This window comes from Candidatus Lernaella stagnicola (assembly GCA_030765525.1).
Taxonomy (GTDB): domain Bacteria; phylum Lernaellota; class Lernaellaia; order Lernaellales; family Lernaellaceae; genus Lernaella; species Lernaella stagnicola.
This window is the reverse complement of record JAVCCK010000023.1, coordinates 57,672-115,342: the sequence shown is the minus strand read 5'-3', so window position 1 is coordinate 115,342 and position 57,671 is coordinate 57,672. Positions and strand designations below refer to the sequence as shown.

Sequence of the window (57,671 nt, the reverse complement as noted above, 5' to 3'; positions counted from 1 at the left end):
TGGATATCGAGCGAGCCCACGTGGTTGGTTATTCTTTGGGCGGTTTTGTCGCGTTGAAGCTGGCTACCACCCATCCCGAGCGTCTGCTTTCGGTCGCGGTGTTGGGCGCTGGCTGGGAGAATCCCGAGGCCAGCCACTTCTTGGGGGAACTGGACCGATTTGCCGCGGCTCTCCAGTCCGGAAAGGCGGTGGGGCCGATCGCCCAGGCCTTCGGCGAAGACCGCCGGCCGAGCTTGGTCCATCGAACCTGGGTGAAACTGATGACCGGCTACCTGGCCGATAAAGACGCGATGGTGGCGTTGATCGGCAGTTTGACGGAGCTGGCCGTAAGCGAAGCGCACTTGCGGAGCATCCAAGTGCCCATATGCGGCATCGTCGGGGGAGAAGACATCCTGCGCCCCGGCGCCGAAGCGATGGTTGGGCGGGTACCCAAATATGATTTGACGGTTATCGCCGGCGCCGACCACGTCCGTGCCCCAACCCGGCCGGAGTTTCAGGAAACCCTGGTCGCATTTTTGCGTCGAAACAAACCCCAAAAATAGCGCTCGTCACCCAAGGCAACCGGCCGCCAACTTTTTTCCTTGTGTTGACATTCGTTCGCGGTTGTCCTTCAATGAGAAAATATAGACATCTAGGTTCAGCCGAAAAAAGGACGTTTGCATTGCTCTTGGGGAGGGTTTCGCTATGCAAAGGCTTCGTTATTTCCTGTTAACCGCGGTTTTGGTTTCCTTTCTATTCGCGTTTGCGATCGTCGGAGCTTGCGGCGACGACGATGACGACGACAACGATGTCGACGCCGACGACGACGCCACCGACGATGACGCCACCGACGACGATGCCACCGACGATGACGCCACCGACGACGACACGGCCGCCGACGATGACACCGGCGGCGATGACGACACCGGCGGCGACGACGATACCGGCGGCGACGACGATACCGGCGGCGACGATGACACCGGCGGCGACGATGATGACGACGATGACGACGATACCCCCACCAACCAACAACAGGTTCTGGATAACGGCGATTTCGAGACCGGCGAAATCGCACCCTGGGTCGGCGACTGGGAAGGTGGCATCGTGTACGGACGCGACGACATAATCCCGCACGGCGGCGACTTTGCCTGCTGGCTGGGCGGCCGCAAAGATATCACCGAATGGATTGGCCAACTTTTCCCGACACCCGCCGGTCTGATGGCCGCGCGCCTCGCGTTTTGGAACAAGCCTTTCAGCGTGGGATCGCCCACCGACGGCGGCCTTACCGTGCGCCTGAAAGATTCGCTTAACACGCAGACGTTGGCGGTGTTGTACGAACAACCGTTCGAAGACTACGTGTTCATGAGTAGCTTTGAATACATCGTCATCGATCTGACGCCGGAGCAAATCGACGCCATCGCGGGACAGCAAATCGTTCTGCACTTCGAAATGAGATCGTATGGCGGCAACTGGATGTCCAACCTAAATAACGTTGTCGACGACGTCGAATTCACATTGGGCTGGTAAACAGCACCGCAAAGGAGCTGGGACGATGAAACGATCAAAATTCGGTCTCTGGCTTGTCGTGATACTCGCGCTTTTCGCGCTGATCGGCTGTTCCGATGGCGGCGATGACGACGACAACGACGCGGCCGCCGATGACGACGCCGCAGCCGGCGATGATGACGCCGCCGACGACGACACCGCGTCCGACGACGACGACACGGCGGGCGACGACGACACCGCGTGTCCCGATGCCGACAGCGACGGATTTACCGACGAAGCGTGCGGCGGCGAGGACTGTGACGACGGCAACGATGCGATCTATCCGGGCGCGGAGGAAATCTGCGGCGACGGCATCGACCAAGACTGCGATACCGTGGCGGACGACGGCTGCGACATTTGGCACATCGATACGATTCTCGACGAATTCCCGGCCGGTGCTAACTCGCGCTTCTATTCGCTGGCCTACGACGCCGATGGTGCACCGTTGGTCGCGTTCTACAAGCCGATGGAGCAAAACCTGTCCTTCGCCACGCGGCAGGGGCCGGGCAAAGCATGGCAGCAAACCATAATCGACGGCGCTGGTGATCCGGGGCGTTACGCGAACATCAACGTGGCCGCCGACGGACGTATCGGCATCGCCTACTATGCCAAGACCGATGGCGACATTCGCGCTGCCTTCAAGGAACCCGGCGGCAGTTGGACCACGATGACGATCGACGATCAGGGCGACGTGGGCATGTACGCCAAGATGCTCTTCAACAAAAACGACGAGGCGGAAATCTATTGCTATAAGAAGAACGCGTATTACCTCAGCCACTACAGTGAAGACAACGGCTGGTACCTCGACAAGGTCTTTGATTCCGGGGGCGCCGGCGGTTTCGGTTACGCCTTCGACACCAAGATGAACACCCTCGGCTTCCCGGTTTTCGCCTGGCCCGATTGGGATTCCGAACCGCCCACCGGCAAGGATATGGGCTACGACGCGATGTACATCGGCTGGTACCATCCCTTCTACGGCTGGAATTACAATCAGCTCTACTGGGGTAACGAGCTTGAGTTGCAGAAGGAATTCGTCGCGGTCACCTGGACGATCGACGAGATGTTGAAGGGCTTTTTCATCACCGAGGGCGTGCCGATACTCATGGTCGCCGAATGGGGCGGCAGCTATTGGGGCTACTACGATCTGCCCGATTTCAACGTCGCGCCCGCCGGCCCGGTTACCGCCGACACTGCTTCGGACGGGACGATTTGGATCGGCTATACGAACGCGCTGACCGGCTCTCCGCGGGTGGCGTGGGAAACCAACAATATCTTGTGGCGTTTCGAGGATGTCTTCGAAGGCGATCAGTTCGGCGGCAACGTGTACCTGAAAGTTGCGCCGAACGATATGCCGACCATGTTGTTCTTCGATCACACCCAGGGCGCGCTGCGCTACGCTCGGTTGGAACGTATTCCTGAAGTCGACTGACTGAAGGGAAGAAAGGAATTAGCAATGAAAGGGTACACCTTTGTTCTGGCCATCCTCGTCGTGCTGCTGGCCGCGGCGCCGGCCGTGGCGGAATACGGATCCTGGACGGTGAAGCACACCGAAGCCGAATACAACCAGGCGTTGATCAGCGTATCGGCGCCCGATGCCGACACGGCTTTTATGGTCGGCGGCTGGACGAATCACCTCGACACGTACAAGTTCATCTTCCGCACCACCGACGGCGGCGCGACCATGGAATCGATCTACGAGGTCGTGTTGAATATGACGCCGGAAACCATGTGCGAAATGATTCGTATCACCGAAGCGCGCACTTGGGTGACAATGCTTACGCCTGAGTTCGGTTTATTCGGCGGCTCGGGCATCAATCCCGATTGCCCCGGTCAATTCAAGCCCGATCCCATCTCGCAAATGGCCTGCATGATTGCGTGCTCCGCCACCTTGCAGCCGAATATTTGGTACACCGACGACGGCGGCGAGACCTTCCAAATGGCCGACACGCCGCCCGACGACGGTTTCGGCACGGTGCAGCACATCTTTATGCTCGACGAGACCCAGGGCTTCGCGGGCGGATTGGACAGCTACTTCATCAAGACCACGGACGGCGGTTACACGTGGGAAACCATGCCGCCGCTCTACGCTGGCGAGATGTATATCAACTACATTCATTTCCTCAACGAGAACGAGGGCTGGCTGGCGATCGGCCAGTGGCAGGAAGATGAACCCGAAAAGCGTGAGGCGCTGGAAGGCGAGGCGTTGATCAACTGGCAGATGCACCGCATGCGCATGGGCGTGGACTCGCTGTATCGACGCGAACAACTGACCAAGGGCGAGGATAAGCCTTTTATCAGCGGCGCGGTGCTGCATACCACCGACGGCGGCATGACCTGGGAGATCCTTAAACAAAGCTCCAGCGAAGGCTACGGCCACGTGTTTTTCATCGACTCGCAAAAGGGCTTTATCGTGGGGAGCGAGGCCCATTCCGGCGTGGTTTACTCCAAATTCTACGTCACCGAAGACGGCGGCGAGTCCTGGCAGCAGTACTTGCAGAACTTCCCGGCCGAGATCCCCGGCATCTACAACGGATGGGCGCCCGAGGGCATCAGTTTCATCAACCCCGGTTTCGGCTTTATGTGGGGATACGGCGCGAAAATCATGACCTACGTCCCGGTTCTGTTCTACACCTTCGACGGCGGCGCCCAGTGGCACCTTGAAGAATCCATGCTGCCCCAAAACGCCGGGCAGTTCGCTTTCGATTGGGTCGATAACACGTCGGCCTACACCGTGGGCCTGCACCTGAATTTGCTCAAGTATGAAGGCACGAACGCCGCGCCGACCGCCAACGCGGGCGACGATGTCACCGTGGAAGTCGGGCAGGCAGGCTCGCTGGACGGCTCCGCCAGCACCGACCCCGATGGCGATTGGCTCTTCTACCAATGGACGCAAACCGACGGCGTGGACCTGCCGCTGGATTCTTCCACCGCCGAAAAACCGGCGTTTGTGGGTGAGTTGGTCGGCACGGCCACGTTCTCGCTCATGGTCAACGACGGCATGTACGACGGCGGACCCGACGAAGTCACCGTCAACATCGTGCCCGCCACCGATGACGACACGGTCGACGACGACACCACCGCCGATGACGACACCACCGCCGACGATGATACGAGCGACGACGACACCACCGATACCGACGACGACGATGGCGGCGGCCCGGCCGGCGGCGACGATGACGATGACGAAGGATCGTGCGGCTGCTGAGAGGAGCGCGTTCTAGGCGGCGTGAGTCGTGCCGCGCAGTCGCTCCATGATGGTTTGAATCACCTGTGTAACTTCCAGCGCCTCGCGACCGTTGGTCAGCGGGGCGTTGCCTGTTCGCAGGCAGGATAGAAAATGCTGCACCTCGTGAGCGAGCGGCTCGATGGGCGTTTGGTCGCCATGTACGGCCGTGAAGGGCGCGCCGAGCCCGCGCACCATCATTTCCAGTTGATCGATCGGGTAATCCAGCTCGCGTCCCGGCGTAGGATTTCGGTACAACTTGATGGCTGTCGCCGAATGCGTTTCGTCGTACACGAGCAGCCCCTGCGTGCCGATGACGACGATCCGCCGCGTCTTTACCGGGTCCAGCCACGACATGTATAGGTCGGCCCGTACGCCACCCACGGTCAAGCGAACCTGCGCCTGATCCTCGAAATCCTCGTGCTCGATGCGCTGCGCCGTCACGCTTTCCACACGCGGGGTGTGGCCGAACCAGTGCCGCAAAATGCTCACGTCGTGCGGGGCGAGCATCCAAATGATGTTGCTGTTTTTCTCGCGGAGGTTCAGGTTCGTGCGCCGCGAGTACACCCGCGTGATTTCCCCCAACCAGCCCGCGTCGATTACGTCCAGAATGCGGTCGATCATCGGGTTGAAGCGGTACACCAACCCGACCATCAATTGCCGCCGCGCCCGCACCGCCGCGTCGACGACCTCCGCTGCCTCTTCCACGCTTAGCGCCAGGGGCTTCTCGACGAACAGGTGCTTGCCCGCCTCCAGCGCCCGCAGCGCCGTGTCGTGGTGCAACACCGGCGGCAGGGCGAGCATCACGGCATCGGTGTCGGCATCGGCCAGAACTTCGTCGATGGACGTGGTCATGCGCAGCGTCGGGTAGTGTTCCCGCAGGTGGTCCAGGCGCGTCTGATTGCGGTCGCAGATGAAGCTCACGCAATCGGGGTCCACCGCGTATAGGTTGCGAATGAGATTTGGGCCCCAATAGCCGGCGCCGATCACCGCCACTCGCGCTCGCATGACAAGCTTCATGATCCGAATGTTAATCGACGCGCTCCGGACCGGCAAGGCGTACAAATTGAAGCGCGGCGCGATCTCTGTCACAATCCGTCCATGGCCTCCCTCAATCAGAACGACTCACGCCCCGCCGGGCTTGGCTCCTGGGTATGCACCGGCGCCGTGGGCATCGCCGGGCTGCTCGTGCTCGGCGGCATGCTCACCGGCCGCGGCTCCGGGCTGACCGAGCCCTTGGCGTCGTTGTTCTATTTCCTGCTCGAAGCGCTTTTCTATTTCGTGGAATCCAGCACCACGATTCTCCTCATCGCCGGCCTCTGCCTCGCTGCGGCGATTACTCTGCACGCCGTGCGCCGACCACTCGCCAGCGCCGCCCGACCGCTTCGCGTCGCAGTGGAGATCCTCTGGGCGGTGCTTTTCGTGCTTGCGCTGATTGGGCAGGTCTACGTCATTGCCTTCGCGGCGCTCAACCAGGGATGGCTTTTTGTGCTCCTCCTGGTTGTGGGCTTCGGCGCGGCGGCGCTCGCCAAGCGCTTCGGCCTCGCGAAAGCGAATCCCCCTGCGCCCGAACCGCCGTTCGCCTACCTATTCCTGTTCTTGGCGATTTACCTCTTTGTCGGCATGGTCGCCGGACACCTGGCCACACCGTGGGTGCATGCGACCGCGTCGGTCATGGCGGCGCTGTCGGTCGGCAGCCCCACGGCTTACCGGACGGTGATGCTCCTGCTGACGATCGGGCTTTGGGCGCTCTGGCTGCCGTGGCTGCCGGGCGATTTGGCGCGACGCCGACTTTTGTTCGTGCCCGCCTTGGCCGCGCTGGTCTTCGCGTGGTTACCGACCTTCCTCGCCGTTCCGGCCATCGCCGTCGCAACGGCGGTGTCCTTGGGCATGACGTGGCACGCCGCCGGATTGCCGTGGCCCCTGCCGCTGCGCCCCGCACCGCGACGCTTATTCTCCAGCCTCCTGCTGATCGCCCTGCTGGCGACCGTGACCCTCGTGGCGCACTACGGCATGCGCGTGTGGCGCTGTCACGAACCGGATCACCCCGCCGTGCGGCGGCTGTCCCCGGCGTCCGGCGTTTTCGACTTGGCCCTCGGCGCCGATGGCGAATTCTTATTGGCCGCCTTGCGTGAACCGCGGCGTGTGCTTGGCGTGGCGGTGGCGACCGGCGAGTCGCGCACGTTGCTCGACACGGCCGACACGGGCGGGGCGCGGCGGTTGTTTTCGTGGATCGAGCCCGAAACCTTGCTGCCTCTGGAGGGCGGCGAGCGCTTTTTGTTGCTGCTGGCCGTGTCCGACGACGAAGCGGAAAACCGCATCGCCGTCCTCGACCAAAGCGGCCGCGTGACCGGCTACGTCGACTCCGTGCCGCACACCGGGATCTCGGATTTTGTCACCGACGGCCGAGGGCGGGTGTACGTCTCCACCGAATTCGAAGATCGGATATTCGTGCTCGACGAAGAAACGCTTGCGGCTCAGGAGCGCTTTCAATGGCCGGGGGCGGAGACCAACCGCATCCTTGTCGCGCCGGAAATCGACCGCATGTACTCGCTCGGCTTATGGACCGATCCCTATTTGCGCGCCCGCGACCTGTCGTCACAAACGGAAATCGGCGCGCTGCGCATCGGCACCCGCAGTTGGGATATGGCCTATGACGCAAAAACCCGCCGCCTGTTCGTGCCGCACCTGCCCACCGGCCGCGTGTGGGTGGTCGACGCTCTCTCGCTTGCCGTGTTGGATACCTGGCGAGTCGGCTTCGGCGCGCGTCCGATTGCCATCGACGAGTCGCGCCGCTTGGTTGTAGTCGGCAACATGTACGATGGCCGCTTGAGCGTCTTTCGCATCGACGACGGCGAGCGCGTTCTCGAAACGCACCTGGGCGGGTATATGAAATCCGTGCACGTCGATGCGGCGCGGGGCAAGGCGTACACCGGCTGCGCCTGCGGCATCTACGAGATCGACTTAAATCAACTCTGAGCGCGTCTGCGGCTCATCACCATCCACGCCGCGGCGCACGCCACCAGCGAAATCAGCGACACGACCAACCACAGGAAGAAGAAAGGCGGGCGGTAGCGCAGGCGCACGTCGTATTCGCCGGCCTCGGTGAGATCCAGCGACATGAGCCCGTCACGGTCGAGAATTTCCCCGCGGTCGCAACGCCAACCCGGCAAGTGGTTCAGGTTGATCGTGAGGCGACCGGGTTCGGCCACGGCCACGCTAGCCGTGACGGAGTTCGCACCGACGTGGAAATTGCCGACGCGGTTGACCGGGCTGTCGAACCACGCCTCGCCGCGATAATCCGGATCGGTCGTGACAGCGCCGTTTTGCGGATCGATCAGCATTCGCGGTCGCGCGCTTTCGGGCAGGTACAAATCCGCGTACCAATCGATCGTTCCCACGCCGCGCCGCAGGTTGAAGTATTCCATCAGCTCCGGCCGGCGCACGAGTTCGCGGTAGGTGATCCCGTCGGCGGCGGGCAGGGGATCGTTCGTGGCCCGCACCTGGTAGAACGACTCGGCGGCTTCGACGACGCGCGGTGGTTCGGCCAGCCGCGTAGTCAACAGCGACGCATGCCACACCGCGAAGGGCAGCAGCGAGGCAAACAGCGCCGGAATGACCCACCGTCGCGCGCGGCGTCCTGCGAAGCGTTCGGCCAACGTGTCGATGGCCGCCCCGGCGGCCAAGAGCGCGGTCAATACCAGGAAGTAGTTAGCGTACTTGTAGAATTGCGAAATCGCCCGCAGCGGGGGCCACGGCCAGATCAAGACGCGGTATAGGTCCAGCGGCGAATGCGGCCCGAAACAGAGCACGAGAAACACGCCGCCCGCCGCCAAATACGGCCACAATCGACGGCGTCCCCACCACGCGCCCAGGAAAAACAGCCCCAACACCGCCCAAGGCAAACCCAGCCACGAGTATTCCGCCACCGCCGGTTGCCCGCCGCGGTATGCGACGCGACGCGGGGCCGCCAGGGCGGCGCTTTTGGCGAAGTGTCCGAGGTTTTCGTAAAAGGCGTCTTCGGTTTTAAGCTGGTCGTACTCGTAGTCCGCCTTGTCGCCGTGGGCGTAGTGCGCCTGCCGCGTGAGTTGAACAAGGCCGCCGAATTTCACGGCCCCGACGCCGCCCGCGACCACCGCCACGATCGCCAGCGCGAGCCACGGGCGCCACGCGAGGCGCTTCCCATCGTCGCGACGTTGCCAACTCACCGCCACGGTGAGCAGAAGCAGAAACAGTGCGGCGGTGAGCAGTCCCGACCCGGCCACGCAGCCGAATATCGCCAGCGCGACCCCGGCCGGCAGCGCGAAACGGCGGTCGTCGAGGGCGCGATGCCACAGCGCCAGCACCCCGGGAATCAAATGGAACATGGCCAGGTTGTAAAACCCGACGAGCATCATCGACGGGAACCAGCCCGCCGCCAGGTAGGCTGCGGCGGCAAACGTCGCTCCCGGTCGACCGAGGCGCGGCCCGGTGCGCGCGAGCCCGTACATGCCCAGCACGCCGCACAGCAGCAGCACCAGCAGATTGATCTTGACGCCGATCACCTCGCCGAACAGTAGAACCGGTGCGGCAAAGGGCGTCAGCGAATCGTCCGAAGGGTGTTGGATGGTCGGATAACCGCCGCCCACGAAGGGGCACCAAAGCGGGAACGCGCCGTATTCGTGTACGCTTTGATGCAGCCAAGCGCGGAAAAACAGCACGCTGAGCCAGTCGTTGTCGCGGTAGTCGTCGCCGCTGCGTATACCCTGCGGGTGCACGAACAACGCGATCCCATACAGCAGCGTGGCCACCACCAGCCAAAGCACGATCCGTTTGCGGAATTGCATGGGCGGATTGTGATACAAAGGAAACGCCTTTACAAGAAAGAGACGAAATGACCGATCCAGCCGCCGCACTCGATCCGCGCCCAAAGGCGTGGCGCATCTTATGGCTGGGTCTGTCGACGGCCCTGCTTTTGGGCGCGGTGTTCTTCTTCGTGCCCGTGGGCGACATCCTCAGCCGCCTGCGGCAATTGCGGTTGGAAACGATCCTTGCGGCGCTGGCGCTTTCGACCTTTTTCAATGCCTTGGTGTACGCCGACCGCTGGCGTATGGCCCTGCGCCACCTGGATATCACACCGCGCCTGGGTACGATCGTCCGCGTATTTGTGGCGACCGGACCCTTCCGCTTGTTGCTGCCCAATCAAACCGGCGAATTAGCCGCCGGCGCGATGCTCGCGGGCTATGCCGACATCCCGATTGGCCCGACCATCAGCACCCAGATCTACAACAAATACTTGACCTTGTTGGCCACCTTTCTCCTGCTGGCCGTCGGCGTACTGGCCGGCGCGCCCACGCATCTGAATTTTCTGCGTTGGGTCGCCGGCTTCACCATTGCCGTTTTAGGGGCCTTCTTTGTTCTGGAAACCAAGTGGGGCCGCCGCCTGTTTATCGGCATCGCCAAAGAATTCGGTCGCACGCCGGGGCGCGTGATGCTGGCCCTGCTCTCGGCGTTTGAACGCTTGTCGCCCCTGGCCAAACTCAAGCTGCTGGCGTACACGATTGTCTTCCAGGCTTCGGAAATCGTGGTGTGCTACCTGCTGTTTCGGGATCTAGGTATTGAACTGCCGCTCGGGCAGCTTATCGCTTACGTGCAGTTGATGATCCTCGCCGCCGCCCTGCCGATTTCCTTTGCGGGCACCGGCACGCGCGAGGGCGTGGCGTTGCTGCTGCTTGCGCCGGTGGCGGGCAGGGATGTCGCTGTGGCGGCGGGTTTGGCGTATTCCTTTTTCGAGTACTTGTGGCCGCTGCTCATGGGCTTGCCGCTCACCGCGGGCGTGGGCATGAAAGTCTTCCACAAAGCGATGGGTCGACTGCAGGCCTGGCGGAGCGGGGCCGAGGAATAGCGCGCGGCTATTTTTCGGCGTCGCTTTCGTAGATGGCGATGGCTTCCATTTCAATCAGCAAATCCGAGCGGCACAATTTCGCTTCAATACCGGTGCTGGCCGGGTACTGCTGCAAGCCGATTTCCTGGAAAAATTCGGTGCGAATCCGGCTGACGTCTTGGTAGTCGCGGTCGATATCGCGGTGGTAGAAGGTCGTGCGCACCACATCGTGCCAGGTCGCGTTTTCGCGAGCGAGCAGCGCGGTGACATTCTCCAACATGCGCTTGGTTTGCGCCTCAATGTCGCCCATGTGAATCGTGTCGCCCTTTTCGTCGACACTCGCCGTGCCCGAGATAAGCAGCACTGTCACGCCCTTGATGTCGAGGCGAAAGGCGCGCGAAAAGGGAACGGGATCGCTGTACTGATAGGCTTCGTTCAAAACTTTCGGCTCGCTGACCGGTCGCCGTTTAATCGTCATTCTGATCCTCCAATCTCAAACCGCTAGGAATACTAAAAAACCGCCGTACCTAAAGTCAAGGAAAACAGTCGTTTTTCGCATTTCGATAGTCCGAGCGAAATCCTCAAGAACCGTGTAACGGGACGCCGAAGGAAAACCGCGATCCCGCCGCCAGCGGTCGCGTCCGATCGGGCATCACCGCCAAAAATGCTTCCAAACCGCTTGCGCCGGTACAGTGGCCGACGACCCATTCCGATACCGGCCACGCGGCGAATTCCCGCACGAGACGCTCCACCTTACCGGGCTCGTAACCACCGATATGCGTGCCGCCCACGAAGGCGCGAACCCGCTCGACCCCCGTCACTTCGCATACATAGGCGATGGTCTCGCTGACCCCGGCATGCGCGCAGCCGGAAACAATCACCAACCCCTCGTCCAGAATGATCGCCAGCGCCTGCTCCTCCGGCGCCGCGGTGGAACCGCCCGGCGCGCGCGGGATCGGCCCGGTGATCAGAAGGCGGTCGGTGAACCGGTGCGGCTTGTCCAATTCGCGCAACTGAGCGCCGTAGCCCGACGCGGCTTCGGTTGAGTACTGAATGCCCCGCGACCCGGTGCCGTGCAGGCGCGGCGATAGATCCGGCACGAACGCACCGCTTCCGTAAAATACGGGCAAAGGCTTCGTTTGTTGTGACAAAACCGCCAAGCCGCCACCCGTGTGGTCGTAATGGCCGTGTGAAAAAACTAGCGCGTCGAGATCGCTCAGGTCGACGCCAAGTCGAGCGGCGTTGAGGGGCAGGGCTTCACCCTGGCCGGTGTCGAAAAGCAAGCGGCGGCCGTCGGCCTCGATCAGCGCGGCAAAGCCGTGCTCGGGCAGCAAGCCGGAGCCCGGCGCGGCGTTATTGTCCACGAGGATCGTGATATCGCATTTCATTCTGCCGCCGATCGGTAAGGCCCCGTTTTTTCGGGGGCATTTCATGGGTCGAAAGTGTTTCATTATTGCCGAACGGACCGCCACTGACAAACTTGTATTGGCGCTCGGCATCGAATTAAGAATGATTCCTGTTTTGTTGCTTAAGCGCTTCGCGGCACGGTACAATGCGCGCCAAGATGTTGCGGCGCCGCTGCAACGAAGGCATAAAAGGAAATCGATGGGGGAAAGTTCGCACATCCGACGCACGCACCTGATTGTCTGGCCGCTGGCTTTGGCGGCTTATTTTGTGGTGCTTTCGCGTTTTGTCTACATTGCCTGGCTCGACCTTGAGGCGTTGCTGCGCAACCTGTTTCACGTCTACGCCGCGAGAGAGGCTTGGATACCCTACGCGCGATTTTTTGCCCTTTGGGGTGCGCTGCCGCTTTCGACGCTTTTCTTCGCCGGCTTGGCGTTTCGCGTGCTGGCCCGCCGTTACCATCACCCCAACCCGGTGACCGGCCTTTCCACGCGGGCGAAAACGTTGTTGTTTTTCTTAGTTTTTACGCCCTTTGCGGGGTTTGCGGCTGCGTTCGCCTCGTCGCTTTCGGTGTGGGTGGCGATCGAGGCGTTTTGGTGGATCGAGTGGTACGACAACATTCACCCGGCGATGGAGTGGATTCTGATTTACGCGCCGTTGCTGGTATGGCCCGGGCTGCTGGTGGCCGGAATCGTTGCGTTTCGCGTGGCCGTCGCCGCCCCGCGGGAGCGTAAGCCTTCGCCGCTGTGGCGGGTGAGTCGCGCGCTGCTGGTCCTCGTCCCGGCGCTCGGCCTCATCGTGTTCGGCGCCGCCGGATCGCTCCATGTTTCGCGCGTCGCTGCCAAGCCGGGTTTGGGAGTGTTTTCGCAACGATGCGGAGCCTGCCACGAGCGCAGCCGCGCCTTGTACCTCATCAAAACGCCGGTGGAGTGGGGGCGCACCCTGACGCGCATGCGGGAGTTCGAAAAAGCGCCGATCAGCCGGCAAGAGGGCGAGGACGTCGCAAGTTTTTTGACCGGCATGCGCTCTTTCAGCGACTCGTGGACCTTCCGCACGCGATGCCGGCGCTGCCACACCGGTGCGCCCAGCGGGTGGGAGAAACGCCGGCCCGAAGACTGGTCCGCGATTGCCGCCCGCCTCGCGCGTTGGTCGCCGTACTACTACCGCCACGACGTTCGCGGGCAGGTCGCGGCGTACCTGGCCGAGGCAAAAAGCGACCCCGCCGCGACCCTCGGATTGAGCGCTGAGGACTACCAGCGCTTTCACGATTTCGCGCAATTTTGCGGCGCGTGCCACACAATGAGTCGCCAGTCGACGCACTATGTGTCGCAAAACGACGCTGATTTGCGACGTCTTGTGGCCAGAATGACGCAAAAAACGGCCGCCGCGCCACCAAATGACATAGATTTTTTTGTCAAAACGTACCGTGATTTGCTTGGCGACCGCTCCGTCTACCGGCGATTGTTCCCCCATGACGAGCCGGTGCTCGAGGGGGGGCTGCCGTGGTGAGGCGGGTCTTATTTTTCGTAATGGCCCTCGCGCTGGCGGCGTGCGGTTCGACGCCCGGGCGGTCGGATTTCTCGATTTCGTCGAAGTTCGATCCCTTCGTTTGGACGATGCAGGTGGACAACGTCCGGCCGGGATTCGATATCCGCCCGACCGACACGTGGTCGTTCGATTACAACCTCACAGTCGACTTCAGCGCCTACGACGAACGCTTCGGGCGCTTCACCGAACTGATTGTCGCGGCGTACGGCGAATTGCGCTTCGACCAAGAAGGCAACTACCGCGCCGGGTCGTCGTCCTACGCGGTGGCGTCCAATCTGGCCACGACCGGCCTGCCCATCGAGCGTTTTGAGGGCTGGCCGCTCCTGCGCTTGGTGCACGGCAAGGACGGCAGCCCCTTTGAGGCGGTGCAGACCTTCGAACTCGACGGTCGTCCGCGCGGGCGTCACACGGTGGCGGGCACGCTTGCGGTGGACCTGCCGCGAGACGCTCCGCTGGGCTATTACGAGCCGACCGTGCTGGTGTTCGTGCGCGTGGAGGGTGTGGCGGACCCGGTGCAGCTCAAGATGTTCGGCAACGATTGGAACGAGGAGGTCGGTTCCGTGTTGCCGCTGGTCAAGGTGGGAGAAGCGGCCACGCCGCGGCTGCCGTGGACGATTTTTGGGCAAGCCCAACAAATGGGACGCAGCGGCGCGTTGCCGGAACAGGACCGCGACCACGTGGCGCTGGTCGGTCGAGTGGGTTTCACGACGGACTTGATTCTGCGCCCCGATCACTATGAGCTTTCGCCGGGCTTCCCCACGATTTTCCCGCACGATTCGATTGCCCCGCTCGATGGCGGCGGCGCGGTCGTGCCGGATCGGTTGCCGCACTATTTCGACATGCGTCGGGGTGAGGTCACGGTCACCGTAAACGGGCCCGCGGGTTTCGCCGAACTGGGAACGCGGCGCATGGTTGGTGAGGACAAGAGTGGGCCGCGACTGGAGGGCGAGGCGTTCTCCGTCGACTTGCGGCAGACCGGCCGCTACGAAATCGAGATGAGCGGTTACCTCCTCGACCGCCAAGGCCGGCGTTTTGAGGGCGGCGGCAAATATATCGTGTTCAGCGCCTTGCCGCTGACCTTCAGCACGTCCTGCAAACCGGGCACGAGTTTTTTAGTCGGCGGCGCGTACCCGGCGAAGGTGAATCTGAATCCGCCGGCCCCGGCGGAGGTGGAAGTCGAGATCGAATACTACCCGAACTCCGAAGTTGATCGGCGTCGGGTTTGGAGCGCGCGCGGTCAGGCCAGCCGCTTCGGACACTTCGTACCGCACGGGCAGGAAAATCTTGTGTTCGACGAGCCGGGCGAGTACCGCAGTGTCGTGCGGGCCCAAATGCGCGATCCACGGGGCCGATTGTGGATGGGGCAGCAGGTTTCGGCGGGCGTCATCGCGCCGCTGGAACCGGTGTTGCACCTGCACGGCACGCGCAGTTTTCCGTACGGGCACCGCATTAACCAACCCTATTTCGGCGCGCAAAAGCGATTCCGCGACCGGCAGGATTTGACGACTTCCTTCTTCCCGAATTACACGCCCTCGATGTTGCCCGATTCCTATGCGCCGTACGACGGGCGCGACACGCTGTTTATTCCCTCGAACGGTTTCAACGAGAGCCTGGTCGAGCCGCACTTATCGATGTCGCTAAGCGATGCCGACTACGCCGCATGGCTGCAGGACGCGGCCGCGTTCCGATCCTTCGCAGTGCCGCCATCGCATCAACCCGCGGCCGGTCCCTGGCAGTACCTCGGCAAAGTGGTGAAGGTTTCCAGCGATAGTTTCTCGTGGTTCCCGGCCGACGCGGCCCATCGCGACGAACTGCCGATCGTGCCCGTGGGCAATGGGCGCTGGAACCCTTACGCCTACCAGGACAGCGCCGTCGTGCAGGCCTATACCTACCTGGGCGTGATCCGCCCCGGTTTTCCGGTGATGACTTCCGTGCACCAAACCGACGCTATCGGCCTATATTGGCTGGCCAGCCCCAATCGTTTCGGTTTCCATTACAACACGAGCCGCAACGGCGACCTGCCCGGCGACATGTGCCGTATCCAGGCCGGAGCCGTGCTGCTGGACCGGCGCACGGGGCGCAATCTTTACGACGCCTACGCGGCGGCCATCGTCGTGGCCCCCAGCAAGGGAGCGGCGACGTCGATTTCACCGCCGGGCGAACGTCCGCTGGCGCAGATCAACGGTCGCGAGCAGTTCGTGTTCCTCGGTATCGACACCCACGATGCAATGGAAGTGGGCGAGACGATCGCCCTGGGCGGCATGGTGTTTCCGGCCGTCGAGGCGGACGTGACGTGGATGGTCACCAAGCCCTCCGGTGAAAAGGTGAAAGTGTTTACGCGCACCAACCGCCTGGGACTCGGGCGCGGCAAGCCCTTAATCCCCGCCGACGAGCCGGGAATCTACCGTGTCGATGTGGACGTGCGTTACGGCGAGTTGCGCGGCGATGTCGTGGGCACGTCGCGCGGCAGCTACTGGCATTGCGCCGTGCCGCGAGAAAACCTGCCGCTCATTTCGACTTCGTTGCCGCCGAGTTTGAAGATCGACCCCGCCGCGGGCTTGCGGGTGCCGCTTTCCTGGCCGTCGCATTTGCGCGAGGTCAAGTTGCATTTCGGAGTGATGATGCCCGGCCAGGTGCTCGATGAGGGCGTGGTGGAAACCGCGTCGGGCGGCTGGGAGTATTCTTTCGAGCCGCTGCAATGGGCGGTGCAGTTCCCGAACTTCGACGTGCGCAATTTCGGCAGCGGCGAACTGGAAATGGCCGATACGGTCGTCATGCAGTTCTTCTTGGAGGCGATCGACGGCGGCGAACCCGTGTACGACTCGCTGCGCCTGGTGGTGCGCGGCAACACCTTCTACAACTACGAGGCCATGGCCGAGGGCCGTCCGGGCGGTTCGCACCCCTAAGTTGCCGCTTGTTTCAATTCTTTGGCGACGGCACGGCGAAAACGAACCAGTCCACATCGCCTTCATCCTCCTTGAGTTCGAGCGTGTGAAATTGCGGCTCGTCGAGTTGCAGGGGCGTGGCGTTCACGGCGTCGTCGTCGGGTTCGTAGGTGTCGGGCATGGCGGCCGGTTGCGCCGACGCGGTCGCGAAATTGCCGCGGCTGAGAACGATTCCGTAGTGGCCCACCCTTTCCCGGTCGCCCGCGACGCGCAAATAGTAGGTTTCGCCGGGTCGCATCGAGTAGGCGAGGCGCGGGTAGAACAGATCAACATCCGGCTCGTCATTGACCGCGAGCCATCGCCGCGTGTCACCTGCGGCGTAGAGTTCCAACACCGGGTCGATGGCGCGGCCCTCTCCGGGATAGAAGGTGTTGATAAAAACCAGCGGCATTGCGGCGTTCGTTTCGGGGAAGTAGAGCGAGCCGATCCAGGCTTGGCTGGGTTGCTCGATCGCTTCGCGCATGCCGACTTCGACGTACCGGTAGCGGTACGTGCCGTAGGGGTCTGAAGCGAAGTACTCGGCGTGGCTACCGTCTTTGGATTCGACGCGAATGCGCGACACCCAATACAACCCGGCGGGCGGCGGTTTGGGCAGAGAGTCGAGCACGACGCGCCACTCGCTTTCCCAGTCCGTGCCGTCGTTGCTGTTATCGATCAACGCAAGATCGCGGTAGGTCGTCGTGGGGGCCGTCACATCGGCGACGACGCTGCGAATTCCCGCACCACTGCCATCGGCAAGGGCGACGTCGAGAAAGGCATGGTCCTGGGAGGCGTACTTTAAGAGCCAGGAGCCAATCACCGCCGGTGCGCGATGGGGCGGCGTGAAGGACTTCTTTTTTCGGACCTCGCCGTCGTCGGTGTGGTTGGCGGGAATGAGTGAAGGGGCGCTTCGCTCGTTGACCCGGCCCAACCACACGAAAAACACACCGACGACCGCTGCGGCGACGAGCAGGGCGATATGTCGGGCGAGCGTGTGTTTCACGTTCGTTTGCTCCGGTCGGTTTTCGTCATGACGCGGTCTTCGGCCTTTTGCCTCGGTAGTGATTCTATGAACCCGGAGCCGCGAACGTCAAACAACGAAATTTTTGCGTGACCGCTTGATGGCGGTGTGGTAAAAAAAATTACGAAAAGAGTGCGGAAACAATAATCGAGAAGTGGAAACGAAAATGGCAAAACATGGGATAATTATTCTGACGGCTTTGCTTGTTGTCGGTCTCTGCCTTTCCGCATGCGGTAGCAAGCAGCAGGAAGCTTCGCCGGAAAATCCGGCCGAGCAACCCCTTCGCCCCAATGGCCAAGCCGCGATTCCCGTTGTCGACCCCGGCCTGCCGACCGATAGCACGCCGGCGGAGGTGACACCCTTCGTCGATGAAAAAAAAGGGCCGGAGAAGCCGGATGGCGATGCCGAGTTGGATAAAGAAATCGAGATCGGCGCGCCTTTCACGGCGGCTTCATTCTGCGAGTTCGTCATCACGCATCAGTGCACGAATTTCGAAGAATTCAAAGGCGAGCTCGCCACGTGCAGCAAGCAGGTGAATGCCTGCAAGGGCATGGCGGGCTTCTTGGAATGCGTCAACGCGAAGATCGAGAAGAAGGTCGGTTGCGGCGACCTCGGCGACATCTACGACAAGTGTTACGCGGAGAAGTGTAAGTAAGCGCGTTCAATACCACGACCTCAAATGAGACAATGACTCGTTTCCCAATCCGAGGTGCGTTTCGTATACTGCGGCTGTGAATCAGGCGCCGAAAAAACAAGAGACAATTACGTATTCGGCCATTGCGAATTTACCGGCGCTGGCTGCGGCGCTGGCGCTCGCCTACGCGGTCTTCGTTCCCTTCGCATACCACTTAGCGCTGCTGGCCTGCCGCGCGATTTTCCCATGGTTCATTTGGTATGACGCCTATTTCGTGATCGCCGAAGTGGCGCTGGAGGGCGGTTTCGTTGCGGCGGCCGTGTTCCCCACGATGGTCTCCTTCTGCGCGGTCCGGTGGTTGATCGGCCGCTTCATGCCGCAAGCACGGCGCGCGCGCCCGGTGCGTCATCGAGTTTGGCGCGGTTTGCGAATGGCGTTGTGGATCTCGATCGGCATCCCGGCGGCGCTGCTGTTTGCGGCGCTTTTTGTATGGGACGCCGCGGCGTTCGGCAATCCGCTGCCCACCGCCGATGCCCGCTTGCAGGCCGAGCGCTGCAGCGGTTGTCACAGCGCCAATCGACCCTTTCATTATCTCAAGACGCCGGAGCAGTGGGCGGTGACGGTCGAACGCATGCGGGCGGTAAACGGCGCGCCGGTGTCCCAAGAGGAGGCTGCGCGTCTGGCCGCGTTTCTCGGCCGGCGAGCCTCGTATTCCGACGCCTGGCTGTTTCGCGCCAAGTGTTTGCGCTGCCACGCGCAAAAGGAACTGGCGGCGCGGAATTTCACGACCGAGGAGTGGTCGCTGGTGATTGACCGACTGGCCAACGTCAATCAGTTTGCGTTTCGCGCCGATTGGCGGGCTCAGCTCGCCAAGTACGCCGACGAGCATCTCGCCGTACAACCGCCGGTCGATCCGGAGCAGCGACGTCGGTGGAACGAGAATGTTTTGTTCCAGCAACGTTGCGGCGCGTGTCACTCGCTGGCCTTCGGGCTGCAGCCGACGGATGCGAAGGAAGCGCCGCCTGCCTTGGTGGAGCGCATGCGCAAGAAAGCCCCCGCGATCATCACCGCCGATGAAACGCTCGCCTTGACCGCCGCGTTGGAGCACTACCTGACGCAGTCGCCCCCGCAGCGGAGCGCGTTCCCGCACGACCAAGCCGTGGAGGTGAACTGGTGAAGCGGTGGCTTGTCGTGTTGGCGGTTCTGGCTTTCGTCGCGGGGTGCGGCGGGGAAGACGCCGGCTTGACCTTCGACGTGGGTGTGGAGGGCACCTTCTACCCTTGGAGCGGTACGGTGCGGCTCGATTCGCTGGCGATCGAACCCGGCGCGGAGTGGGTCGCGGATTTCGACTTATCGGCAGACCTGCGCCGGCTGAAGGATTTTCGCGAATACGTCGAGAGCGTCGCGGTGGTCATCGTCGGCGAGCCGGTGTTCGACGCGGCCGGCACGCCCGTGGGGCTGACGGCCACGGCGGTTTCGTCCGTGTTTACCACGGCGGGCATACCGCTCTCCTACTACGAAGGCACGTTGCCGGTGCGCGCCTTCGGCAATCGCCGGGGCAGCCCTTTCGAAGGTGTGATGGAGTTTCCGGCCGCGACCGGTCGCACGCGGCTGCGGGGGCGAATGAGTGTGCCGCTGCCGGCGGATATCGCGCCGGGTTACTACCGGCCGCACGTGGAAATATTCGTGCGCTTGCGCGGTGCCGATGCGCCGATTGACGTGGGGCATCTGCCCTTCCAGTTGAATCAGTGGCTCGACAACAACGCCGACGTCGCCGGCGCGGCGGGCGGGTGGATGAAACTGCTGGGCGAGCGTCCCGACGAGCCTTACGAGTTCATGTACGACCCGCAGGTCTTGCCGGAAATCAAAGTGGGCTCGCCCCAAGCGCCGCACGCGGCGTGGACGATTTTTCACGACGTGGACGCATACGGGCAGTCCGGCTTGCTGCCGCGGGAGGACGCAGCGCGGCTCGGCTTGCTCAATCGCGTGCGCTTCCCGACGCCCTATTTGCTGCGCCCGGGTCGCTACCGGGTGAACCCGGGTTTGCCGACGCTCTTTCCCGAATCCGGGTTGGCCGACTTGTTTATCGGCGACGATACGGTGCCGACGATGATCCGCAATTATCTCGACTTTCAACGTGGCGAGGCGAGTGCCGTGCTGACCGGCCCCGATGGGCGGCGGGTCGATTTGGGGACGCGGGCCTTTGCCGGGCGCAACGACGCGGGTCCGCTGCTCGCGGGGGGTGGCTTTGACGTGTCGTTGGGCCGCACCGGGCGCTATCGGCTGGAACTGACCGGCACGATGGTTGATCTTTTCGGGCGCGCTTACGAGGGGGGCGGGACGTACGAATTCACCGTGGCGCTGCCGCTGACGTTTTCGACGCCGGTCAAGCCGGGCACGAACTACTTGACCGGATCGCGCTATCCGGCGGCGGCGAAGGTCAATCCGCCGGTGCCTGCCGACGTGACGATCGAGGTCGATTTCTTTCCGAATTCCGATCCGGCGCGGGCGCGGCACGCCACGTTTACCGGCCGCGCGAACCAGTTCGGCCATTTCGCCGCGGCGGGCACACCGATGGTGTTCGATGAGCCGGGCGAGTATCGCTCGCTGCTGACGACGCGCTTTGTCGATCCGGCCGGAAACTTATGGTACGGGGCGCAGACTTCCGCCGGGGTGGTCGCCCCGCGCGATAAGGCCGACTCGGAGGTGTGCCTGCACGGCGGCCGCACTTACCTGGCGCCGCCGGACCCGGCCAAGCCCCATTACGGCGGGTTGGAACGCTTCGCCCAGGGCACCGAGGGCGGGTCGTCGGTGTTCGAGCCCGAAACGCTTTGCCAATACGATTACATCTTCCCCTACCACAGCGGCGACACGTTGTTTGTGTCCACGACCTATCCCTTCGAAACCGTCGTGGGCATCGTGCTGTCGATGGAGGCGAAAACGCGGGAGCTGGCCGAACGCCTGGTGGACGCCTACAACCCCGACGGACGGCAGTCACTGTTTCCGATTACCCCGAAGCACCGGCGGCCGATCTTCCTGCCGGACGTCTTCAAGTTTTCCGAGGACAACTTCGGCTACTACCGCATGTCGGTGGAGGGCGCGGACCACCTGCCGATTTTGTGGGCGAACGGGCGCGGGCTCTCGCCCTTCCTGTACCGCGAGGACAACGAAATCGAGGCGTACACCTACTTGTCGGTGATTCGGCCGGGCTTCCCCGTGTTGTCGCTGGCCTTTGCGGGCTCGTTCCAAGGGCCGTGTTGGATTGTCTCGCCGAATACTTACGGCGGGCAGATCAACGCCGGCCCGAACGGCGATTTGCCGGGCGACCTGTACCGCATCATGGCAGGGCTGGTGGTCAAGGATAAGAAAACGGGCCGTAACTATTACGACGCGTACGCGGCGACGGTCGTGGCCACGCCGCCGGGCACGTGGAACAACGCCGTGGCGGCGCCGGGCGAGCAGACGATCTACTGGCAAAACGGCCGCGAGCAGTATTTCTTCATCGGCCTGGACACGTCCGACAGCTTCACGGTGGGCGAGAAAATGCTGGTGGCCGGTACGGTGATGCCGCCGGTGGAGGCCGACGTGCATTTCACGATCACCAAGCCGGACGGCGCGATTGAAGAATTGGCGGGGCGGTCCAACCGTCTGGGCGGCTTCCTGCCGTCGCGGGCGATCGACATCGAGCAACCCGGCGTGTACCGCGTGAAGGCGCACATCGAGCGGCAGGGCGCGGGGGGCGACGTGGCGGGCACCGGCGACGGTGAGTTCCATCATTTCGCCATTCCGGCCGACGCCAAGCCGTTTTTGGATATTGACCTGCCTTTCAGCTCCGGCGTTGCCCCAGGCGGCGCGGCGATGGTGCCGCTGCGCTGGCCGACCGACTTGGAGGCGGTGAAGCTGCATTGGTCGATCATGATGCCCGGCGCGGTGATCGACGAGGGTTCGCGGGCGATTGACGGGGACGGTTATTCGTTCCGGATCGTGCCGCGGGAATTGGCGGCGCAGTATCCGTACATCGACGTGGCGCACTACGGCGACGGTCGCAGCATTGCGGTGGATACCATCGTCGTGGTGCTGCTGCTCGAGGCCGAGCGCGGCGGCCAAAAGGTGTGGGACATGGCGCGGATCATCCTGCGCGGCACGTCGCTGTACAACATGCGGGCCGTCACACAAGGCGACGGCGCGATGCCGCACGCCCCCGGTGGCATGCCACACGGCGCACCGCACCCATCGAAGTGAGAGTTACTTTTCCGGCAGGAATTTTTCGGTGTCGACAGTGAGGACAATGCGGTCGTCGCGCAGGTCGTAGACGTTCACCAGGCCGTCCTTGCCGCCGGAGACGAAAGCCTCGCCGTCGCGTCGCGGCTTGACCGAGGTGACCCAATCCTCGTGCAGGGGAATCACGCGTTCGGGTTGGTCGGATTCGATGCTCCAATAGCGAACGGCCCCGTCGGGATCGGCGGTGAGGAAGTGCCGGTCGTCGGGCATCAGCGCGCAGGAGATCACCCAATACTGGCCGCTGGACCAACGGCCGGTTTCGCGCCGCTTTTCCACGTCAAAGAAGCGGACCGCGCCGTCGTCACCGCAGGTCAACAGATGCTTGCCGTCGGAGGTGAACTGCACGGCGACCACGGTTTTCTCCCGACCGAGCAACGTGGCGACCTTCGAATAGGATTCGGTTTCGTAGAGGTTAAGCATTTCGGTGCCGTCGCCCCCCGCAGCCAGCAGCGAACCGTCGGGGCTGTAGGCGACAGCCATCGTGCCGCTGGGATTGGCGGCGAAAACCTTCTCACCTTTACCGGTGTCCAGATCGACGATGGTCGTCTTATCCGGCGCGAGAAAGGTCGCGCACGCGAGTTGGTTCTTCAGCGGGTGAAAGGCCAGGCCGATCACTTCGAACTCGGCGATTTCGGCATCGCCTTCTTCCTTGCCCGCAGTCGTAACGTCGAGCACGATGTTCTGCGCAATCTCACCGGTCGCCGCGTCCCACACGATGGCGCGGCTGCCCCAATCCGAGGATGCGTAGTGCTTGCCGTCCGGCGAAACGATCGCGCCTTCGAGCCAGCGGTCGTGACCCTTGAGGCGCGTGGTCAATGTTCCGGTTGCGGCGTCGAGCAACAGCACGTCGGGAAAGTAGCCGGCCACGATTACGTTTCGGCCGTCCGCGGTGAAGTCGACGCCGACCACGTAGGGAAAGAAATCTTCTTGGCGGTCGAAGAAGTTGATGTCGATCATGCGGCCCCAGTAGATGTCGACCCAATACACCGGACCGGGAAACACGAAGAAGGTGAATGCGCCGCCCGCGATCGACAGCGCGAGGATGACCAGGAGAATTTTCCAGCGGCGTTTCATGGTTGTTGTTGTGCCGCGTTTGAGGCCGGTTTGTAAAGCATGCGCCGCAAGCGCGGGTTGAGGACGGTGAAATCGCGGATGTGGTCGTAGGCATGGGAAACGTCGAGTTCGCGATAGCGGCGGTCGGCCAGATCGAGCGCGTCGTCGTCGCCGGCCAACGCTGCGGCCACGTAGAACCATTGGCGTACAGCATCTTCCTCAGCGAGCGTTTCATCGATGGGAGCGCCGGCGGCGTGCAGACCGACGGCGGCGGCCAGGCGCACCCAGGCTTCCGGCGCGCGCAGGCCTTCGCGCACCTGTTCGCGCCAACGCGCGGGTCGCAAAATCGCCAAGCCCAACATGGCCGTGGCGCGCAGGGAAAAGTCGGGATCTTGCCGCGCCTCGTTCAGCGCCGCCGCGGCACTCTCATCGCCGCATAGACTCAAACCAAGCAGCGCAGTTTGGCGCACGTCCAGCGATTCGGCCCGCCACGCCTCGCGCAGCAAACGGCGGTCTTCCGCCTCGGCCGCGAAGGCCAGAGCGAACAAAGCTTGCTGCCGCACGCGGTCGACGCGATCCACGGCCAACACGCGCAGTTCGTCGCGCAGCGCGGTCTCGGTGCGACCAGTCGCCAACCGGGCGAATTGCAGGCGCGTTTCGACATCGGCGGCTTTGGCCCAAGGGACCGGCGGCTCGACATCGATGCCGGGGCTCGACTCGCCGTGGCGTTGCACGAGCACCTTTAAAGCCGCGCGGCGCACAAGCGTGTCGCCGGTCCCGGCGCTTTGCAGCAGATCATCGGCCGACAGGCTGGGATCGACTTGAAACGGTGACGGTGCGCCCGCTTTGTTCTCGCCATCGGATTCCCAAAATTCGAGGGAAGGCTGCGCCAATAAAGTTTGCACCGCGCTGGAGGGGTCGGCGGCGTATTTTTGCAGCGCTTCCTGCGCCGCGGGTTGCGTCAAACCGCGCAGGAAAAAGACGGCCCACAAGCGCAGTTCCTCACGCTGGTCGGTAAAACCGGCGAGCAGGGCGATAGCCTTCTGCGGATTCAGACGAACCAGTTCGTGCAGCGCGAGGTCAGCCAACTCGTCGTCGACATGCGTGGCGAAGGGGAGTAAACGCGACCACGCCCGGTCGGCAGGCGCCAACGCCAACGCGCGGATGCCCGCCTCTTGCGCGAGAAAATCACGGCGGCGAGCCCACGGCCCGATCACCTTCGGCGCGCCCGGCCACTCTAGATCGATGAGACAAAACGCGGCCTCGATTCGCACCGCCCGATGCGGCGACTGCAACAGGGGCGTCAGCTTGTCGGCAAGATCGCTACGACCGGCGTCGGCGATGCCGAACGCGCCTTCCATGACGAACTCCGGATCGCCGGAATCCAAGGCTTCGAGCCACGGAGTGAGCGGATCGAGGTCGCCCGCCTTCCGGCGCGCGGCCAGGGCGGCCAGTCGCACGCGGAAATCGTCGTCTTGGGCAGCGGCGCGCAAAAGCGGCAGACCCCGGCCCGGTTCGGCGTCGGCCAGTTCGTCGAAGAGGGCCAATTTCTTTGCCGTCGATAGCTGCGCAAGGTTGTCGGGAAGCACGGCGGGCGTCAGGGGCGCGTCGCGGCGATCGTTTTTGTCGCAGGCGGCCAGCAGAAGCGCGAGCGCAACAAGCAGGAGGGCGCGGCGGATCATGCGGCGCTCGAGGCCGGGCGTTTCGGGCGTGTCCATATCCATACGAGAAGCCAGACGAGCAGGGATGTCAACATGATGACCAGCCCGAGATAGAACATCGGCGGACGGAAACACAGTTCGACGCGCTGACGGCCCGGTGCGGTCAAGTTGACGGCGAGCAGTCCCGCGTGAGAAGTCAACGCGCCGGTGTCGGTACGCCAACCAGGGTCGTGGTTTTGATTGATGACCAGCAGCGTGGGCCGGGAAGTTTCCGCTTCGATCGCGATGGTGTTGGCGGCGATGTCGATGTCGAGGATCGTTCCCGCCTCGCCGTCCACGAGATACGCTTCGCCCCGGTAGCGAGGATTGAGCGTGGGTCGACCGGCGGGGTCGCCGAGGTATTTGGCGACGGCGTACTCGGGCAGGTAGATGTCAGCATACCAGTCAATCGTGCCGACGCCGCGCGTGAGATTGTAGTACGCAAGGTACTGGTAGGGGCGCAGCATTTCGCGGTAATTGAGTCCCTTGGAGAAAAGATCCAGTGGCGGCCGGGCCTGCGATTTGACGTGATAGATGGACGCGGTTGGCGGGAGCATCGGCGCGGGCAGTTTGAACAGTTCGGCCCAACACGAAGCGTTCATCACCGCGAAGGGCAGCACGCTCAGGAACGCGATGATGAGCAGCGGCTTTCGCCAGGCGCGCCCACGAGTCGCGGCAAGCAATTTCGGGAAGGCCGGCGCCGCGGCGAGCACCACGACGAGCATGATGAAGTAATTGAGGTACTTGTATACATCTCCCATCGCGCTCAACAGCGGGATTTGCCAGATGGTGTATCGGTACAAATCCAGCGGCGCTCGGGACCCGAAACACCACCAAACAAAAAGCCCCCCCGCGATCAGCCACGGCCACAATCGGCGCCGGCCGAACCACGCACCAAAGAGAAATAGAATCACCGCGGGCCAGGGAACGCCGAGAGAATCGTATTCGGGGGTGGCGGGCAGATTGTACTTGTCGTATTTCGCCTCTTTTTCCACGTGGGTTACCAGCGCATGTGCGAAGTGCCCCGCGCTTTGATAAAAGCGCTGCCAACTGCTGCGCTCTTCGTACGGTTTGTCGTCCAGGTCTTCGTCGTGCGGGTAATAGCCTTGCTGTCGCAAGTGTTGAATTTGCCACAACCGCGGCCCGGCGACCGAGCACATGACGGCCAGGGCGAGGCCCAAAGCCAACACGGGGCGCCAGGAAAAACGCCAACGGCCGTCGGGTCGGGAGAAGCTTTTGAGCACGACGAGTATGACGGCGAATAGTGCGGTGGCGGCAATTCCCCACACGGCGATCCACGAAAAAAGCGCCAGTAGCAGGCCGGCGACGATCGCGTATCGCCAGTGGTCGAAAGCTCGAAACAGGAAATACAAAATCAAGGGAACGAAATGGTAGACGGCCATGTTGTAGAAGCCGACCAGCATCATCGAGGGGAACCAGCCCGAAACCAAATAGGCGAAGGCCGCGAAGAGGGCGCCGATGTTACCCGCCTTCAGGATGTCGCGGGCCAGGAGGAAGACGCCCCACGCGCCGAGGAATAGCAGCAGCATCAGGTTGATTTTGACGCCGTACACTTCGCCGAAGAGCGCGGGCGCGACGGCCAGGGGCGTCAGCGAAGCGTCGGTGGGGTGCATGTACACCGGATAGCCGCCGCCGAGGTAGGGCGACCACAAAGGGAACTGCCCGAACTCGTGCAGGCTTCGGTACAGGTTGGCGTCGAAGAGCCGCGTGCTGAGCCAGTCGAGGTTTCGGAAGTCGTCGGGACTTTGGATGCCGTTGGGAACGAACCACATCGGAATACAGAAAAGCACCGCCGCAACCGCGAGACCGGCCGCAGCGTATCGTGTGGAAGGTTTACGTGATGTCGCGTCCGCCATGTGGACGAATACCATAGCAAATTTTGCCGGTCAGTGAGTATCTTTGTCGGCCGATTATTCCCGAAACAGATTCGCGCCCTCGACCGCGGGTTTCCCGGCGAACAGCGCTCGTGAATTCAGCAAGCGGCTGTCGCGCAGGATCAAGCGAATGGCGTCGTAGACTTTCTCGGCGCCGCGCGTGGCTTCGAAGAAGAGCACGACGACGATGGTGTCGGCCTGCACCGGCTTGCCCGTGCCGTGGTCGAAGGTTTCGAGGAAGGGGTATTGGATTGCCCATTGGTGCGGTCGCAGCACGAGTTCCATGCCCTCGCCCGACACGCGGCGTTGTCCTTCATCAAGCAAGAAGCCGGGCATGTTGATCGAGTGGGTCAGCGTGATATCGGTGAGACCGGCCGGCCAGCGCAACGGCACGTGAATGTCGCGTTGGATCGGCGTGGCAGACACCGGCGGTAACGCCGCGTGCAGCAGCGGGGCACCGTCGTGCGGCACCGCGAAATTGAAAAACTCGCCGTCGCCGCTACCGGCGACATCGCCGGATTTCCCGTCGCGCTCGACGAGTACGCGCACGCGGTAGACGCCGGGTTGATTCAGGAAAACCGGGCGCGGCGCGGGTGTCTGCCCCAGGCGGTTGGAACGTCCGGCGACGGTTTCGATCGCGCCGTCGGGTTTGGTGACGGCGAAGGAAACATTCGCTTCGGCCGGGGGCATGACCGTGCCGCCGAGCATCATCGGGTCGCCGACGAAGTACACAACCGAGGTGTCCATGCCCAGGCAGTAGTATTGGTCGCGGCCGTTGATCTGCAGCAGCGGCCGGCCGCCGGGTTCGACCACGGCGTTGTCGGCCAGTCCGGGCGCCGGGGAGACGATGGCCGAGGCGTAGGCATCGTAGTAATTGCGCTTGGCCGCAAGGTCCTTGATCACCACGCCCGCCATGACCCGATATACGTCGCCGGGCATGTCGCCGTTCGGGCGGGTTTTGACGTTCACTTCGCGGGCGTTGGGGGAAATGATCCAGTACGTCTGCATATGCGATTGGGAGTAAGCCAGGTTGAGTACCTGAAATCCGGGTCGAATCACCGAGAGGTAAGTGTAGCCTTCCAGGAGGTTCTCGCTCGGGAATTGGTACGGATTCCAGCCGTGCGCGTTGGCCGACATCACCGGGAGCTGGTACGGGGAAGCGGCGGAAATGAGGTACGTCCCCAAATCGTCGGCGGAGTTGAACCACGCGTCGGGTTCGTAATGGATAGCGCCGTCGGTACCGAGAGACGGATCGTTATAAGGTTCGCCACCGGGATTGTAGGCGGCGACGATTCGCGCCGCGAGAGCCGGGTCGGGAACCTCAATGCTCAACGCGTTGCTCAATGCGCTTTCGAAGGGATACGTCGCGCCGACGAAAACCGTATCGCCGCTGATGTAAGGGATGATGTAGTCCGTGCCGCTGTACGAGGGCTCGTCGAGGTAGGGACAGGTCGATTCCTCCCCGCCGGTGAAACGGGCGACGCCGCTGAGTCGATCGTCATGCTTGCCGACCACGTGCGTCGTGCCGCCGTGCAGGATGACTTCCGGTTCCCGCGGCGCGATCACACCCGCCGAGGATTGCGCACCCATCCATAAACGGCCGGCCGGGTCGAGGTAGCGCGCCTCGAGGTGCGAGTAGTACTCGCCGGGTTCGTCGAACGCGAGACGTCTGCCTTCGCCCACGAAATGCCCGAAGCGATTGGCGGGGCCTTCGTAAACCACTTCCCGCATGCGCTCCGGATCGGAGTTGGGAAAAAAGCGCGCCACCAGCCGCACCTGGGCGGGGACCGCCGGGTTTAGGTGAAACGAAGAAGGGTACCGGGCGCCCACCAGAAAATTCGTGCCGGGTTTGACCGGCGTGGAAAAGGAGATCGGCATCGCCACGGTAAACCGATACGTGCCGCCCGCGGTATAGTCGCGTTGGTAGCGGTCCTGGGTGCGGCCGGTAAGTTGCAGCGCGTAATCGCCGGTTTGTTGCAGGTCTAAGAGAAAACCGCCGCCGGAGACGCGCTGCCCGGCTTCATCAATGCCGACCAAGCGCTTTTCACCCAGGTCGACGGTTGTGCCGCCGGGATCGGTCAGCACGGCCCGGGCCGATCCCGTTCCGCGTAGGAAGTTTTTTTGGACGTTCACCCCGTCGATGCGTTCCAGAAACATGCCGGTCAAGCCGTCGTTCGGGCTTAGCGAAGGCAAACCCGGGTAAACCGTGTAACGGCCCGGCGACACGCGGAAGGCGGCCGGCGAAAACGCGCGGTTGAGCATCTGACAGCGAGCCTGATCTTCCACCGGCAGCAGTCCGGACCGATTCGACGTCTCATGGTCGTGGAAAATCGTCCACGGCAGATGCGGCGTCGCCGGACGGCCCACGACGACCTCCGGCAATACGTTGCCCGCCGAGACAAATTCGCCCGCTCCGATAGTGCGGCCCAAATACTTGTGCGCCCAACCGCCGATCAAGGTTTCCGGATCCTGCGCCGGAAGCTCGAGGATGGAAGCCAGACGGCCGAGGTTGATTAGCGAGCGCGATCCCCGGAAGCGCACGAAGAGATCGACGTGGGGCCGGTAGTAACCCGGCGGCGTGTCGGCCGGGAGTTGCGCGATGATCCGACCCGTCAAATGCGTGCGACCGCCGCGGGCCCAATCGCCGGCCGAGAACTCGTGAATTCCTTCAAACGGGCTGCCTTGGCGGCTACCGAGGGCGCGCACCGGCAGGATGCCGTGGTAGTAGGCCAGCGGAATGCCCGCGCTCGTGAAGCGCGAGGAGATGCTGGTGGTCGTGAGCCCCGTCGCGGTGCCATTTTCGTCGTACACCTGCTCGCCCACGACGGCGACGACCAGGCTTTCGATGACATCGGGACGCCCGCGCATGTTTCGCAGGTCGACATCGAGGTCGAAGGCCATCGTCCAGGAGCCGCCGGGTTCGGCTTCGACGGCGTCCACGTGCACTTCACCGGTCCAGGGCAGGTGGCCGCGACTTTCGCCGACTCGAAACGTGAAGGGGTCGCCGGGGCCGTCGTCACGACCGCACGCCGCCACCATTGCCGCCAGCGCGACCAGAAGCAGTAGGCGGGCTATCGCGCGGCGGGTCACCATGACAACTCCACCGGCGCATCGTGGGGGAATAGGCGACCGAACACGTCAGGGTCATGCGGCAAGGTGTCGAGGTAATCGCCGATGGCGGGCAAGTCTTCGGCATGGGGCCGCCCGGTGCGCTTTTCGGCCATGCGCCGCAGCACGGCGTCGCGGCCGTCGCCGTCCATCACCGGGTCCAACACGAGCGTTAGGGAATGACAGTCGCCGCAATGGTTGGCGAACGCGGCGCGGCTCCGCGAATCCTCGTCGGCGGACACGGTCAGGCGGCGGGCGGCGTATCGCTTCAATTGCGCCATCCAATCGGCCCGATACGACAACGGCGCGGTGCGGGCGACGCGGTCGATGATGTCGTTCCATTCCTCGGCGACGCGCGGCGTGTCGTCCAGGTCGCTCAATCCGTGGCAACGTCCGCATTTGGCGCGCATCAGCCAGCGGTCGCGGTAGGAGCCGCGTAGCTGCGCAAAGGCCGCAACCTTGACGCCCTGCTTTTCCGAAATCGGCGCGCCATTAACGGCGCGCATGCGCGTGACGATCTCGTCCCAGCGCTCCGGCGTGCGGATCACGTTCAGCGGCAGCGAGCCGGCGTGGCAGCCGTCGCAACGGCGGGCCTGCAGCCAAGCGCCGTGAATCACCGTTGGGCTGAGGCCGGGGCCGTAGCAAGCCGCGTCGACGGCCAGCACCGCGAAGAGGGCCGTGGCGGAAGGCAGGGCGAGAAGAATCGTCACCAGCCAAAATGCCGTGCGCCGCAGCCAACCGGGTTTTGCGGAAAGTGCGCCGAACAAGCGGCGTGCCACGCGGTGTCCGAGGTACAAGGTTGCCAGGAAGAGAAACGGCAACGGCGCCCAAACGAGGGGTAGGAAAAGAATCTCTGCCCACTCGAAAAACAAGTCGTACCAATTGAACCAAGCAAAGATGGCGCGACGCGCCGCGGCCGCCAGCGAATAGCAGGCGGGCAGGTATACGAAATAGCTCAATGCCGCCGCCGCCAGCGTCCCACCGAGATACGCCGCCGCACGCGTCAACGGGCCGATGCGATAAACGACAGCGGTGGTCATCACGGTCGTGCCGATCCGAGCCAAGCGTCCAGATCGAGTCGGAACAGACCTTGTTGTCCCGCGAAATAGGCGAGGCCCCGCTGCGTGTCCAGGGCGATGCTTTTGACGTGACCGCCGACCTGCAGCCGACCGCGCAGTTCCAGCGTGCGCACATCGAAGGCTCGCAGTACGCCGTCGTAGATGCTGGAGACGAGCAGCAGGCCGCGTGATTCGTCGACGGCCAGCGCGCGGGTGCCTAGTCCGGTGCGGAGAATGCCGTCCACTTGGAACGAGTCCAGATCGACGACCGTGACGCGCGACTCGTAAAAGCGCCCGACGAACAGGCGGTCGACTTGCGGCGCGAGCGCGGCGTCGTAGTTGGCGCCGCCGATGAAGAGACGACGCCGGACGCGCCAGTCGGCCTCGTTCAATTCGGTGAGGTGGGCGTTGTACCAGAGCGAAATGATGTACAGGCGCTGCGGGCTGTAGCGGTTGTCGACAATCAAATCCTGGATGTCGCCGATATCAGGCGTCGGCTGATCGCGGAAGAACCGGCCGGTGTCCGGGTCGAAACCCAGCAAGCGTTCGCGATCTTCGCAGCCCACGTACAGGTACTCGAGGCGATCGTTCCACCGGATGCTGTTGATCCAACACAAATCGGTAAAGGGGTACACGTCGGCGACCTGGGCGCGTTGCGGGTCGATAGCCACGACGATGTCTTCCAAGCGGCCGCCCGTCCCGCGCAGCAAAGCCTCTTTCAAGTCGGGGTAGGGGTAGAAGGTAGCGAGCAGGCGGTCGCGCGACGCGACGTAGATCAGGTCTTCGGGCGTGCCCCAGAACGCGATTTCATCGGATTTTTTCATATCGCGCAGGGGGCCGGGATTGACGGGTATGGCTTGGCGTTCGGCGAGGGAAAACTTCACGATCTGGTTGCGCGGGCGCAAGACGAGAAAGAGATTCTCTCCGGCCTCATCCAACACCGCGCGAAAGACTTCGGGCACGTCCGCCAAATGGGTGAGGGCCGGGTGACGCTCGCAGTGAAACACCCGAAACGAGTAGGTGTGCAGCATCGCCAGCAACGCAAAGAGACAAAGAAAGACCAAGCGCTTTGGATATCGCCGCGGGTCGAGTCGAAAATCGGGCAACGGCGAAAAACCCCACGAGGTCAGCCCATCGACGGCGAGCAACGCGAAAGCCGCCGACAACAAGGTCGAAGGGAATAGGATCGGCCGTTGGAAGAAGCGGGCGTAAACCCCCAACACGACGGCAGCCACCACCCACGCCGCCAGCGTGCGAGCCAGCCGGCGCCCGGCTTGCGGGCGGCGGAAAAAGAGCGTGATGAGCACGAGCGTCGCCGCGCCGACGACCGCGATGTAGAGGTTGTTCGCCATGACGCCGGCTTGCGGGTTCGAGCCGAATAGCCGCGCCGCCCACTGCAGCAGGTGATAACCGGAAGGGTTGGTGTTTAAGATCGAGTACAGATAGTAGAGCGACACCGCGCCGAGCGTGCCGATGGTCGCCACTTGCCAGGCGCGCGGGTCCTTTTGACTCAGGGGCACTAAGCGGCGGTCGAGGCGTCCCCATGCGGCCCAGCACGCGATGCCGGCGAGCAGTGCGACCGTCAGCTCTTTTTCCATCAACGCGCCGAAAAAGATCACGCCGACTTGCCCGGTCAGCACAACCAGTGCGACCGCCCAGGCATACGCTTTCCAGAGCCACGGTGCGCGGCGACGCAGCACGAAGGCCGACACGCCGACCACCAAGGCGATCCCGGCGGTGAGGGGCAGAACCCAATCGCCTTCGGTCAGCCACAAAAAAACGGAAACGACCACCGTGAATACGGCGTGTTCGATGTAGACCGCGCCGGGTAGGTTTTGTTCGCCCAGCAAGTTGCCCAGCGCCCACAACACGGCGGCGCCCAGCAGCAGCCGGAACGCGATATTCAGTGGACCCGCGGCGGATTCCTCGGCTTTATGCGGCGCTCTTTGCATGAGGTTAAATGTAGCGGATCGCGGTATGACGCGCTATCCCGACGACAAGCGAATTGAATCGCGCGCCGATTTCCGCTATCCATCGTATCCATGAACAAATCTCGTCGCTGGTTGTGGGCCGCGTTGCCGCTTTGCCTGGCGGCGGCGGCCGCGTTCGCGTACTTCGTGTACCCAGGCTCCGTCGTGTGCGTCGATCTGTATTGGACGGCGCTGATTGAATCGCGGCTGGTCGACCCGGGGCGCGATCAATACCCGTGGACCGTGGCCGTGGATTGGTCGCCGGACGGCAAGACGTTGGTCTCTTCGGGATACCATCACGACGTGTTTTTGTGGGACGTGGAAAGCGGCACGCTGCGGCGACGATTGCGCGGGCACGCCATGTGGGTGCAGGAAGCGATCTACTCGCCGGACGGAGAGACGATCGCCACCGCCGATTGGGGCGGCAAGGTCATGTTGTGGGATGCGGCCACGGGCGCGCCGCGCCACGAGTTGCAGGCGGACGGCGAATTGTTTTCGGTGGCCTTTCACCCGACCGAACCGCTCTTGGCGGCGGGATCGTACGAAGGCCGGGTTACGCTGTTCGACCTGAACACCGGCCTCGTGCGGCAGTCGCTGGCGGGCAACGAGGGCGGCGTGCTGTTTTTGAGCTTTTCTCCTGACGGCTCGCGGCTTGCGGTGGCGGGCGAGGACACGCGCATCCACGTGCGGGAGACGATTAATTACAGCATCGTGGCGCAACTGACCGGGCACACGGCGGGCATCACGTCGCTGTCGTTTTCGCCGGATGGTCGGCAACTGCTTTCCAGTGGCGACGACGGCACGATCCGACTGTGGAACGTCGCCGAAGCGCGGCTGGAGCGCACGTGGCAGGCTGACCGCGACTGGATCAATTTCTTGACCTTTCTGCCCGACGGCCGGGGCTTTTTATCGGCGGCGGCCAACCGGCGCGTTCAATTGTGGGACGTCGACCGAGCCGAGCCGCGGCGATCCTGGGACATTCACCGCGACTGGGCGCAATGCGTGCGCGTTTCGCGCGACGGTCGCCGCTTCGCTTCGTGCGACAAGTCGGGCCTCATCTGCGTCGTGAACCTGGCAAGCGGTGAAGTGGAACGAACCATCGACGTAGGCGCAGTGCTTAGTCCTTAGGCGGTTGACCCCCGGTCGCCAACGCCCCGCGAATTAAAAACAAGTAGCCGGCAAAATACGCCAGTTCGCCGAGGCAAAAGGCGTCGCTGTGTAGCGCGACCAGGCGGAAGTAAAACAGGTCGCCCACGCAGTAGAGGCCGAAGCCGAGCACCGGCCAGAAGCGTTGCGGCGCGCGATACGGGCCGAGCGGCACACCCGTTGCCAGCAACATCGCCGCCATGAGCAGCACGATCATATCCGCCGTGACGAACGCGAAGGGCGCGGCGGCGGAGGACGACGGCGCCAGGTTGTCAACGAGTGGCACCAGGACACCGAGCACGGCGAACAACGTGAGAACCGCCACACCCAGCGCGGCGGCGAGGGTGCGCCCAAAACCGGGCGTACGTTCCTCCTTGGTTTGCAGCCACAGCCCGGCGGTCGCAGCGATGAGGGCGATACGCGCCGCGAGCCAAATCAAAGTCGGCGCGGTCAAACCGAGGTCGTCGTTGTCCACTTCGGTAAAGACGAATTCCAACAACGCGAAAAGCAACTCACCGGCAAACAGCAACGCGACGGCCACAGCCCACACGCGGTACAGGCGATCGCGTCGCGCGGCGAGGAAGGACGCAACGACCGCGACACCGGCGGTGAGCGACAGGTTGGCGTTGAGAATGGCGAGGTAGAGCGTCTCCGAGACCGGCAGCCATTGCCATTTGTAGATCGCCAGACCGAGGGCTGCGCAGGCAAGGTACGCCCAAAGCGCGCGCGACGGCCACGTGATGCGGGATGGCAGTGGGGTCATCAAAACGTCTCGCTTTTGGATTCGCCGGCGATCATATCATAAGTGGCGTTTTGGTGGCGGTGTGGCCGGGCATTTGTTAAACTCGCCCAATGATTGAGCCGGGCACGAGGCAAAACAAAATCCACGGCGTCCTTATCGCCAACCTAACCGCCGGGCTGCTGGCCGCGGCGGCGACGTGGTTCCTGTGGATCCCCTTCGTCTATCACATGGCCCTGATCGTTCTTCGGGAAATCTTCCCCTGGTTCATTTGGTACAAGCCTTACGAGCGCGTTTCGAGTGAGATCATCGACAACGACCTGTGGAAACCGCTGCCGTTTCTGTTTCTGGCGACGTTTTTCCTGCTTCGTCGCGCGGGGTATGCGATCGCGGGCATCCGGCGCGGGAAAAAGCCGTGGACGGTTGGGCGGGTATTTCGCACGCTGCTGGCCGCGGCGGTGTTGGTGCCCAGCGCGGCGTACTTTTTGGTCCCGTTCGCGTTTACGGCGCATTATCAAATTCGCACGTTTCCACCTACCGGCCATTTTCTGCAGCGGCAGAAATGCTCTTTGTGCCACCCGGCCGACCGCCCGTTTCATTACATGAAAGAATCGGCGCAGTGGCGACTGACCGTCGAGCGCATGCGCGAAAGCAACGGCGCGCCGATCGATGGCGAGCAAGCGGAAACGATCATCGCCTATCTGGCGCGAAAAAATACGTATGACGACGCCTCGCTGTTTCGTGCCAAATGTCGCCGTTGTCATGGCTCGGATGTTCTGGAGCGACGCGAACGCACGGCGGCCGAATGGGAGTTGATCGTCAACCGCATGCAACACCTTTCCGCGTTTGCCTACCGGGAAGAATGGGCGCGGCAACTGCGTCGCTATGCCGCCGAGCACTTGGCGGCGGCCACCGGCGATGCGGGTCGCGCGGACAAAATCCTGTTTGAAAGGCGTTGCGGCCGATGCCATCAACTCGACCGCGTGCGGGTACCCGAGGCGCTGTCGCCGGGCGTCGCGGTGGTGGTCGAGCGCATGGCGGCGAAGGTTCCGGGGATGATCGCCGCGGATGAAGCGGCGCGGCTGGCGGATTTCGTGCCCGCGTTGCCGGACGATGCGGCCGAATTCCGCTCGCTGTTCCCGCACGACCGGCTGGTGGAGGCGACATGGTGAGGCGGGCGTCCATCGTGGTTGTCGCGCTCTGCCTGGCGATGCTCGCGGCTTGCGCGGGCGAAGTCGAAACCGGCGCCGGCTTCGAGGTGGGCATCGAGGACGCCTTCTACCCCTGGCGTGGCACTGTGCGCGCGGATTCTTTCGAGGCCAAGCCGGGAGAAGAATGGCACGCGGATTTTGATATCGAAATTGATTTCCGTCGCTTACGCGAGTATCCCGACGTCGTCAAAGGGGTGGCCGTCGTGTTGGTCGGCGAGCAGGTCTACGACGAAGACGGCATTACGACGGGGCTGACCGCCACGGCGCTGTCTTCGCGTTTCACCAGTGCGGGCGTGCCGATCGCCTATTACGAGGGGACGCTGCCGGTGCGGGCGCTTGGCAATCAGCGCGGCAGTCCGTTCGAGGCGGCGACTGAGTTTCGCGGCGATTCCTGGACGCGTGGCGGGCGCGGTCGTTTTAAAGGACGGTTGAGCGCCGTGCTGCCGCCGGACATCCCGCCGGGATTTTACCGGCCGCACGTGAACGTCTTCGTCAAGTTCGCCGGCTCCAACACACCGATCGACCTCGCGCACTTGCCGGTGCGACTCGAGCAATGGTTGGTGGAGAACATTCGCACCGGGGGTACGCAGCGGGCGCACGAGGCGTTGCGGGGGCGCATGCCGCCGGACATGCGGGAGTTCATGCAGGCGCCGCAAGTGCTGCCGGCGGTGCAGATCGGCGAGCCCGCGCCGCCGCGCGTGGCGTGGACCGTGTTTCAGGATGTGGAGGAATACGGCCAGTCGGGGATTCTCGCCAACGAGGATAAGGAATCGTTGGGGCTTATCTCGCGGGTGCGGCTGCCCACGCCGCTTACGCTGCTGCCGCGGCAATACCGGGTGAATCCGGGCATACCCAAGTTGTATCCGGAAACGGCGTTGGCCGATTTGTTTATCGGTCGTTCGACCGTGCCCAGCCGCGTGAAAAATTTCATGGACTTCGGACGGGTCGGCGCAAAGGCGGACGAAGGGCCGTATGCCGACGCGAAGCTGACCGGGCCGGACGGCACGACGCTGGATCTGGGGCGTCGTTTGTTCGTGGGCGAAGGGTCCGACGGCCCGTTGCTGGAAAACAGTGGCTTTACGTTGGACCTGCGTGAGACCGGCGACTACCGGCTGGAGTTGACCGGGCGCATGTTCGATCAACTCGGCCGGGGGTACGAGGCCGGCGGCACCTATGATTTCACGGTGGCGCTGCCGTTGTCGTTTTCGACGCCCGTGAAGCCGGGCACGAACTTCCTGGAGGGCGCGCGCTTTCCGGCCGTCGCGCACATCAATCCGCCGGTGCCGGCCGAGGTCACCGTGGATGTGGAATACGTGCCGCAATCGGACATGCGGCGGCGCGTCGTGCGTTCTTTTCGCGGCAAGGCGAATCGGTTTGGGCATTTCGTGCCGCAAGGACAAGCGCCGTTGGTGATGAGTGAGCCGGGCGAATATCGCTCGCTGGTGACCGCGCAGTATCGCGACGAGCAGGGCGTGTTGTGGCAGGGAGCGCAGGCGTCGGCGGGTGTGGTGGCCGAGCACGATCCCGAAATCGTGTTGCACGGCGGACGAACCTATCTGCAGCCGCCGCGTCTCGGGCCGCCGCACTACGGTGGCAAAGAGCGCTACGATTCACGCACCGAGGGCGGTTCGTCGTTCCTGTTTTTGAAATTCCTTACGCAGTACGACTACACGCTGCCCTACCACAGCGGCGACACGCTTTTTGCCGCGACGACGTATCCTTACGAAACGGTGATCGGCATCGTGCTGTCGATGGAAGCTAAGACCAAGCAACTCGCGCGGCGCATTGTCGAGGCGTACAACCCGTCGGGGCAGCCGCTGAATTTTCCGGCCGTGTCCCTCCTGCACCAACCGGAACTGCTGCCGGACCTGTTCAAGATATCCGACGACAATTTCGGCTACCACCGCATCACCGCCGAGCAGCCGGACCACCTGCCGATTTTGTCGGCGAGCGAACGCGGCTGGTCGCCGATGCAATTCCCCGACAAAAACACGTTGGAAGCGTATGCCTACATCTCGGTGATCCGCCCCGGATTCTCGGTGATGACCATGGCCTTCACCGGTTCGCTGATGGGGCCGTGCTGGATCATCGCGCCCAACAGTTACGGCGGCCAGATCAACACGAGTCCCAACGGCGACCTGCCCGGCGATTTGTATCGCGTCATGGCCGGGCTGGTGTTCAAGGACAAGATCACCGGCGAAAATCACTACGACGCCTACGCCTCGACGATTATTGCCTCGCCGCCGGGCAGCTACGCCAACGCCGTCACAGCGCCCGGCGAGCGACCGCTGATGTCGGTGAACGGCCGCGACCAGTACTACTTCATCGGGTTGGACACGTCGGAGTCGTTTTTGGTCGGCGAACAAATGGTGCTGGGCGGCACGGTGATGCCTCCGGTGGCGGCCGACGTCGCGTTCACCGTGACCAGGCCGGATGGGAGCCAAGTCGCGACCGGTGGGCGGTCCAATCGCCTGGGCGGTTTTGTGGCGCCGGACCGCGTGGCGGTCGATCAGCCGGGTGTGTATCGCGTGGGCGTGAAAATCCAAGGGGAGCATACGTCCGGTGACGTGGCCGGGAGCGGCGACGGCGAGTATTTCCATTTTGCCGTTCCGGAAGACGAGCCGAAGTTGCTGAACATCGAACTACCGGTGTTCTCGCGGGTGAAGGCGGGGGAGGACGTCGTCGTGCCCCTGAGTTGGCCCGCCGAGTTGACCGACGCGAAAATCACCTATTCGATCATGATGCCCGGCACGGTGCTGGATGAAGGCGTGCGGGAAGTGTCGGGTGCGGATTTTCGTTTTCGGCTTAACCCGACGCAACTGGCGATTCAGTACCCGTTTATCGACACCGTCGATTTCGCCACCGGCCGCAAGCTTTACGCCGATACGATCGTGATGGTGTTTTTCCTGGAAGCCACCAGGGGCGGGCAAAAGACCTACGATGTGGTGCGGATCATTCTGCGCGGCGACCGGCTGTTCAATTCGCGTCCGGCTCCCGGTATGGCGACCACCATGCCCCACACCGGCCCGCTGCAGCACCCTCCGTCAGTCGGTGTGCCGCCCCCCGCGCCGGCGTTTCACGCGCCGCCGGAATAATTCCGTTTTCGGCTCCGTTCCCCCTTGCGTCGGGCGACATTTTGCTCAAGAATTGAACCGCGTTCAGTTTATGAACGCCATTCAGTAAACAACAGTTAATGGGGACGAGCCCGCCGGATGGAGCGGGTTGGAAGGAGGCGTTGATGTATCCCGACTTGAAGGGAAAGATCGCAGTCGTCACCGGCGCCGGCAAGCGCACGGGAATTGGGTTCGCCATTGCCGCGAAGCTGGCGCAATCGGGCGCGAACGTCGTTCTTGCCGACCTGGGCGCACTGCCTTTTGACGACACCGGTGTGGCGGTGGGTCGTCGGGAGGAGATGGACGAATTGGCCGCCGAACTCGCCGAGCAGCACGGCGTGGAAACGCTGGCGGTGGATTTGAACGTGTCGGACGCCGCGTCGATCGCCGCGATGGTCGAGGCCGTGCGGGAGAAGTTCGGCCAGGTCGATATTCTGTGCAACAACGCCGGGGCGTCGTTTGGCGTGCCGAACATGGTGCACACGTACGACGAAGACGCGTGGATGAAAACGATCGACGTCAATTTGCACGGCGTCTTTCGCATGACGCGCGCTCTGTTGCCGATGATGTTCGGGCGGCCGGCCAGCATCGTGAACACGGCTTCGCGGGCCGGGAAAGTGCCGCCGGTTTTCAACGGCGCGTACGCGGTGGCCAAGGCGGGCGTGATCATGCTGACCAAGGTGATGGCCAGGGAATTGGGCGGCATGGGCATTCGCGTGAACGCCGTTTGCCCGGGTCAGATCGACACCGACCTCGAGCGCTGGCGTTTTGGTTTGGAAGCCGACGCGTTAGGCGGTACGATCGAGGACCGCAAAAAGGAAATGGAAAAAACGATCCCGCTGCAACGGATCGGCAAGCCCGAGGACGCGGCGTCAGTGGTGGCGTTTTTGGCGTCCGAGGCGTCTTCATATTTGACCGGCCAGGCGATTAACATCACCGGCGGGCAGTTGATGGAACTCTAGAAGGAGGATTCTAATGGCTATGGTTCCCAGTGCAAAACTCGCGGCCGAGGCGCTGATCGATCGCGGCGTGGATATTATTTTTACGTTGAGCGGCGGACACATCACGCCGATCTATTCGCATCTCGAACATTCGGATATCACGCTGTTCGACACGCGACACGAGCAAGCGGCCGTCTTCATGGCCGAGGCTTACGGACGCATGACCCGCAAACCGGGCGTGGCGATGGTGACGGCCGGACCGGGCTTCACCAACACGCTTTCGGCGATTGCCAACGCCAACATGGCCAACTCGCCGCTCGTGCTGATTTCGGGCTGCGCCGGCGTATGCAAATGCGAAAAGCTCGATCTGCAGGACGCGCCGCAAGCGCCGATCATCGCGCCGATGGTCAAGCGGGCCTTCGTGTGCCACACGCCTTCGCGCATTCCGGAATATATCGACATGGCGTTTCGTACGGCGATCAGCGGGCGGCCGGGACCGGTCTACCTGGAGTTGCCGGTCGACGTGCTGGCTACCCAGTCGGATGAAAGCGCCGTCAAGCGGATGAAAACCACGATCGATTCGCACCCGGTCGATCGCGCCGGCGCGGCGAAGTTGATCGAGATGATTCGCGCCGCCAAGCGGCCGATGGCTGTGGCGGGCAGCGGCGCGTGGTACGCCGGCGTTGAGGGTGAATTGGTCGCGTTCGCCGAGAGGACGGGCGTGCCGATTTTCACCTCGGGGATGGGCCGCGGCCTTATCCCGGACGGGCACCCGCTGTGCTTCGAGTCGGCGGTGGGCACGCGCCCGGGCGCGGTGCTGATGGCCCAGTCGGATGCCGACCTGATCATCCTGCTGGGCAACCGCATCAGTCTGTATTACATCTTCGGCGACTTGTTCGATTCCCGTGCGAAACTCGCGCAGGTGGATATCGCGCCGGAGGAGATCGGCCGCAACCACAGCATCGATTTGCCGATCGTCAGCGACATTCGCGGCCTGCTGACCGAGTGCGTGGAACTTGCCGACGCGCAGGGTCTGGCCGAGTCGCTGCCCCCGCAGTTCGCGGAGTGGACGGCGGCCTTGCAGGTCAACGCCGACCAGTCGAAAAACCAAGTCAAGTTCATGTGGGAAAATGAAGGCGTGCCGATTCACGCCATGCGTCTGGCCAAAGAGATCGACAACTTTCTGGATCGCGATGACGACATCGTCGTGGCCGACGGCGGCGACACGCAGATCTGGATGGGTATGACGCGCACCGTGCGCGGGCCCGGGCGTTACCTGGACTCCGGGCTTTTTGGTTGCCTGGGCGTCGGGCTGCCTTACGCGAACGCCGCCCAAGTGCTGAATCCCGATAGCCGCGTGTGCCTCATGATCGGCGACGGCTCCACCGGTTTCAACTTCATGGAATTCGAGACGGCCGTCCGCAAGAAACTGCCGGTCGTCACCGTGATCAGCAACGACCTGGGGTGGGGCATGATCCGCCATAGCCAGCAGTTACGCCTGGGGCACGCGATCGAAGCCGGCACGTACATCGGCGAGGTGCCGTACCACAAACTGGTCGAGGCGCTAGGTGGTAAGGGCCTGCGGGTCGATAAACCCGAGGACATCCGCCCCGCGCTGGAAGAAGCGTTCGCCTCGGGAGTTCCGACTTGCATCAACGTGATGACCGACCCCGACACAATCAGTCCGGGAAGCATCGCATTGGCCAACGTGTACTAGCGGCGGCCGGCCGCAAGGAGCTGTCTGATGAAGGCGTTTTACGGAACGTTCGCATGGATCGATGTGCGGCGGCGAAGCGTCGAAGTGCGGCAAATCGCCGAAGAGGATTTACGGCGGTTTCTCGGCGGCGGCGGCTTGGCGGCGAAAGTCTTCCTCGACGAGGGCGACGACGAGGCCATCGTTATCGCCAACGGGCTGCTCACCGGCTACCGGGTGCCCACGGCCTGCAAAACGTCGATCGTCTTCCGGTCGCCGCTGACCGGCATCTTCGGCGAGAGCAGCGTCGGCGGTAAATGGGGCGCGCAACTCAAAAAAACCGGCATCGACGGGCTGGTCATTCGCGGCCGCAGCGAAGCGCCCGTCTACCTTTTCGTCAGCGACGGAACGGTCGAGATTCGCGACGCTTCGCCGTGGTGGGGAATGGGTACTTTCGAGGCCTACGAAGGCTTGCGAGGGGAATTGCCGGACGGTGCGCAAATCGGGTTGATCGGACCCGCCGGCGAGAACGGCGTGGGCTTCGCCTCCATGATTTTTGAAGGCGAGAACGCCCGCGCTGCCGGGCGCACCGGCGTCGGCACGAAATTCGGCGAGAAAAAAATTAAAGCCGTGGTCGTCGCGGGAGGCGCGGCGCCGCAACCACACGACGACACCGGATTGCGTGAATACGCGCGGCCGTTCAACGCGCAATTGCGTGAGCGGGCGGCGGGCCTAAGCAAATTCGGCACATCGGGCGCGGTCGCGCGTCGCGAGGTGTCGGGTGATCTGCCGATCAAGAATTTCGCGTTGGGTAATTGGGAACCGGCGGTCGAAATTTCCGGGCAGGCGTACGCCGAGCATCTGCATTTGCGGCATCATGCGTGTTTCATGTGTCCGATCGGCTGCGCGAAGAAAATCAAAATCACGACCGGTCCGCACGCCGGTTTGGAGACGACGCAACCCGAGTACGAAACGGTGGCGGCGCTGGGCTCGAATCTGCTGCACAGCAGCCGCGAGGGCATCGCCGTGGCGAATCGACTGTGCAACGATATGGGAATCGACACGATGTCGACCGGCGTGGTGCTCGGCTTCGTGTTCGAGTGCGTCGAGCGCGGCATCCTCAGCCAAGAGCGGGTCGGCCTGACGGGCGCGAAACCGGTGTGGGGCGATACCGAGGCTATTTGCGAGTTGATCGAAATGATCGCCGGGCGGCGCGGCATCGGCGATGTGTTGGCGCATGGGGTGCGGCACGCTGCGTCGGTCTTCGGCGGTGGGAGCGAGCGCTTCGCGATTCATGCCAAGGGCTTGGAACTGCCGATGCACGATCCGCGCGCGCTGGTCAGCGCCGGGGCGACGTATGCCACGGGCAACCGCGGGGCGTCGCATAACGAAGCGCCGGCCTATTACGTGGAAGAGGGGATGAAAATCGAAGGCTTCCCAACCGGCGTCGATCCTCACACGCCGGCGCAAAAGGGAGCGATGACGGCGAAGATGCAGAATCTCAGCGCCATTTTTGACGCCCTGGGTTTGTGCAAATTCATGTTGGCCGGTGGGGTGAGCGCGCGCGAAATGGCGCGTTTCACGGAACTGGTTTGCGGTTGGGACGGCGACGCCGACCGGCTGCTGGAAATCGGTGACCGCATCTACGCTCTCAAACGATTGTACAATCAACGATTCGGGATCGACGGCGCATCCGACACCTTGCCGCCGCGCATTCTGGAAGAACCGCGAGGTACCGGCGGCTCGGCAAACGTGCTGCCCGACTTGCGCACGATGCTCGCCGATCTCTACCGCGCCCGCGGTTGGGATGAACAGGGACGCGTCACACGGGAAACGGCGGATCGCTTGGGTCTTGCGAACTACGTGCCGCCGGGAGAAGGGGAACGCCCATGACCGATAGCCAAACCGCACCCGCCGGGAAATCGTCGCGCTACAGGTATTTCGTCTTCGCGCTGCTGTTTTTCATGTACATGTTCGATTACATGGACCGCATGGTGGTCAGCTCGTTGCTGCCCGACCTCAAGCGCGAATGGGGCATCACCGACGCGCAATCGGGGATGCTGCTCTCGCTCGTGTACCTCTCCATCGTGGCGACGACCTTCCCTATTTCCCTGCTCGTCGATCGCTGGAGCCGGCGCAAGAGCATCGCCATCATGGGCATGATTTGGAGCACCGCGACCGGTGCCTGCGCATTCGCTTCGCAATTCATGCACCTGGCGATTGCCAAGTCGATCATCGGGGTGGGCGAGGCCGGTTACGCCACCGGCGGTACGGCCATGCTCTCGGGCCTCTTCCCGGAGAAGAAGCGCGCGCAGATCATGGGCTTCTGGAACATGTCGATTCCGCTGGGCGCCGCCCTGGGCATTGCAATGGGCGGCATCGTTGCGGCGACGTGGGGTTGGCGCTACGCCTTCGGGCTGGTGGCGATTCCCGGATTCATCGTCTCGATGCTCTTCTTCTTCGTCAAAGACTACAAAACGGTCAAGTTGGTGCGCACCGCGGTAAGCGAAAACGGCGTGAGCGCCGAAGTCAAAATGAATTGGAAAGACATCGCGCTGGAGTTTCTGAAAAACCCGACGCTGTTGTTCACCTACTTCGGTTTCGCCGCCAACGTCTTCCTGTCGACTTCGATGATGTTCTGGATGTCGACCTACTTCCAACGCACCCAGGGATTGGCCCAGGACGCCGCGGGCCTCAAAACCGGGGCGGTCTTGCTCATGGCCATCATCGGCGCGCCACTCGGTGGTTTTCTCGCCGACAAGTGGCGCAACAAACAGAACAACGCGCGGTCGCTGTTCGCGGCGGTCTCCTCGGCCTTTGCGGCCCTGGTGTTGTTCATCGCGTTTATGTACCTGGAGGGCAGTCCGGCGCAGTTTCCGACGCTGATGCTGGGGGGCATTGCCGTGGTGGCGTTTTTGCCGGGCGCGGCGGCGGTCACGCAGGACGTCGTACACCCCGGATTGCGCGCCGTTTCCTACAGCCTGTGCGTGATCGTGCAGAACCTGTTGGGCAGTGCGCTGGGCCCGCCGATGGTCGGTCACATTTCCGACACCTATGACATCCAAACCGCCATGGCCCTGCTGCCCCTGGCTTTCGCGCTGGCGGCGTTGCTCCACTTTATTGCGGCGATGTTCTACAACCGCGACTTTGCCAAGGTCGAAAAAGTGGAACTGGACCTTGAGGAGTAACCGTTGACCAAGGAACTCAACCCGCGACGCCAGGTCATCTTTCTCGCCGTTGGCTTGCTGCTGTTCGCGTTGGTCGCCGTGTTTCTAAAACCCGGCGCGCGGCAGATCGGCGGGGAGGAAATCGCACTGTCGGCGGCGGGGCGGATGTGCATCGCGCTGCTGGTGATGGCGATTTTCTACTGGGTGAGCGAAGCGCTACCCTTCCACATCACCGCCTTGCTCGTGATGCTCATGATGCCGCTGGTGGGCATCACCGAAGGGCTGCAAATCGTCAAGCATGGGCAGATCGTGGAGGTGCACGGCGTGGCCGCGGGTTACCGCGAGTTGGTGCGACTCAGCTTCGGCGACCACCTGATCCTGTTTTTCCTCGGCGTGTTTCTCCTCTCCGGCGCTTTTTCGGAAACGACTCTCGGGCGGCGTTTGACGCTCAAGATGCTGCAGACGATCGGCACGAGCAGCCGGCGCGTGATTCTCGGTTTCCTGATCATGGGCACGCTGCTTTCGATGTGGGTGTCCGACGTCGGGGTGGCGGCGATGATGCTGCCGATCGGCGTGGGTATCCTGCGGCAAATCGGCAGTAAGCCGCTGGAAAGCAACTTCGGCCGCGCGCTGATGATCGCCTCGTGCTGGGGCGCGATTTTCGGCGGCATCGCCACGCCCGCCGGGTGCGGCCCGAACCCAATCGCCATCAATTTCATGCGCGAGTTCACCGGCATGCAGATTCAGTTTGTCGACTGGATGAAAATCGGCGTGCCCGCCGCGTTGCTGCTGATTCCATTCGGGTGGGGCACGTTGCTGTTTTTGTTCCCGCCGGAATTCAAGAAACTGCCGTTGACGCGCGAAGACATTCGCGGGCAACTCGCGGAACTGGGCGGGCTCAAGCGTGAGGAAATCGGCACGATCGTCATCTTCGGCATCGTCATTTTCCTGTGGGTGTTCAACCCGCTACTCGCCAAGCTGACGGGCGGCCGGCTGGACTTGCCGATCAGTTTCGTATCGATTCTCGGCGGCCTGCTGCTGTTCCTGCCGCCCTTCCGCGTGCTGAATTGGGAGAAGGCGAACCGCGCGATTTCGTGGGAAAGCATTATCCTAATCATGGCTTCGCTCGGGCTTGGGATGATGACCTATCACACCGGCGCGGCGAAGTGGCTGGCGGTGACGTTGCTGGGGGGCGTCGGCGCCTTGGGCCCGATCGGCCTGATTTTCGTCGTCGTGCTGGTCGTCATATTTATGAAGCTCTTCTTGGCCAGCAACACCGTGACGGGCATCGTCATTATTCCGATTCTCATTTCGCTGGCTCAAGCGCTGGGCATTCACGCCTGGGTGCTGGTGGGGCCGGCGGCGTTCACTTCTTCCCTCGGCATTATTTTGGTGACGCAGACACCGACCAACGTCATTCCCTACACCTCGGGTTACTTCACGATACGTGATTTCGCCGTGTCCGGCTTGGTCATGACCTTGTGGATGACAATCGTCGTCGCCGCCGTAATCGCCGTGCTCGGTCCGTTGACCGGCATGTACACGTACTGAGGAGCCGACCATGGGGGTGCAGGCCAGACGCCAGCGAGAACGGGAACAGCGGCGGAATCAAATCCTCGACGCCGCCCGGCAGGTCCTCTTCCGGGAAGGGCTCGCCGGCGCGTCGATGAACAAAATCGCCGTCGCGGCCGAGGTGAGTGTCGGCACCCTCTACGTATACTTCCAGAACAAGGAAGAACTCTTTGCCGCGTTGCAGGAAGAGGGCCTCGACATCCTGCACGAGATGATCCGGTGCGCCGACGCCAAAGGCGCCGATCCGCGCGAACGCCTGACGCTGATGGCCCTGGCGTACCTGGATTTCGCGCGCCGCCATCGCAAGTATTTCGACGTCTACAACGTTTTTTTGACATCGCCGGAAGTGAGCTTCCCCAACGAACTCAAGCAGCGCATCGACACCCACGGCGACCGCATTTTGTCCGTTGTCGAAGGCGCGATACGCGACTGGGCAAGCGGCGACGAGAACGTGCTGGCGCAATCGCATCAGTGCGCCCTGGTGTTTTGGTCGACGCTGCACGGCATGCTGCAGTTTCGTAAGCTGCGCGACACCATCCTGGCCGGGCAGGAATTGCGCGAACTCTACATCTACGGCGTGGAGTGCCTGTTGCGAAGTTTTGCGCCTTGTCATTAACCGCCTTCCCCAACCCCCGGTAGATTTGGCATAAAGGACGCACACTCTATCGAGCAGGAGGAACGTGTCGCCCCAACGCGAAAAAATAATCGCCGTTGCCGCCACCGTCGTGATCGTGCTGGTATTTTGCGCGCCGATGTTTCGGCACTTCGACGGCTTCCAGTCGGCGGACGCCTATCGCATGGCCGACTGGCGGCATGACCTGTCTTTTTATTTCCACGCAAAACTGGCGCTGTTTCAATTTGGCGAGTTTCCCTTGCGCTCACACTTAGTCGGCGGCGGCTACCCCATTCTCGGGCACCCCTCCGACGGCTCGCTCTCGCCCTTCTCGATTCCCTTTTTGCTGCTGCCGCCGTGGTTGGCGATTCGCTTCAATTTAATGCTGCTGCTTTGGCTCGGCACTTTCGGAACCTACTTGCTGGCCCGCCGGGTGCTCGGCCTCGACCTCGTGCCCGCGCTGCTCTCGGCGACGGCCTTTGCGTTCGCCGGTTGGTTTCCGTCTTTCATGCTCGTCGGCTTTTACGTGCAAGCCTTCTACCTGATGACGCCGCTGGCGCTGTACGCGCTCTTGCGAAAGGAAGCCACGTGGCGCGGCGGGGTGGGCGCGGGGCTCCTGCTGCTGCCCATCCTGCTGCAATCCGGGTTGGGCATCCTGGCCGTCGGCCACTTCCTTCTGCTGGCCACCGTGCTCGTTGCCGCCCACCGGTCCGAGCGGCCGCGGGCGCTGTTTATCGCGCTCGGCGCTTTTCTGATTTTATCGGCGGCGGTGAGTTACCACGGGGTTATCACGTGGTGGGGCTCCTTCGCCGTCGCGGCCGTGATTGCGCTGGTTGCCTGGCGCTGGGAGCCGCTTCGCGCTTTGGCGGCGGCGTGGCGACCCTACGCGCTGCGTCTGGCGGTTGCGGCGCTGACCCTGGCCCTGGTCGGTTGCGCGAAATGGGCGGCGGTGCTTGATGTGATGGGGCGCGGCACGTACGTGCACGAGCAACTGGGCAAGGCGGGCGACGTGTATCGCTTCGACGGCCCGACGAATGACGACAAGGTTTTCTACAAGAGCGCGGGCGCTTTCTTGCGGCATGCGCACGCGACGGTCACGCGGCACCCGACCTACACGACCGAGGGTTGGCCCGCGCAGGCGGAATACGCCTCGATGGGGCTGACCTACGGCGTCTTGGCGTTGTTTCTACTCGCGGCGGCGCTGGCGCGGCGGCGGCTCGCGCCTTGGATTGTCCTATGGCTTTTCTACGCGGTGTGTTGTTTCGGCCCGAACCTGCCGGGTGACCCGTTCCGCACTTTTCTATGGGGCTTGCCGGGCTTCTTCCGCGTCAATCATTCCTACAAGTATCTGAATTTCTTTCTTGTACTTTCGGCGACGGTCTCATTCGGCGCGGCGGCGGCGTGGTTGACCGAAAAGACGAAAGCACGCTGGGCGTGGATACCGGTCGCACTCTTGTTGCTGTGGCCGCTTTGGCAAAACGCGCCGCTGTGGGCGGATTTGCTGCGCGAACCGGTCGACGTGACATTCGAACCTGGCGCTTATTATCAGGTACACCAGTTGCCCGAGGGGATGAATCCGGATGACGATCCGGGGGAGATCAAACGGCGCGGCCTGGCCGACGGCATGCGCGAGCGAGCTCGTCCCACGACTGCCACGGAGTTTTTCAACGTGCCGCGCGGCATCGGCCTCATCGATTGGTATGCCGATATCACGCTGCCTGAGCAGACCGTGCCGCGTTACTGGGTGCTCTCGTCCGGCGAGTTGGCGGCGAATCCGAATTACGCCGGCGAATGTGCCTGGCAAGACGTGTCGGGCGAGATGCTCGACTTGCGCTTCACCTTCAACACGGTGGACGTTCATTACCAAAGCGCGAAAGCGCAGTTTCTGCAGCTCAACCAAAACTACGATCCGGCCTGGCGCGTCAGCCGCGGCAGCGTCACGGAGATCGACGGCCGCCTGGGAATTGCCGTACCTGCGGGGGAACATCGCGTGCGGCTGACCTATTGGCCGACGCGCACACTCACGGCGCTTTTCTTTTCTTTGATGTCGCTGGTGGCGGCGCTGGTTATTCTGCTGCGCCCGCGGCGACGCGACACCAGCGACTGACGCCCCGCTGCTCCGAAACTCTTTGCCAACCATGTTGCCGTAATACGGCGGGCGGTGCGTCTTTGACGATCAGCGTGTCGATGGCGTGGTGGTCGAGATAGCGGAAAAAAGGCTCGGCGTCGTAGATGCGGTTGTGCAACGGCGTGATAAGTTCGTCCCGGCCGTCGCCGTCGAGGTCTCGTGCGACGATCGCCGTCGGGAACGGCCCAGTCACAGCCGAACCAAGCAACCGACCGTCGCGCGCCCGAATCTCCACCGAGTTTTGCCAAGGATAACCGACGGCGCACTCGCGCTCACCGTCGCCGTTGAAATCTCCCGATCGGGTGGCCGAAGCGCCCGGCGGCGGCGGGCAGGCCGGGTCGAAGGTCGAAAATACATCCGTCCCGAACAGCGTCACGAGTCCGTCCCGCGGACCCGGCGGTTCCATGAAGGTGCCGCGCCACCAGCGATAGGTGTGGCCGTCACCGAACAGGATACTGCCGTCGCCGGGGACGACCGCCAGTTCCCGCAAGTCCAGCGCGATACGAATGCGGCGCTTGACGCGCAGGCGCCCGGTTGCCGTTTCCAGCACGGCCACATGGGCGTCGCGCCGCAGGGCCACGGTGCCCGCGACCAGTTCGTCGCGGCCGTCCCCATCCAGGTCGCCGGCGGCAAGGCAGTACGGATCGGGGCCGAAAACGCGGTCGATGGACGCGGTGCGCAGCGTGTCGCCGCCGGTGAGGGTCGTCACCGCCAGGCCGCCGAGTTGCCGCTTCGTGCGCTGGGTTTGGTAGGCGTAGAGTCGCGGCCGGAAATCGCGCAACGCCGGCCAATCCCAATAGTGTTCCTGCAGTTCGAAGGCTTCGCCGCGCCAGTGGGCGGAAAACTTGATCGCCGCCGCGATACGGCCGTCCAACAAGTAGCTATATGGCAGGTCGGTGGCCAAGCGCGTCGTCGCGGGCAGTTCGGAGGCAAGCTTTTGGAAGGCCGGTAGATCCGGGCCCGGGCGAAACGGCTTGGCAAAACCGTCCGGCCCGCACCACGCCGCGACGTTGAAACCCAGAAGCACGAGCAGCGCGGCGAAGGCGGCAAGTCGCCGGCGGAGTGGCGATTGGAGTAGGGAGAAATCGCGTAACGACGCGGCGCCGGCGATGGCGGCGGCGAGGATGAAGGGCAGTGACGCGGTGAAGTAATGTGCCGTACTGCTCCCGGGCAAAAGGTTGGGCGAGTCGCCGCCGAGGTAGGCCAAGGCCAACCACAGGGGTGCGATGGCCGGGATCAGATACCGCGGGCGCAGCGCCGCCAACCAGAGCAGCGGTGTCATGAAGGCAACGAGGATCACCAAACCGCGCGCGACGCCGAGCGAAAACGCGTTGCGTAACACTTCGGGCGCTACTTGGTGAAGGGCGCGACCGCCGCCGAAGTTGTCGGTTGCCAGTGCGATCAGCAGCACGTACACCGCCGTGGCGACGAAGGCGAAGAGCCACCACCGCCGCTTGCCGCCCTCCACGAGCGCCAACAAACCGATGCCGGCCAGGATCAGAAAAGCGTCTTCAAAGGTGCCGAGAAGCAACACCGCCGCGACGACGTAAAGCCACCATTTGCGGGCCAGGCAGGCGTAGAGGGTCAGCGGCGCCAAAAGCCAAAGCGGCGTTTGCTGCCACATGCCGCTGAGCGCGTGGCCGGCGGTTTCGGGTAACAACAGATACGCCGCCGCAACAAAAAGCCCGAAGCGCGATCCGCCCCAGAAACGGCCGAGCAGGTAAAACGGCACGACGGCGAAGGCGACGATCAGCGACAGGCAGAACAGCAATACCGTCACGTGATCCCAAACCAAATACAAAGGAACGATCAGCAGGAACGTCGGCGTGAAGTGATCTTCGGTGCCGATGAGGTTGCCGTTGATCTCGGCCTGCACGCCGAAGTCGCCGCGTAAAATGTTACGGGCGATTTCGTTGATGAGCAGGTGGTCGTCTTGCTTGACCAGGTGCCCGGCTTGAAAGGCCAGCCAGTTGAGGCCGAAAAACAGCAGCGCGGCGGCGGCGGCCAGTAGCAGCACCATCCGAAAATAGCGGTCGCGCTCGGGGCGAGCGGCGTTCATCTGCGATTCGTTCTCCCGTTGTCTTGTGTAGGTGGATCGTTTCAAATGTACGTGACTTTGACAAGAACCACGACGTAGTGCGACAAAAAAAGAAAACAAAGGGAGACCAGTCGTGTCGCAAGTCGCCATCAGCCATTGCCCGGACTACCAACTCGAGCAGGTCATCGACCGGCTTCGCGCCGCGCTCGACCACCTCGGCGGGCTGGCGAAATTCGTCAGCGAGGACGAACGCGTACTGATCAAAATCAGCATGCTTCGCGCCGCCGCGCCCGAACAGGCGGTCGTGACCCATCCGGCGGTCGCCGTGGCGCTGGCCCTGCTGGTCAGGGAACTGGGCGCGCATCCGGTGATCGGCGATTCCTGCGGCGGCGCCGACTACGGCCTGTCGGAAAAGGCCCTCGAGGAATCCGGTGTCGGCCCGCTGGCCCGCGAGCACGGCGTCGAAACCGTGCTGCTGGAGACGGCGGGTTCGGAGACGGTGGAAATCCCCGACGGAACTTATTTGCGTGAGATTCGCGTCTCGAAGGCCGTGCTGGAAGCGGACGCGATCATCAGCGTTCCCAAACTCAAGACCCACATCGAAACCCTGATGACCGGCGCGGTGAAGAACATGCTCGGCTGCCTGCCCGGCGCGGGTAAGTTGATCGTGCACCGGCTCGCCCCCAGCCCGAACGATTTGGGCAACGCCCTGCTCGACATCTACTCAGTGTTGCGCCCGCGCCTGTCGGTCATGGACGCCGTGCTGGCCATGGCGGGCAATGGGCCTTCCAAGGGGTCGCCCTTTCACATCGGCGCGATCCTGGCTTCGGCCGACGGCGTCGCGCTCGACCACGTGGCAGCGCGGATTATCGGGTACCGGCCGGAACTGATACCGACCATTGCGCCCGCGCACCGTCGCGGCTTGGGAGAAAACCGCGCCGAGGAAATCGAAGTCGTCGGCGAGTCGATCGATGACACCAAGCCCACGGCCTTCGCGCTGTGCAGCAACACGATGATGCGCGCCATGCCTTCGTGGCTGCTGCGCCTGCTCAACCGCTATTTCTTCACGGTGCGGCCGACATGGAACGACGCCGGTTGCACGCGCTGCGGCTTGTGCGAGCGGTCCTGCCCGGTCGGCGCCATCGCCATCGCAGACGACGTTCTCACCATCAACCGCGCTAAGTGTACCGAGTGCTTTTGCTGCTTCGAGCTGTGCCCGGAGCAGGGCATCACGATCAAGAAGTCGCTGCTGGTGAGGTTGCTGTCAGGCTGAGGGATTGTCTTCCAGAAACGCCGCGACGGCGTCGATAACGTAATCCACCTGTGCGTCCGTCATTTCCGGATAATTGGGAAGGCTCAACACCGTGCGCGCGGCGACGATCGCGTTTGCCGGCGGACCGTCGGCAGGCGTCAGGTGCCGATAGGCGTCCGATTCGACGACCGTTTGCGCGTAGTGCGGCTTGGCCTCGATGCCGCGTTCGGCGAGGTAGGTCGCCAGGGCGTCGCGGCGCGCGGTGCGAATCACGACGTTGAGCGGCGCGATTTCGGCCTGCGGCGGTGCGGGCAGGAAAGCGAAGCCGCGATTCTCGGGCAGCCGCTCCCGGTAACGGGCCTCGATGTCGCGGCGACGTTCCACCCACGCATCCAGATGACGCAGCTTGACGCGCAGCACGGCGGCCTGCATCTCGTCGAGCCGACTGTTGCGCCCATGCTCTCCGGCGCGGGCGGGGCGTCCGTGGTTGCGCAAGCGGCGCGCCGTGTCGGCCAAAGTGTTATCGCCGGTGACGATCATCCCGCCGTCGCCGTATGCGCCCAGCGTCTTGCCGGGGAAAAAGCTGAATGCGCCCGCGGCGCCCCAAGTGCCCGCGTGCCGACCGGCGAGGCGGCAGCCGTGGGCTTGGGCGGCGTCTTCGATCACGACCAGGTTGCGTTCCCCGGCCAGGGCGACGATTGCCTCCATGGCCGCGGGGTAGCCGTAGAGATGCACGGGCACGACGGCGCGGATCGAATCAGTTAGCGCGCGCCGAAGGGCGTCGGCGTCGAGCAGCAGTGATTCGGGATGCACGTCGGTGACGACAGGCTGCATGCCGGCCAGATAAACCGCCTCGACGGTGGCGTGAAAGGTGTGGGCCGGAACCAGCACTTTCGCGCCGGGCGGCAATCCGGAAGCCTGCAACGCGAGCGCCAGGGCGTCGGTACCGTTGCCGACGGCCACCGCATGGACGGCATCGACATAGGCGGCGAATTCGCTTTCGAAGGCTTCGACTTCTTCGCCGTTGATGAAGCGCCCGCCGGCCAGCACGCGCTGCACGGCCTGGTCGATATCGTCTTGCAACGCGCGGTATTGAGCGGAAAGGTCGGCGAGTGGAACGCGCATGGCCATGGCCTTAGTAGGAGATATGCTGCACCGGGCGAAGCGCGCGGGCCGGGTTGCCGACCACGACCACGCCCGGCGGGACGTCGTGAGTGACGACGGCTCCGGCGCCGACGAACGCGCGTTCGCCGATTTTCACACCCGGCAAAATTGTGGCATTCGCGCCGACGATCGCCCCAGGGCCGACTTCGACGCCCGCCAAGTGGTCCTTGCTGCCGGAGAAGGTCGGGTATTTGGCGTTGGTGAAGCAGGCGCGCGGGCCGATCCAGCACCCGGCGCGCAGCACGGTGAACTCCGGCACGTACACCGACGAGTGCAGGCGCACGCCGTCCTCGAGTTCCACGCTATGCTCCAACACGCTGCCGGTGCCGACGCTGACATCCTGGCCGATGCGGCAGTTCTCACGAATCGTGACGTGATGTCCGCAGAAAAAGTGATCGCCGATGATGGTGCCCGCGTAAATCACGGTGTGCGAGCGAACGTGCGCTTCGCGGCCCAGCCGCGCGGGCACGGTTTCGCCGTATTTGGGCGGGCAGCCGATCACGCAGCCGTCTTCGAGTATGGCCTCGGGACCGATGATCGTTTCGGGAAAAACTCTGGCATCACACATGAGGTAACCTCGGAATACGGACGGATTGTTACGCGCCAATCCTAGCCGCGTCGAGGGCGCGAAGCAACACGTCGGCAACGCGCCGCGCGTCGTCAATGGTCATTGAATCGTGGCACGGCACACCCACCGCGCGACGGGCCAAGTCGCAAGAGACCGCCGTCCTTGCCGGGGCACTGCCGCCACGGTCGCGGTAGAGAGGATCGTCGCTGAGCGATTGCGCCGGTACGTTTGCCTCGATGCCCGCGTGATGCAGGTGCTCCAGCAGGCGGGCGCGGTCGACGCCGGCGGGCAGCAAAACGAAATAGGTTTGGTGATTCCATCCGACGCCGGGACGCGGCGCGGGCAACGTCAACGGCGAGTCGGCCAGCAGGTAGCCGTAGGCTTCCCCGATCTTACGACGCACGGCGATCATCGCGCCGAGCCGGGCTAGTTGTTCCAGGCCCATCGCGCAGGCGATCTCCGGCAGCCGGAGGTTTAAGCCGAGTCGCGCTTCAATACCCGCCGCGCGGCCGTGATTGGCCAGCGCCGTGGCGCGGGCGGCGAACTCGTCCTCGTCGGTCAACAACGCGCCGCCGTCGCCGGTCGTGACGATCTTTCGCGGATGAAAGCTCAAGACGCCGATACCAGATGCGGCGCCCAGCGGGACGCCGTCGCAGGTGGTGCCCAAGGCGCAGGCCGAGTCTTCAATGACACGGGCGCCGTGGCGGTCGGCCCATTCACGAATCGCCGTCAGTTTGGCGGGCAATCCGAATTGATGGACGACGACCACGGCGGCGGCGTTGGGCGGGGCGTGGTCGACCAGCCAGGCGGGCGAGAGACCACAGTCATCGGGATCGACGTCGGCGAACACCGCGTCGGCTCCACAAAACTCAACCGCGTTGGCTGTGGCGATGAAACCGTAATCGGGGACAATAACCGGGGCGCGCGCGTCGAGGTCGAGACTGTGCAGCGCCGCGAAAAGCGCGGTAGTGCCCGAATTGAAAGTGACGGCATGCTTCACGCCGAAGTGCGCCGCCAATGCCGCTTCGAAGGCGCGTCGATATTCGCCCTGAATCAAGCGACCGCCGGCCAGAATGTCGTCGATGGAATCCTGCAGCGCGTCGCTGAACTGCGGGTGCGCCATGCGGATGGTTTTGTCTTTATTCATGATCACGGTACCACGCTACGGTTTGTTGCAGGCCTTCGGATAACGGGGTCGCGGGCGCCACACCCAAGCGGGCGCGCGCTTTATCGACGTTGGGCGTGCGATAGGGAATGTCGGTGCCGAAATGCGCCTCGCGTCGAATGCGCGAACGATTGCCGGTGGCTGCGACGATCTGTTTGGCCAACTCGGCGACGGTCACCGCGGCGTCCGGATTGCCGATGTTGAACACCTCGCCCTCGATGTCCGGCGCGTGCAACGCGGCCATGACGGCGCTGGTGAAATCATCCACGTAGCACCAAGCTCGAACTTGCGAGCCGTCGCCATGCAGGATCAGATCGCGTCCGGCAAGGCCGGCGAGGATCATGTCGCGCACGGCTCCCGCGCCGGTTTGGCCGGGCCCGTAAATGTTGAAGGGGCGCAGGCAAACGACTTCCGTGCCGAATTGTTTGCCCCAAGCGAGGCAGGCTTTTTCGGCGGCAATTTTCGAAACGGCGTAGGTCCAACGCATCTCGGCGTAGTGATCGACTTGCAGCAGGTCGTCTTCCTTGGCGTCGGCGGCGTGGCGACCGTAGACCTCGCTGGTGGATACAAACACGAGGCGTTGCGGCGGCTGTGGTGTCAGCGCCTGAAGCAGTGCGAGCGTGCCGCCGGCATTGACGCGCAATACGTCAAACGGCCGTTCGTAGTAGTTGTGCACGCCCGCGATGGCGGCCAGATGCACCACGAAATGGGCGTCGCGCGCGGCTTCGGCCAGATCCTGCGGGTTGGTCACGTCGCCTTCGATCAAGCGATAGCGCTCGCGCTGCGCGGCGGGCACGTTGGGAAGCGAGTTGCGCGCGAGGTTGTCCAGCAACACGACTTCGCAGGATGCTACCGCTGCAGCGGCGAGGTTCGTGCCCAGAAAACCGGCCCCGCCGGTAATGAGCAGGCGGGGCGCGACGGCCGGTGATTGGTGTTGCATGAAAGTGATTGTGTAGCACGCGGCGCGGAGCGTCAACAAAGACGTGGGACGCGGCGAAAAGTTTGCCGCTCCCGATGCCATGTGCTACTTTCACCGAGATGAAAAAGGCCGCACCATCCGGATGTTTGCGCGTCGCGTTGATCCATCCGGCCTTACCCGCCAAAAGCGCATTCGAACGCCTGGGCCGTTCCGATCTGCCGCCGCTCGGATTGCTGTACCTGGCCGCCGTGTTGGAAAACGAAGGCCACGCCGTGCGGGTGTTCGATTTCAATCTCGCGTCGCAACGCCACCGGGGGGAGACGGACATCGTTGGCTGGTCGCCGGACCTGGTCGGCATCAGCACCTTGGCGGCGACGTACGAGGATACCGTGGCGGTTGCCGCGCGGCTGCGGCAGCGACTCGGCGAGGCGACAAAATTCGTAGCCGGCGGCGCCGATGCAACGATCCAAACCGCGCGCTATCTCGACACCGGCCTGTTCGACGCGGTTTTCCTCGGCGAAGCGGAGGAGACGATCGTCGATTTCTGCCACGCCCTGCCACGCGTCGACACCGCTGCCGGTGTGGCCACTCCGGCCTCTCCCGACGTGGAGCGCTCCCCGAAAGTTCAGCCCGACGCCGTGCCCTTTCCGGCCCGCCACCTGCTGCCGCTTCAGGAATACCGCGGCGGGCCCGCCTACAAGCGGCAGCGCCGTTCGACGAGCATATTCACGCATCGCGGCTGCCCCTACAGTTGTGAATTTTGCGAGAAGTCGGTGCACGACGGTCCGGTCCGCTACCGCTCGGCCGCGAGCATCTACGAAGAGATCAGCGGCATTCGCCGCGAGCACGACATCCACGACATCCGCTTCATCGACGACGTGCTGATGATCAACCGGCCCGTGCTGGAGGGCTTCGCCGAGTTGATTCGGGCCAACGGGGAGCCGCTGGATTGGATGTGCACCGGGCGCGTCGACCTGATGGACGAGGGCCTACTGCGCATCATGAAAGCGGCGGGCTGCTACCGCGTGGAAATCGG

The 57,671-nt window shown here is 63.3% G+C and carries 40 protein-coding genes (2 of these 40 cut by a window edge); 23 read left to right on the top strand and 17 right to left on the bottom strand.

What is annotated here, in order from left to right; translation table 11 throughout:
- The 4 genes from P9L99_11020 to P9L99_11005 form a co-directional block, all read left to right on the top strand.
- On the top strand, positions 1-542 hold the 3' portion of the coding sequence (locus P9L99_11020) for an alpha/beta fold hydrolase (GenBank protein MDP8223882.1). 361 nt of this gene lie to the left of the window's left edge; 542 of the gene's 903 nt are visible here — the last part of the coding sequence; the start codon falls outside the window, past its left edge; its stop codon occupies positions 540-542.
- 142 nt (positions 543-684) lie between these two features.
- Complete coding sequence (locus P9L99_11015) at positions 685-1,506, top strand: hypothetical protein (GenBank protein MDP8223881.1); 822 nt, start codon at positions 685-687, stop codon at positions 1,504-1,506.
- Between the two features lie 25 nt (positions 1,507-1,531).
- Positions 1,532-2,953, top strand: a complete 1,422-nt coding sequence (locus P9L99_11010) for a putative metal-binding motif-containing protein (protein MDP8223880.1) — start codon at positions 1,532-1,534, stop codon at positions 2,951-2,953.
- A gap of 24 nt (positions 2,954-2,977) precedes the next feature.
- Positions 2,978-4,729, top strand: coding sequence for a PKD domain-containing protein (locus P9L99_11005; protein ID MDP8223879.1), 1,752 nt, complete (start codon positions 2,978-2,980; stop codon positions 4,727-4,729).
- 12 nt (positions 4,730-4,741) lie between these two features.
- Here the strand turns inward: P9L99_11005 and P9L99_11000 are convergent, their stop codons facing one another.
- Positions 4,742-5,755, bottom strand: a complete 1,014-nt coding sequence (locus P9L99_11000) for a Gfo/Idh/MocA family oxidoreductase (protein MDP8223878.1) — start codon at positions 5,753-5,755, stop codon at positions 4,742-4,744.
- A 93-nt stretch (positions 5,756-5,848) separates the two neighbouring features.
- On the opposite strand from P9L99_11000, the gene P9L99_10995 reads away from it, so the two are divergent.
- Complete coding sequence (locus P9L99_10995; protein MDP8223877.1) at positions 5,849-7,726, top strand: hypothetical protein; 1,878 nt, start codon at positions 5,849-5,851, stop codon at positions 7,724-7,726.
- Here P9L99_10995 and P9L99_10990 read toward each other — a convergent pair.
- The gene (locus P9L99_10990; protein MDP8223876.1) at positions 7,717-9,573 is read right to left on the bottom strand and encodes a hypothetical protein; all 1,857 of its coding nucleotides are present in this window, start codon (positions 9,571-9,573) and stop codon (positions 7,717-7,719) included. The genes P9L99_10995 and P9L99_10990 overlap by 10 nt on opposite strands.
- 47 nt (positions 9,574-9,620) lie before the next feature.
- Here P9L99_10990 and P9L99_10985 point away from each other — a divergent pair, with 47 nt between their 5' ends.
- Positions 9,621-10,631, top strand: a complete 1,011-nt coding sequence (locus tag P9L99_10985; GenBank protein MDP8223875.1) for a lysylphosphatidylglycerol synthase transmembrane domain-containing protein — start codon at positions 9,621-9,623, stop codon at positions 10,629-10,631.
- Between the two features lie 7 nt (positions 10,632-10,638).
- Here P9L99_10985 and P9L99_10980 read toward each other — a convergent pair whose 3' ends face one another.
- Both P9L99_10980 and P9L99_10975 read right to left on the bottom strand, forming a co-directional pair.
- Positions 10,639-11,088 (bottom strand): Rid family hydrolase, encoded by a 450-nt coding sequence (locus P9L99_10980; GenBank protein ID MDP8223874.1) that lies wholly within the window; start codon positions 11,086-11,088, stop codon positions 10,639-10,641.
- A 103-nt stretch (positions 11,089-11,191) separates the two neighbouring features.
- Positions 11,192-11,998: an MBL fold metallo-hydrolase gene (locus P9L99_10975; protein MDP8223873.1), complete on the bottom strand. Its 807-nt coding sequence runs from the start codon at positions 11,996-11,998 to the stop codon at positions 11,192-11,194.
- Positions 11,999-12,215: 217 nt separating this feature from the next.
- Here P9L99_10975 and P9L99_10970 point away from each other — a divergent pair, with 217 nt between their 5' ends.
- Both P9L99_10970 and P9L99_10965 read left to right on the top strand, forming a co-directional pair.
- Positions 12,216-13,523 (top strand): hypothetical protein, encoded by a 1,308-nt coding sequence (locus P9L99_10970; protein ID MDP8223872.1) that lies wholly within the window; start codon positions 12,216-12,218, stop codon positions 13,521-13,523.
- Entirely contained in the window at positions 13,517-16,468 is a 2,952-nt protein-coding gene (locus P9L99_10965; GenBank protein ID MDP8223871.1) for a hypothetical protein, read from the top strand. Before P9L99_10970 ends, P9L99_10965 begins: the two co-directional genes overlap by 7 nt.
- Positions 16,469-16,481: 13 nt before the next feature.
- Here P9L99_10965 and P9L99_10960 read toward each other — a convergent pair whose 3' ends face one another.
- Positions 16,482-17,489, bottom strand: a complete 1,008-nt coding sequence (locus tag P9L99_10960; GenBank protein ID MDP8223870.1) for a hypothetical protein — start codon at positions 17,487-17,489, stop codon at positions 16,482-16,484.
- A 184-nt stretch (positions 17,490-17,673) separates the two neighbouring features.
- Here P9L99_10960 and P9L99_10955 point away from each other — a divergent pair, with 184 nt between their 5' ends.
- From P9L99_10955 to P9L99_10945, 3 genes are all read left to right on the top strand, one after another.
- Complete coding sequence (locus tag P9L99_10955; GenBank protein MDP8223869.1) at positions 17,674-18,162, top strand: hypothetical protein; 489 nt, start codon at positions 17,674-17,676, stop codon at positions 18,160-18,162.
- Between the two features lie 76 nt (positions 18,163-18,238).
- Positions 18,239-19,318 carry a hypothetical protein gene (locus tag P9L99_10950; protein MDP8223868.1) on the top strand — a complete coding sequence of 360 codons (1,080 nt, stop codon included), beginning with the start codon at positions 18,239-18,241 and terminating at the stop codon, positions 19,316-19,318.
- Positions 19,315-22,383, top strand: coding sequence for a hypothetical protein (locus tag P9L99_10945; GenBank protein MDP8223867.1), 3,069 nt, complete (start codon positions 19,315-19,317; stop codon positions 22,381-22,383). Before P9L99_10950 ends, P9L99_10945 begins: the two co-directional genes overlap by 4 nt.
- A 3-nt stretch (positions 22,384-22,386) precedes the next feature.
- Here P9L99_10945 and P9L99_10940 read toward each other — a convergent pair whose 3' ends face one another.
- The 6 genes from P9L99_10940 to P9L99_10915 form a co-directional block, all read right to left on the bottom strand.
- Complete coding sequence (locus P9L99_10940; GenBank protein MDP8223866.1) at positions 22,387-23,496, bottom strand: WD40 repeat domain-containing protein; 1,110 nt, start codon at positions 23,494-23,496, stop codon at positions 22,387-22,389.
- Complete coding sequence (locus P9L99_10935; GenBank protein ID MDP8223865.1) at positions 23,493-25,199, bottom strand: HEAT repeat domain-containing protein; 1,707 nt, start codon at positions 25,197-25,199, stop codon at positions 23,493-23,495. Before P9L99_10935 ends, P9L99_10940 begins: the two co-directional genes overlap by 4 nt.
- The gene (locus tag P9L99_10930; GenBank protein ID MDP8223864.1) at positions 25,154-26,986 is read right to left on the bottom strand and encodes a hypothetical protein; all 1,833 of its coding nucleotides are present in this window, start codon (positions 26,984-26,986) and stop codon (positions 25,154-25,156) included. The genes P9L99_10935 and P9L99_10930 overlap by 46 nt, the downstream gene beginning before the upstream one ends.
- 120 nt (positions 26,987-27,106) lie before the next feature.
- Positions 27,107-30,163, bottom strand: a complete 3,057-nt coding sequence (locus P9L99_10925; GenBank protein MDP8223863.1) for a hypothetical protein — start codon at positions 30,161-30,163, stop codon at positions 27,107-27,109.
- The gene (locus P9L99_10920; GenBank protein ID MDP8223862.1) at positions 30,157-31,221 is read right to left on the bottom strand and encodes a hypothetical protein; all 1,065 of its coding nucleotides are present in this window, start codon (positions 31,219-31,221) and stop codon (positions 30,157-30,159) included. The genes P9L99_10925 and P9L99_10920 overlap by 7 nt, the downstream gene beginning before the upstream one ends.
- Entirely contained in the window at positions 31,218-33,188 is a 1,971-nt protein-coding gene (locus P9L99_10915; protein ID MDP8223861.1) for a hypothetical protein, read from the bottom strand. The genes P9L99_10920 and P9L99_10915 overlap by 4 nt, the downstream gene beginning before the upstream one ends.
- A 90-nt stretch (positions 33,189-33,278) precedes the next feature.
- On the opposite strand from P9L99_10915, the gene P9L99_10910 reads away from it, so the two are divergent.
- Entirely contained in the window at positions 33,279-34,334 is a 1,056-nt protein-coding gene (locus P9L99_10910; GenBank protein ID MDP8223860.1) for a WD40 repeat domain-containing protein, read from the top strand.
- Here the strand turns inward: P9L99_10910 and P9L99_10905 are convergent.
- Complete coding sequence (locus P9L99_10905; protein ID MDP8223859.1) at positions 34,324-35,115, bottom strand: hypothetical protein; 792 nt, start codon at positions 35,113-35,115, stop codon at positions 34,324-34,326. The genes P9L99_10910 and P9L99_10905 overlap by 11 nt on opposite strands.
- A gap of 89 nt (positions 35,116-35,204) precedes the next feature.
- Between P9L99_10905 and P9L99_10900 the strand changes: the two genes are divergently transcribed.
- The 9 genes from P9L99_10900 (at position 35,205) to P9L99_10860 (ending at position 49,508) form a co-directional block, all read left to right on the top strand.
- Positions 35,205-36,263 (top strand): hypothetical protein, encoded by a 1,059-nt coding sequence (locus P9L99_10900; protein ID MDP8223858.1) that lies wholly within the window; start codon positions 35,205-35,207, stop codon positions 36,261-36,263.
- Complete coding sequence (locus P9L99_10895; GenBank protein MDP8223857.1) at positions 36,257-39,397, top strand: hypothetical protein; 3,141 nt, start codon at positions 36,257-36,259, stop codon at positions 39,395-39,397. Before P9L99_10900 ends, P9L99_10895 begins: the two co-directional genes overlap by 7 nt.
- A gap of 143 nt (positions 39,398-39,540) precedes the next feature.
- The gene (locus P9L99_10890) at positions 39,541-40,377 is read left to right on the top strand and encodes an SDR family NAD(P)-dependent oxidoreductase (protein ID MDP8223856.1); all 837 of its coding nucleotides are present in this window, start codon (positions 39,541-39,543) and stop codon (positions 40,375-40,377) included.
- A 13-nt stretch (positions 40,378-40,390) separates the two neighbouring features.
- On the top strand, positions 40,391-42,073 hold the full coding sequence (locus P9L99_10885; GenBank protein MDP8223855.1) for a thiamine pyrophosphate-binding protein: 1,683 nt from the start codon (positions 40,391-40,393) through the stop codon (positions 42,071-42,073).
- A 27-nt stretch (positions 42,074-42,100) separates the two neighbouring features.
- Positions 42,101-43,942 carry an aldehyde ferredoxin oxidoreductase family protein gene (locus P9L99_10880; protein ID MDP8223854.1) on the top strand — a complete coding sequence of 614 codons (1,842 nt, stop codon included), beginning with the start codon at positions 42,101-42,103 and terminating at the stop codon, positions 43,940-43,942.
- Positions 43,939-45,237, top strand: coding sequence for an MFS transporter (locus tag P9L99_10875; GenBank protein MDP8223853.1), 1,299 nt, complete (start codon positions 43,939-43,941; stop codon positions 45,235-45,237). Before P9L99_10880 ends, P9L99_10875 begins: the two co-directional genes overlap by 4 nt.
- 3 nt (positions 45,238-45,240) lie before the next feature.
- Positions 45,241-46,767 carry a DASS family sodium-coupled anion symporter gene (locus P9L99_10870; protein ID MDP8223852.1) on the top strand — a complete coding sequence of 509 codons (1,527 nt, stop codon included), beginning with the start codon at positions 45,241-45,243 and terminating at the stop codon, positions 46,765-46,767.
- Positions 46,768-46,777: 10 nt separating this feature from the next.
- Entirely contained in the window at positions 46,778-47,404 is a 627-nt protein-coding gene (locus P9L99_10865; protein MDP8223851.1) for a TetR/AcrR family transcriptional regulator, read from the top strand.
- A 64-nt stretch (positions 47,405-47,468) separates the two neighbouring features.
- Positions 47,469-49,508, top strand: a complete 2,040-nt coding sequence (locus tag P9L99_10860; protein MDP8223850.1) for a hypothetical protein — start codon at positions 47,469-47,471, stop codon at positions 49,506-49,508.
- Here the strand turns inward: P9L99_10860 and P9L99_10855 are convergent.
- Complete coding sequence (locus tag P9L99_10855) at positions 49,468-51,588, bottom strand: DUF2079 domain-containing protein (GenBank protein ID MDP8223849.1); 2,121 nt, start codon at positions 51,586-51,588, stop codon at positions 49,468-49,470. The two genes, P9L99_10860 and P9L99_10855, sit on opposite strands and share 41 nt — an antisense overlap.
- 112 nt (positions 51,589-51,700) lie before the next feature.
- Here P9L99_10855 and P9L99_10850 point away from each other — a divergent pair, with 112 nt between their 5' ends.
- Positions 51,701-52,840, top strand: a complete 1,140-nt coding sequence (locus tag P9L99_10850) for a DUF362 domain-containing protein (protein MDP8223848.1) — start codon at positions 51,701-51,703, stop codon at positions 52,838-52,840.
- On the opposite strand, the gene P9L99_10845 is transcribed toward P9L99_10850, so the two are convergent.
- The 4 genes from P9L99_10845 to P9L99_10830 are packed head-to-tail and all read right to left on the bottom strand — an operon-like array spanning position 52,832 to position 56,656.
- Positions 52,832-53,944, bottom strand: a complete 1,113-nt coding sequence (locus P9L99_10845) for a DegT/DnrJ/EryC1/StrS family aminotransferase (GenBank protein ID MDP8223847.1) — start codon at positions 53,942-53,944, stop codon at positions 52,832-52,834. The two genes, P9L99_10850 and P9L99_10845, sit on opposite strands and share 9 nt — an antisense overlap.
- Positions 53,945-53,954: 10 nt before the next feature.
- Positions 53,955-54,551, bottom strand: coding sequence for a DapH/DapD/GlmU-related protein (locus P9L99_10840; protein MDP8223846.1), 597 nt, complete (start codon positions 54,549-54,551; stop codon positions 53,955-53,957).
- 28 nt (positions 54,552-54,579) lie between these two features.
- Entirely contained in the window at positions 54,580-55,698 is a 1,119-nt protein-coding gene (locus P9L99_10835; protein MDP8223845.1) for a DegT/DnrJ/EryC1/StrS family aminotransferase, read from the bottom strand.
- Positions 55,691-56,656, bottom strand: a complete 966-nt coding sequence (locus P9L99_10830; protein MDP8223844.1) for an NAD-dependent epimerase/dehydratase family protein — start codon at positions 56,654-56,656, stop codon at positions 55,691-55,693. The genes P9L99_10835 and P9L99_10830 overlap by 8 nt, the downstream gene beginning before the upstream one ends.
- Positions 56,657-56,781: 125 nt before the next feature.
- On the opposite strand from P9L99_10830, the gene P9L99_10825 reads away from it, so the two are divergent.
- Positions 56,782-57,671, top strand: partial view of a radical SAM protein gene (locus tag P9L99_10825; GenBank protein MDP8223843.1) — the 5' portion only. 508 nt of this gene lie beyond the right edge of the window; the window shows 890 of its 1,398 coding nt (coding positions 1-890); it begins with the start codon at positions 56,782-56,784; its stop codon lies off the right edge, out of view.

Coding starts and splice junctions, on each gene's coding strand:
- P9L99_11005 (MDP8223879.1), top strand. CDS start 2,978: ATGAAAGGGTACACCTTTGTTCTGGCCATCCTCGTCGTGCTGCTGGCC.
- P9L99_10880 (MDP8223854.1), top strand. CDS start 42,101: ATGAAGGCGTTTTACGGAACGTTCGCATGGATCGATGTGCGGCGGCGA.
- P9L99_10835 (MDP8223845.1), bottom strand. CDS start 55,698: ATGAATAAAGACAAAACCATCCGCATGGCGCACCCGCAGTTCAGCGAC.
- P9L99_11010 (MDP8223880.1), top strand. CDS start 1,532: ATGAAACGATCAAAATTCGGTCTCTGGCTTGTCGTGATACTCGCGCTT.
- P9L99_10915 (MDP8223861.1), bottom strand. CDS start 33,188: ATGCAAAGAGCGCCGCATAAAGCCGAGGAATCCGCCGCGGGTCCACTG.
- P9L99_10995 (MDP8223877.1), top strand. CDS start 5,849: ATGGCCTCCCTCAATCAGAACGACTCACGCCCCGCCGGGCTTGGCTCC.
- P9L99_10895 (MDP8223857.1), top strand. CDS start 36,257: ATGGTGAGGCGGGCGTCCATCGTGGTTGTCGCGCTCTGCCTGGCGATG.
- P9L99_10855 (MDP8223849.1), bottom strand. CDS start 51,588: ATGAACGCCGCTCGCCCCGAGCGCGACCGCTATTTTCGGATGGTGCTG.
- P9L99_10910 (MDP8223860.1), top strand. CDS start 33,279: ATGAACAAATCTCGTCGCTGGTTGTGGGCCGCGTTGCCGCTTTGCCTG.
- P9L99_11000 (MDP8223878.1), bottom strand. CDS start 5,755: ATGCGAGCGCGAGTGGCGGTGATCGGCGCCGGCTATTGGGGCCCAAAT.
- P9L99_11015 (MDP8223881.1), top strand. CDS start 685: ATGCAAAGGCTTCGTTATTTCCTGTTAACCGCGGTTTTGGTTTCCTTT.
- P9L99_10980 (MDP8223874.1), bottom strand. CDS start 11,088: ATGACGATTAAACGGCGACCGGTCAGCGAGCCGAAAGTTTTGAACGAA.
- P9L99_10840 (MDP8223846.1), bottom strand. CDS start 54,551: ATGTGTGATGCCAGAGTTTTTCCCGAAACGATCATCGGTCCCGAGGCC.
- P9L99_10935 (MDP8223865.1), bottom strand. CDS start 25,199: ATGGATATGGACACGCCCGAAACGCCCGGCCTCGAGCGCCGCATGATC.
- P9L99_10985 (MDP8223875.1), top strand. CDS start 9,621: ATGACCGATCCAGCCGCCGCACTCGATCCGCGCCCAAAGGCGTGGCGC.
- P9L99_10845 (MDP8223847.1), bottom strand. CDS start 53,944: ATGCGCGTTCCACTCGCCGACCTTTCCGCTCAATACCGCGCGTTGCAA.
- P9L99_10830 (MDP8223844.1), bottom strand. CDS start 56,656: ATGCAACACCAATCACCGGCCGTCGCGCCCCGCCTGCTCATTACCGGC.
- P9L99_10900 (MDP8223858.1), top strand. CDS start 35,205: ATGATTGAGCCGGGCACGAGGCAAAACAAAATCCACGGCGTCCTTATC.
- P9L99_10970 (MDP8223872.1), top strand. CDS start 12,216: ATGGGGGAAAGTTCGCACATCCGACGCACGCACCTGATTGTCTGGCCG.
- P9L99_10940 (MDP8223866.1), bottom strand. CDS start 23,496: ATGAAACGCCGCTGGAAAATTCTCCTGGTCATCCTCGCGCTGTCGATC.
- P9L99_10975 (MDP8223873.1), bottom strand. CDS start 11,998: ATGAAATGCGATATCACGATCCTCGTGGACAATAACGCCGCGCCGGGC.
- P9L99_10890 (MDP8223856.1), top strand. CDS start 39,541: ATGTATCCCGACTTGAAGGGAAAGATCGCAGTCGTCACCGGCGCCGGC.
- P9L99_10955 (MDP8223869.1), top strand. CDS start 17,674: ATGGCAAAACATGGGATAATTATTCTGACGGCTTTGCTTGTTGTCGGT.
- P9L99_10905 (MDP8223859.1), bottom strand. CDS start 35,115: ATGACCCCACTGCCATCCCGCATCACGTGGCCGTCGCGCGCGCTTTGG.
- P9L99_10865 (MDP8223851.1), top strand. CDS start 46,778: ATGGGGGTGCAGGCCAGACGCCAGCGAGAACGGGAACAGCGGCGGAAT.
- P9L99_10875 (MDP8223853.1), top strand. CDS start 43,939: ATGACCGATAGCCAAACCGCACCCGCCGGGAAATCGTCGCGCTACAGG.
- P9L99_10990 (MDP8223876.1), bottom strand. CDS start 9,573: ATGCAATTCCGCAAACGGATCGTGCTTTGGCTGGTGGTGGCCACGCTG.
- P9L99_10885 (MDP8223855.1), top strand. CDS start 40,391: ATGGCTATGGTTCCCAGTGCAAAACTCGCGGCCGAGGCGCTGATCGAT.
- P9L99_10925 (MDP8223863.1), bottom strand. CDS start 30,163: ATGGTGACCCGCCGCGCGATAGCCCGCCTACTGCTTCTGGTCGCGCTG.